This is a genomic window from Agrobacterium vacciniicorymbosi (assembly GCF_040427045.1).
Lineage (GTDB): Bacteria > Pseudomonadota > Alphaproteobacteria > Rhizobiales > Rhizobiaceae > Agrobacterium.
Genome location: NZ_JBETMF010000002.1, coordinates 56,926 through 113,137 on the forward strand (window position 1 = coordinate 56,926; position 56,212 = coordinate 113,137).

Annotated in this window: 55 protein-coding genes (1 of these 55 cut by a window edge); 27 read left to right on the forward strand and 28 right to left on the reverse strand. The window is 58.4% G+C overall.

Annotation, left to right across the window (positions count from 1 at the left end; all coding sequences use genetic code 11):
• Both ABUK73_RS03435 and purD read right to left on the reverse strand, forming a co-directional pair.
• Positions 1-348, reverse strand: partial view of a plant virulence effector HPE1-like domain-containing protein gene (locus ABUK73_RS03435; RefSeq protein ID WP_353576052.1) — the 5' portion only. 120 nt of this gene lie to the left of the window's left edge; 348 of the gene's 468 nt are visible here — the first part of the coding sequence; it begins with the start codon at positions 346-348; its stop codon lies off the left edge, out of view.
• Positions 349-458: 110 nt separating this feature from the next.
• Positions 459-1,736, reverse strand: a complete 1,278-nt coding sequence (purD, locus tag ABUK73_RS03440) for a phosphoribosylamine--glycine ligase (protein ID WP_353576053.1) — start codon at positions 1,734-1,736, stop codon at positions 459-461.
• A 173-nt stretch (positions 1,737-1,909) separates the two neighbouring features.
• On the opposite strand from purD, the gene ABUK73_RS03445 reads away from it, so the two are divergent.
• The 4 genes from ABUK73_RS03445 (at position 1,910) to ubiA (ending at position 7,774) form a co-directional block, all read left to right on the forward strand.
• Positions 1,910-4,222, forward strand: coding sequence for a Tex family protein (locus tag ABUK73_RS03445; protein ID WP_353576054.1), 2,313 nt, complete (start codon positions 1,910-1,912; stop codon positions 4,220-4,222).
• A gap of 380 nt (positions 4,223-4,602) precedes the next feature.
• Complete coding sequence (locus ABUK73_RS03450) at positions 4,603-5,859, forward strand: cyclopropane-fatty-acyl-phospholipid synthase family protein (RefSeq protein ID WP_353576055.1); 1,257 nt, start codon at positions 4,603-4,605, stop codon at positions 5,857-5,859.
• Between the two features lie 106 nt (positions 5,860-5,965).
• Positions 5,966-6,763, forward strand: coding sequence for a MipA/OmpV family protein (locus ABUK73_RS03455; protein ID WP_353576056.1), 798 nt, complete (start codon positions 5,966-5,968; stop codon positions 6,761-6,763).
• A 57-nt stretch (positions 6,764-6,820) separates the two neighbouring features.
• Entirely contained in the window at positions 6,821-7,774 is a 954-nt protein-coding gene (gene ubiA / locus ABUK73_RS03460) for a 4-hydroxybenzoate octaprenyltransferase (protein ID WP_353576057.1), read from the forward strand.
• Positions 7,775-7,838: 64 nt separating this feature from the next.
• On the opposite strand, the gene ABUK73_RS03465 is transcribed toward ubiA, so the two are convergent.
• From ABUK73_RS03465 to ABUK73_RS03480, 4 genes are all read right to left on the reverse strand, one after another.
• Complete coding sequence (locus ABUK73_RS03465) at positions 7,839-8,405, reverse strand: DUF6101 family protein (RefSeq protein ID WP_353576058.1); 567 nt, start codon at positions 8,403-8,405, stop codon at positions 7,839-7,841.
• A 538-nt stretch (positions 8,406-8,943) separates the two neighbouring features.
• The gene (locus tag ABUK73_RS03470; protein WP_353576059.1) at positions 8,944-10,374 is read right to left on the reverse strand and encodes an FAD-binding oxidoreductase; all 1,431 of its coding nucleotides are present in this window, start codon (positions 10,372-10,374) and stop codon (positions 8,944-8,946) included.
• A 20-nt stretch (positions 10,375-10,394) separates the two neighbouring features.
• Positions 10,395-11,372, reverse strand: coding sequence for an L-threonylcarbamoyladenylate synthase (locus ABUK73_RS03475; protein WP_353576060.1), 978 nt, complete (start codon positions 11,370-11,372; stop codon positions 10,395-10,397).
• A gap of 105 nt (positions 11,373-11,477) precedes the next feature.
• Positions 11,478-12,086: a DUF6656 family protein gene (locus ABUK73_RS03480; protein ID WP_353576061.1), complete on the reverse strand. Its 609-nt coding sequence runs from the start codon at positions 12,084-12,086 to the stop codon at positions 11,478-11,480.
• A gap of 323 nt (positions 12,087-12,409) precedes the next feature.
• On the opposite strand from ABUK73_RS03480, the gene ABUK73_RS03485 reads away from it, so the two are divergent.
• The 4 genes from ABUK73_RS03485 (at position 12,410) to ABUK73_RS03500 (ending at position 16,035) form a co-directional block, all read left to right on the forward strand.
• Positions 12,410-13,654: an aromatic ring-hydroxylating oxygenase subunit alpha gene (locus ABUK73_RS03485; protein ID WP_353576062.1), complete on the forward strand. Its 1,245-nt coding sequence runs from the start codon at positions 12,410-12,412 to the stop codon at positions 13,652-13,654.
• Between the two features lie 5 nt (positions 13,655-13,659).
• Positions 13,660-14,739, forward strand: coding sequence for a 2Fe-2S iron-sulfur cluster-binding protein (locus tag ABUK73_RS03490; RefSeq protein ID WP_113088764.1), 1,080 nt, complete (start codon positions 13,660-13,662; stop codon positions 14,737-14,739).
• 107 nt (positions 14,740-14,846) lie between these two features.
• Positions 14,847-15,314, forward strand: coding sequence for a BA14K family protein (locus ABUK73_RS03495; RefSeq protein ID WP_113088672.1), 468 nt, complete (start codon positions 14,847-14,849; stop codon positions 15,312-15,314).
• Between the two features lie 226 nt (positions 15,315-15,540).
• A complete protein-coding gene (locus ABUK73_RS03500; protein ID WP_353576063.1) occupies positions 15,541-16,035 on the forward strand; it encodes a BA14K family protein in 495 nt (164 codons plus the stop codon).
• 59 nt (positions 16,036-16,094) lie between these two features.
• Here ABUK73_RS03500 and ABUK73_RS03505 read toward each other — a convergent pair whose 3' ends face one another.
• Positions 16,095-17,090: a transporter gene (locus ABUK73_RS03505; protein ID WP_353576064.1), complete on the reverse strand. Its 996-nt coding sequence runs from the start codon at positions 17,088-17,090 to the stop codon at positions 16,095-16,097.
• A gap of 253 nt (positions 17,091-17,343) precedes the next feature.
• On the opposite strand from ABUK73_RS03505, the gene ABUK73_RS03510 reads away from it, so the two are divergent.
• The 3 genes from ABUK73_RS03510 (at position 17,344) to ABUK73_RS03520 (ending at position 20,310) form a co-directional block, all read left to right on the forward strand.
• A complete protein-coding gene (locus ABUK73_RS03510) occupies positions 17,344-19,128 on the forward strand; it encodes an acyl-CoA dehydrogenase (protein WP_353576065.1) in 1,785 nt (594 codons plus the stop codon).
• Between the two features lie 9 nt (positions 19,129-19,137).
• Positions 19,138-19,896 carry a crotonase/enoyl-CoA hydratase family protein gene (locus ABUK73_RS03515; RefSeq protein WP_353576066.1) on the forward strand — a complete coding sequence of 253 codons (759 nt, stop codon included), beginning with the start codon at positions 19,138-19,140 and terminating at the stop codon, positions 19,894-19,896.
• Positions 19,897-19,992: 96 nt separating this feature from the next.
• Positions 19,993-20,310, forward strand: coding sequence for a hypothetical protein (locus ABUK73_RS03520; RefSeq protein WP_353576067.1), 318 nt, complete (start codon positions 19,993-19,995; stop codon positions 20,308-20,310).
• Positions 20,311-20,325: 15 nt separating this feature from the next.
• Here ABUK73_RS03520 and ABUK73_RS03525 read toward each other — a convergent pair whose 3' ends face one another.
• Both ABUK73_RS03525 and ABUK73_RS03530 read right to left on the reverse strand, forming a co-directional pair.
• The gene (locus ABUK73_RS03525) at positions 20,326-21,576 is read right to left on the reverse strand and encodes a class I SAM-dependent RNA methyltransferase (protein ID WP_353576068.1); all 1,251 of its coding nucleotides are present in this window, start codon (positions 21,574-21,576) and stop codon (positions 20,326-20,328) included.
• The gene (locus ABUK73_RS03530; RefSeq protein WP_353576069.1) at positions 21,573-22,325 is read right to left on the reverse strand and encodes a TlyA family RNA methyltransferase; all 753 of its coding nucleotides are present in this window, start codon (positions 22,323-22,325) and stop codon (positions 21,573-21,575) included. The genes ABUK73_RS03525 and ABUK73_RS03530 overlap by 4 nt, the downstream gene beginning before the upstream one ends.
• Before the next feature lie 265 nt (positions 22,326-22,590).
• On the opposite strand from ABUK73_RS03530, the gene ABUK73_RS03535 reads away from it, so the two are divergent.
• Positions 22,591-24,618: a methyl-accepting chemotaxis protein gene (locus tag ABUK73_RS03535; RefSeq protein ID WP_353576070.1), complete on the forward strand. Its 2,028-nt coding sequence runs from the start codon at positions 22,591-22,593 to the stop codon at positions 24,616-24,618.
• Between the two features lie 81 nt (positions 24,619-24,699).
• Here ABUK73_RS03535 and dxs read toward each other — a convergent pair whose 3' ends face one another.
• The 7 genes from dxs to ABUK73_RS03570 form a co-directional block, all read right to left on the reverse strand.
• The gene (gene dxs / locus ABUK73_RS03540) at positions 24,700-26,619 is read right to left on the reverse strand and encodes a 1-deoxy-D-xylulose-5-phosphate synthase (protein WP_353576071.1); all 1,920 of its coding nucleotides are present in this window, start codon (positions 26,617-26,619) and stop codon (positions 24,700-24,702) included.
• 91 nt (positions 26,620-26,710) lie between these two features.
• Positions 26,711-27,634, reverse strand: coding sequence for a pirin family protein (locus tag ABUK73_RS03545; protein ID WP_353576072.1), 924 nt, complete (start codon positions 27,632-27,634; stop codon positions 26,711-26,713).
• A 261-nt stretch (positions 27,635-27,895) separates the two neighbouring features.
• On the reverse strand, positions 27,896-28,150 hold the full coding sequence (locus ABUK73_RS03550) for an exodeoxyribonuclease VII small subunit (protein WP_042618153.1): 255 nt from the start codon (positions 28,148-28,150) through the stop codon (positions 27,896-27,898).
• 2 nt (positions 28,151-28,152) lie between these two features.
• Complete coding sequence (locus ABUK73_RS03555; RefSeq protein ID WP_353576073.1) at positions 28,153-29,088, reverse strand: histone deacetylase family protein; 936 nt, start codon at positions 29,086-29,088, stop codon at positions 28,153-28,155.
• Positions 29,089-29,122: 34 nt separating this feature from the next.
• The gene (locus ABUK73_RS03560) at positions 29,123-29,686 is read right to left on the reverse strand and encodes a biotin transporter BioY (protein ID WP_353576074.1); all 564 of its coding nucleotides are present in this window, start codon (positions 29,684-29,686) and stop codon (positions 29,123-29,125) included.
• A gap of 19 nt (positions 29,687-29,705) precedes the next feature.
• Complete coding sequence (locus ABUK73_RS03565; RefSeq protein WP_353576075.1) at positions 29,706-30,326, reverse strand: energy-coupling factor transporter transmembrane protein EcfT; 621 nt, start codon at positions 30,324-30,326, stop codon at positions 29,706-29,708.
• Positions 30,323-31,003: an energy-coupling factor ABC transporter ATP-binding protein gene (locus ABUK73_RS03570; protein WP_353576076.1), complete on the reverse strand. Its 681-nt coding sequence runs from the start codon at positions 31,001-31,003 to the stop codon at positions 30,323-30,325. Before ABUK73_RS03570 ends, ABUK73_RS03565 begins: the two co-directional genes overlap by 4 nt.
• 113 nt (positions 31,004-31,116) lie before the next feature.
• Between ABUK73_RS03570 and ABUK73_RS03575 the strand changes: the two genes are divergently transcribed.
• Positions 31,117-32,307 (forward strand): winged helix-turn-helix domain-containing protein, encoded by a 1,191-nt coding sequence (locus tag ABUK73_RS03575; RefSeq protein WP_353576077.1) that lies wholly within the window; start codon positions 31,117-31,119, stop codon positions 32,305-32,307.
• Between the two features lie 226 nt (positions 32,308-32,533).
• Here the strand turns inward: ABUK73_RS03575 and ribB are convergent, their stop codons facing one another.
• From ribB to ABUK73_RS03590, 3 genes are all read right to left on the reverse strand, one after another.
• A complete protein-coding gene (ribB, locus tag ABUK73_RS03580) occupies positions 32,534-33,634 on the reverse strand; it encodes a 3,4-dihydroxy-2-butanone-4-phosphate synthase (protein WP_113088657.1) in 1,101 nt (366 codons plus the stop codon).
• Between the two features lie 14 nt (positions 33,635-33,648).
• Complete coding sequence (gene aroC, locus ABUK73_RS03585) at positions 33,649-34,746, reverse strand: chorismate synthase (RefSeq protein ID WP_353576078.1); 1,098 nt, start codon at positions 34,744-34,746, stop codon at positions 33,649-33,651.
• Between the two features lie 139 nt (positions 34,747-34,885).
• Complete coding sequence (locus ABUK73_RS03590) at positions 34,886-37,978, reverse strand: bifunctional diguanylate cyclase/phosphodiesterase (protein WP_353576079.1); 3,093 nt, start codon at positions 37,976-37,978, stop codon at positions 34,886-34,888.
• Between the two features lie 352 nt (positions 37,979-38,330).
• On the opposite strand from ABUK73_RS03590, the gene ABUK73_RS03595 reads away from it, so the two are divergent.
• Positions 38,331-38,591, forward strand: coding sequence for a DUF1344 domain-containing protein (locus ABUK73_RS03595; RefSeq protein WP_113088760.1), 261 nt, complete (start codon positions 38,331-38,333; stop codon positions 38,589-38,591).
• Positions 38,592-38,597: 6 nt separating this feature from the next.
• On the opposite strand, the gene ABUK73_RS03600 is transcribed toward ABUK73_RS03595, so the two are convergent.
• The 4 genes from ABUK73_RS03600 to ABUK73_RS03615 form a co-directional block, all read right to left on the reverse strand.
• Positions 38,598-39,206 (reverse strand): histidine phosphatase family protein, encoded by a 609-nt coding sequence (locus ABUK73_RS03600; RefSeq protein ID WP_353576080.1) that lies wholly within the window; start codon positions 39,204-39,206, stop codon positions 38,598-38,600.
• 72 nt (positions 39,207-39,278) lie between these two features.
• Positions 39,279-40,097, reverse strand: coding sequence for an enoyl-ACP reductase FabI (fabI, locus tag ABUK73_RS03605; RefSeq protein ID WP_113088654.1), 819 nt, complete (start codon positions 40,095-40,097; stop codon positions 39,279-39,281).
• A gap of 214 nt (positions 40,098-40,311) precedes the next feature.
• Positions 40,312-41,400 (reverse strand): DnaJ C-terminal domain-containing protein, encoded by a 1,089-nt coding sequence (locus tag ABUK73_RS03610; RefSeq protein WP_353576081.1) that lies wholly within the window; start codon positions 41,398-41,400, stop codon positions 40,312-40,314.
• 218 nt (positions 41,401-41,618) lie between these two features.
• Positions 41,619-41,987 carry an RT0821/Lpp0805 family surface protein gene (locus ABUK73_RS03615; RefSeq protein WP_353576082.1) on the reverse strand — a complete coding sequence of 123 codons (369 nt, stop codon included), beginning with the start codon at positions 41,985-41,987 and terminating at the stop codon, positions 41,619-41,621.
• 138 nt (positions 41,988-42,125) lie between these two features.
• On the opposite strand from ABUK73_RS03615, the gene pdxH reads away from it, so the two are divergent.
• On the forward strand, positions 42,126-42,746 hold the full coding sequence (pdxH, locus tag ABUK73_RS03620; protein WP_353576083.1) for a pyridoxamine 5'-phosphate oxidase: 621 nt from the start codon (positions 42,126-42,128) through the stop codon (positions 42,744-42,746).
• Positions 42,747-42,806: 60 nt separating this feature from the next.
• Here pdxH and ABUK73_RS03625 read toward each other — a convergent pair whose 3' ends face one another.
• From ABUK73_RS03625 to ABUK73_RS03645, 5 genes are all read right to left on the reverse strand, one after another.
• Positions 42,807-43,466, reverse strand: a complete 660-nt coding sequence (locus tag ABUK73_RS03625) for an HAD family hydrolase (RefSeq protein WP_454892320.1) — start codon at positions 43,464-43,466, stop codon at positions 42,807-42,809.
• Positions 43,467-43,481: 15 nt separating this feature from the next.
• The gene (locus ABUK73_RS03630) at positions 43,482-43,919 is read right to left on the reverse strand and encodes a bleomycin resistance protein (RefSeq protein WP_113088650.1); all 438 of its coding nucleotides are present in this window, start codon (positions 43,917-43,919) and stop codon (positions 43,482-43,484) included.
• 99 nt (positions 43,920-44,018) lie between these two features.
• Positions 44,019-44,276 (reverse strand): hypothetical protein, encoded by a 258-nt coding sequence (locus ABUK73_RS03635; protein WP_353576085.1) that lies wholly within the window; start codon positions 44,274-44,276, stop codon positions 44,019-44,021.
• Positions 44,277-44,285: 9 nt separating this feature from the next.
• Positions 44,286-45,701, reverse strand: a complete 1,416-nt coding sequence (tldD, locus tag ABUK73_RS03640; RefSeq protein ID WP_353576086.1) for a metalloprotease TldD — start codon at positions 45,699-45,701, stop codon at positions 44,286-44,288.
• Between the two features lie 65 nt (positions 45,702-45,766).
• Positions 45,767-46,285, reverse strand: coding sequence for an invasion associated locus B family protein (locus ABUK73_RS03645; RefSeq protein ID WP_113088758.1), 519 nt, complete (start codon positions 46,283-46,285; stop codon positions 45,767-45,769).
• A 330-nt stretch (positions 46,286-46,615) separates the two neighbouring features.
• On the opposite strand from ABUK73_RS03645, the gene coxB reads away from it, so the two are divergent.
• The 12 genes from coxB (at position 46,616) to ABUK73_RS03705 (ending at position 56,212) form a co-directional block, all read left to right on the forward strand.
• Positions 46,616-47,512, forward strand: coding sequence for a cytochrome c oxidase subunit II (gene coxB / locus ABUK73_RS03650; RefSeq protein ID WP_113088648.1), 897 nt, complete (start codon positions 46,616-46,618; stop codon positions 47,510-47,512).
• 17 nt (positions 47,513-47,529) lie between these two features.
• A complete protein-coding gene (gene ctaD, locus ABUK73_RS03655; protein ID WP_353576087.1) occupies positions 47,530-49,233 on the forward strand; it encodes a cytochrome c oxidase subunit I in 1,704 nt (567 codons plus the stop codon).
• 116 nt (positions 49,234-49,349) lie between these two features.
• The gene (locus ABUK73_RS03660; RefSeq protein ID WP_353576449.1) at positions 49,350-50,303 is read left to right on the forward strand and encodes a heme o synthase; all 954 of its coding nucleotides are present in this window, start codon (positions 49,350-49,352) and stop codon (positions 50,301-50,303) included.
• The gene (locus ABUK73_RS03665) at positions 50,303-50,434 is read left to right on the forward strand and encodes a hypothetical protein (protein WP_113088645.1); all 132 of its coding nucleotides are present in this window, start codon (positions 50,303-50,305) and stop codon (positions 50,432-50,434) included. Before ABUK73_RS03660 ends, ABUK73_RS03665 begins: the two co-directional genes overlap by 1 nt.
• 28 nt (positions 50,435-50,462) lie before the next feature.
• Entirely contained in the window at positions 50,463-51,065 is a 603-nt protein-coding gene (locus ABUK73_RS03670) for a cytochrome c oxidase assembly protein (protein WP_113088644.1), read from the forward strand.
• Between the two features lie 104 nt (positions 51,066-51,169).
• Positions 51,170-52,045: a cytochrome c oxidase subunit 3 gene (locus tag ABUK73_RS03675; RefSeq protein ID WP_353576088.1), complete on the forward strand. Its 876-nt coding sequence runs from the start codon at positions 51,170-51,172 to the stop codon at positions 52,043-52,045.
• 85 nt (positions 52,046-52,130) lie between these two features.
• Positions 52,131-52,517, forward strand: coding sequence for a DUF983 domain-containing protein (locus ABUK73_RS03680; RefSeq protein WP_113088642.1), 387 nt, complete (start codon positions 52,131-52,133; stop codon positions 52,515-52,517).
• A complete protein-coding gene (locus tag ABUK73_RS03685) occupies positions 52,486-53,262 on the forward strand; it encodes an SURF1 family protein (protein WP_353576089.1) in 777 nt (258 codons plus the stop codon). Before ABUK73_RS03680 ends, ABUK73_RS03685 begins: the two co-directional genes overlap by 32 nt.
• 25 nt (positions 53,263-53,287) lie before the next feature.
• The gene (gene ispH, locus ABUK73_RS03690) at positions 53,288-54,334 is read left to right on the forward strand and encodes a 4-hydroxy-3-methylbut-2-enyl diphosphate reductase (RefSeq protein ID WP_353576090.1); all 1,047 of its coding nucleotides are present in this window, start codon (positions 53,288-53,290) and stop codon (positions 54,332-54,334) included.
• 43 nt (positions 54,335-54,377) lie between these two features.
• Positions 54,378-55,346, forward strand: coding sequence for a homoserine kinase (locus ABUK73_RS03695; RefSeq protein ID WP_353576091.1), 969 nt, complete (start codon positions 54,378-54,380; stop codon positions 55,344-55,346).
• Complete coding sequence (gene rnhA, locus ABUK73_RS03700; RefSeq protein ID WP_113088638.1) at positions 55,343-55,783, forward strand: ribonuclease HI; 441 nt, start codon at positions 55,343-55,345, stop codon at positions 55,781-55,783. Before ABUK73_RS03695 ends, rnhA begins: the two co-directional genes overlap by 4 nt.
• 120 nt (positions 55,784-55,903) lie before the next feature.
• Positions 55,904-56,212 carry a Dabb family protein gene (locus ABUK73_RS03705; RefSeq protein ID WP_353576092.1) on the forward strand — a complete coding sequence of 103 codons (309 nt, stop codon included), beginning with the start codon at positions 55,904-55,906 and terminating at the stop codon, positions 56,210-56,212.

The window sequence follows — 56,212 nt, forward strand, 5'->3', positions numbered from 1 at the left end:
CGCATCGATGGTCGTTGGCTGTTCGGCGGCCACGGCATTGGCATCTTCGGATGGAAGCCATGCGGGATTGTTGCTGACATAGGTCACGGGCGAACCGCCAAGCCAGGCTTCCCGGCGCACGATCTGCTTCTTGCCATCGACATCACGAATAGAAATATCCTGCGTGCCGGGTGCCAGTGTGGGTACAACTTCTGCGCGTGGCTTGATCTTGGCCGGTGGGCAGGCTTCGCATTGAACGGAAATGACGCTGTGGTTTGTAGCGCGGTTTCCACGAATGATTTCGATGGAGGAAGCCATGGCAGAGCTGCTTGCCAGCACGATTGTCACTGTCAGCAAAATCTTGCGCATAAAAACCCCCGTTTCTCGCAGCCATTCTGCTGCTTTGACGGGTGAGATTTTACCGGAACTTCCTTTCCATAGGGTCAGGAATTTTGGTAAATATTGAACGAAATCCGGTGCTATCGATCTTGTTTTTCGCGAGCGACGGCCTGCCAGCCAATGTCGCTGCGGCTGAAACCATTGTCCCATTTTACCTCTTTGGCGAGGGCATAGGCACGGGCTTGGGCTTCCGTTACGGTCTTGCCGAAGGCCGTCACGTTCAAAACGCGACCGCCGGTGGCAACCAACTGGCCATCCTTCAGCGCCGTGCCGGCATGAAACACCTTGGCGTCTTCGCGTGCATCCGGAACGTGGGCAATCGGCGTGTTCTTGTCGTAAGACGCTGGGTAGCCCTTGGAGGCGAGAACCACGGTCAGCGCCGCATCGTCGCGCCATTCTGCGGTCACCTGATCCAGCGTGCCGGTGGCCGTGGCATAGAGGATGGGCAGCAGGTCGCTCTTCAGGCGCATCATCAGCACCTGGCATTCCGGGTCTCCGAAACGGACATTGTATTCGATCAGTTCCGGGCCTTTGGCGGTGATCATCAGGCCTGCGAAGAAGACACCGGAAAACGGGTTGCCATCCTTCGCCATGCCTTTGATCGTCGGCTCGATGATCTCCTTCATCGTCCGCTCGACCATTTCGGGTGTCATGACCGGGGCGGGGGAGTAAGCGCCCATGCCACCCGTGTTGGGGCCGGTATCGCCATCGCCCACACGCTTGTGGTCCTGCGCGGTGGCCAGCGCCAGAGCGGTCTTGCCATCTGAAAGGCAGAAGAAGCTCGCTTCCTCGCCATCCAAGAAGGCCTCCACGACGACTTCCGCACCGGCGGCGCCAAACGCGCCGTCAAAGCAATCATCAATGGCAGCAAGCGCCTCGGCTTCCGTCATCGCAACCGTCACGCCTTTGCCCGCTGCCAGACCGTCGGCCTTGATGACAATGGGTGCGCCCTGTTCGCGCACATAGGCCTTGGCCGGTTCGGCAGCCTTGAAGCGCTGGTAGGCGCCGGTTGGGATGTCATAACGGGCGCAGAGATCCTTGGTGAAGCCCTTGGAACCCTCAAGCTGTGCTGCGGCCTTGGAAGGGCCGAAGGTGGCTATGCCAGCGGCGCGTAGATCATCCGCAAGTCCGGCGACCAGCGGTGCTTCCGGGCCGACGACCACGAAGTCGATGGCGTTTTCGTTGCAAAATGCGATGACGGCGGCGTGGTCTTCGACATCAAGCGTGACCAGAGTGGCGTGTTCGGCAATGCCGGGATTGCCGGGGGCGGCAAAAAGCTGTGTGAGGCGGGGAGACTGGGCGATTTTCCATGCCAGCGCATGTTCGCGTCCGCCGGAACCGATCAACAGAACATTCATGGTCGACACCCCTGTCATCTCGCGTTTTCTCGTGATGCTGGGGCGTTAAGGGCCAAGGGCTGAAAGGTCAAGCGCAACCCATGCTTTTCTGTGGAATCGCGGAGGCTTCTTGTTGTCATGCCATAATCAGCATCTATGTTCGGGCAGATTTTTAAAACAGTTCAGAGAACCATATGTCCGCAGATAATGCCCGCATCGCCCCGACAATCGCTTCCGAGATCAATGCCCGCGCCGAACAGGTCAAGGCGGCGATTGCGCTGCTGGACGAGGGGGCGACCGTGCCCTTCATTGCCCGCTACCGTAAGGAAGTGACCGGCGGGCTGGATGATACCCAGCTTCGTACGCTGGCGGAACGGCTGTCCTATTTGCGAGAACTCAACGCCCGGCGCGCCTCCATTGTCGATGCCATCACCGGTCAGGACAAGATGACCGATGAGCTGATGGTCAAGATCGTCTCGGCCACCACGAAGGCGGAACTCGAAGACCTTTACCTTCCCTACAAGCCCAAGCGCCGCACCCGCGCCGAGATTGCCCGCGAGCGCGGGCTCGGACCGCTGGCGCAGGCCATCTGGGATGATCGCGCAGCCGATCCGGCCAAGCTGGCGCAGGCTTATGTTCAGGGTGAAGTGGCGGATGTGAAGGCGGCGCTTGAGGGCGCGCGCGACATCGTGGCCGAAACCATGACTGAGAATGCCGATCTGTTGAAGCGGCTGCGTGATTACATGCGCCACAACGCCACCTTCCGCGCCAAGGTCGTGGACGGCAAGCAGGCGACGGGCGAGAAGTTTTCCGACTATTTCGACCATTCCGAAAAATGGGCGACGGTGCCGGGCCACCGCGCCTTGGCGATGCTGCGCGGCTGGAACGAGGAAGTGCTGACGCTGACCATCGATGTCGATGCGGATGACCCGTCGCCCGTCAAACCGGCGCAGCGCACCATCGCCAGCGCCTTCGACATCCGCAGCGCTGGTCCGGCGGATGCGTGGCTGATGGAAGTTGCGGGTTGGACATGGCGCGTCAAGCTCTCCATGTCGCTGTCGCTCGACCTGATGCGCGAATTGCGCGAGCGGGCGGAAGAAGAGGCGATCCACGTCTTTGCCCGCAACTTGAAAGATCTGCTGCTGGCAGCCCCTGCCGGTTCGCGTGCCACCATGGGTCTTGATCCCGGCATCCGGACTGGCGTCAAAGTGGCGATCGTGGATGGCACCGGCAAGCTGCTGGAAACGACCACGGTCTATCCATTCCCGCCTAAAAACGACATTCGCGGCACGCAGGCGGAACTCGCAAGCCTGATCCGCAAGCATAATGTCGAACTGATTTCCATTGGCAACGGCACTGGCAGCCGCGAGACCGAACGGCTGGTGGCCGATATGCTGGGGCAATTGACCGGTGCAAAGCCCACCAAGGTCATCGTGTCGGAAGCCGGTGCCTCGATCTATTCCGCCTCGGCCAGTGCCGCTGCCGAATTTCCCAATCTGGATGTGTCGCTGCGCGGTGCCGTCTCCATCGCCCGCCGCCTGCAGGACCCCTTGGCAGAGCTGGTGAAGATCGAGCCGAAATCCATCGGCGTCGGCCAGTACCAGCACGATGTCGATCAGGGCAAGCTCTCGCGCTCGCTGGACGCTGTCGTGGAAGATGCGGTGAACGCTGTCGGCGTCGATCTCAACACAGCATCCGCCCCGCTTCTGTCACGCGTTTCCGGCCTTGGCGCATCGATTGCCGACGCCATCGTTCTGCACCGCGACCAGACAGGGCCCTTCGCTAGCCGCAAGGAGCTGCTGAAGGTTCCGCGTCTGGGACAGCGCACCTTCGAACAATGCGCGGGCTTCCTGCGCATTCCCAATGGCAAGGAGCCGCTGGATTCGTCCTCCGTGCACCCGGAAGCTTACGGCGTTGCGAAAAAGATTGTCGCCGCCTGTGGCCGTGACTTGCGTTCGGTGATGGGCGATAGCGCGGCGTTGAAGTCGCTTGATCCCAAGCAGTTCATCGATGAGCAGTTCGGTTTGCCGACCGTCAAGGACATCATCGCCGAACTGGAAAAACCGGGCCGCGACCCGCGCCCGAGCTTCAAGACTGCAACTTTTGCCGACGGTGTGGATGAAATCACTGACCTGAAACCCGGCATGGTGCTGGAAGGCACGGTGACGAATGTCGCCGCCTTCGGCGCTTTCGTGGATATCGGCGTGCATCAGGACGGCCTCGTCCACGTCTCGCAGCTGGCAGACCGCTTCATCAAGGACCCGCATGAAGTGGTGAAGGCTGGCGATGTGGTGAAAGTTCGCGTGGTGGAAGTGGACGTGAAGCGCAAGCGCATCGGGCTCACCATGCGCAAGGATGGCGGGGAGGCTGCTCCGCAGCCGATGCGCGAAAAGGGCAATGCCAACGCCATGCGCCACGCCAACGCCAAACCGCAGCAACGCACTGAGACGGCGCCACCCGGCGGTGCATTGGCGGCGGCTTTGGCTGAGGCGATGAAGAAACGGTGAGGGGTGAAACGCCTTCTTTCAGGGTGTGCGGGACGCGGATTTAGACGGTAGTGGGTGTGGCTTACCCCCCTCTGCCCTGCCGGGCATCTCCCCCTCAGGTGGGGAGATCAGCAAGACGCGAACGCTCACTCCATCCGCAGCGTTCAAGATGGGCGCAAGTTGGCTACGATGCGATCTCCCCCCTTGAGGGGGAGATGTCCGGCAGGACAGAGGGGGGTAAGCCACACCCACCACCCTTTCCATCCTTCAACCCCAAAACAACCCAAAAAACCAATCTGAAATCATTCAATTTTTTTGAAAATACCCCCGCTTGAAACTTTGCATGAAAGCGGTAGCTTAGCATTCAATTGATAAGTGAGACTTAGCTTATTGGGGGTGAAATGGCCTCGTCTTTGCATGCTCTGCTTGGAAAAATAGTCAAGACCGGCAATCTGGTCGTTACCGGCCCGGGAGGGCTGCAGATTTACGGTGATGGCACCGAAAAACGGGTCGGCCTCAACTTTACCGATGATGCGGCGATGGATGAGATTGCCGCCGATCCTGCGCTCAAACTGGCCGAAATGTATATGGAAGGGCGCATGGCTGTCGTTGAAGGCGACATCTATGACTTTCTGGCGCTGATCAAGAGTAACACGCTGAGCGAAGCGCTGACCTTCGGCATGATCTGGCGCGGCATGGCGCGCATCATTGCAGCCCGCATCAAGATGCATCTGCCGGTCAATCACAACAAGGACAATGTCGCACACCATTACGATCTCAGTGCCAAGCTGTTCGATCTGTTTCTGGACGAGGACTGGCAATATTCCTGCGCCTATTTCAACCCGCCGGGCATCAGCCTGTACGAAGCGCAGGTCGCCAAGAAGCGGCACATCGCGGCCAAGCTGATGCCGGAACCAGGCCAGCGCATTCTCGAAATCGGCTCCGGCTGGGGCGGTATGGCCATGTATCTGGCCGAAAGCTCCGATGTGGATGTGACAGGTATTACGCTGAGCGAAGAGCAGTTGCGGGTCTCACGCGACCGGGCGCAGAAACGCGGGCTGGCGGATAAGCTGCGTTTCGAATTGCAGGATTACCGCTATCTGTCTGCCGCGCAACCTTTTGACCGCATCGTTTCGGTTGGCATGTTCGAACATGTCGGGCCAACCCATTACCGCGAATATTTCAGCAAGGCTGCGGAATTGCTGGATGAAAATGGCGTGATGCTGATGCATTCCATCGGCCAGCCCTATCCGGCGCTGGCGACCAATCCCTTCATCGAAAAATATATTTTCCCCGGCGGCTATATTCCCTCGCTGGCAGAGGTTTTGCCAGCGGTTGAAAAGTCGGGCCTGCTGGTGCGCGATATCGAAATCCTGCCGATGCACTACGCCCACACGCTGCGCAAATGGCGCGAACGGTTCGTGGCGAACAAGGCAGAGGCGGTTGCCATTTACGACGAACGTTTCTTCCGCATGTGGGAGTTCTATCTGGCCGGGTCAGAAATGGCCTTCACGCATGAGAACTTCCATATTTTCCAGATTCAGCTGGCCAAACGTGGAGACGTGGTGCCTAACAACCGCGACTATATTGCCAAGAACGAGGCGCGGTTGCTGGAATTCGAGAAGACAAGACCACCGTTGGAAAAGGTGAGCTTTTAAAAAGCCGCAAAGGCGTCCAGATTTCGCCCTGCTGGTTAACAGGATGGAAACGGAATCTCTCTAATTCTACAGACCTCCAATGTATTGCGTTTTTCGGGGTCTTGTTATGGTCAGTTCAAAGACGGTGATTGCCGCCTGTGTGTTTTCGCTTTTTGCCGCTGGCCAAGCCTCGGCTGATGGCTGGTTTTCCGGCGACTGGTATTTGAAGCTGGGTGGAAAAGGCTTTTCCGCACCGAAATATCAGGGTGATAACAAGAACGAATTCCGCTTCGCGCCCATTATCGCTCTCGGTCGTGCAGGGCAGGGTGCCCGGTTCACCTCGCAGAACGATAGTGCCTCGGTCGCCCTTCTCGACAATGGCCCGATCAGCATGGGTATTGCAGGCCGGTTTGTGCCGTCGCGCGACTCAGGCGACTCCCGTGATCTGACCGGCATGCGCTCCATCAAATGGGGCGCGGAAGTCGGCGGTTTTGCCGAAGCTTATCCCACCGACTGGCTGCGCATTCGCGGTGAAGCGCGCCAGGGCATTCGCAGCCACACGGGTATCGTGGCCGATCTTTCCGCAGATGTCTTCACCGACCTGACACCGGATATTCAGATTTCGGCTGGCCCGCGCGCCACATGGGTCACTAAGAAATACAATGAACGCTATTACGGCGTCGATTCCGCACAGTTTGCAGCCGGTGCACCTTCGCCCTATTCGCCGGATGGCGGCCTGCATTCGGTAGGTGTCGGTGCGGCCATCAACTGGAAAGTCACCGAGAAGGCTGAGATCGGCTCCTTTGCCGAATATCGTCGCTTGATGGGTGATGCGGGCGACAGCACGCTGGTCAGCGAGCGCGGCTCCAAAAACCAGTTCGTGGTTGGCGTTCAGGCCAGCTACAAGTTCGGCTTTGGCCTCTGAGAGCCGTCTGATCGCTTTTGCTTGACGCTTCGTAAATGCCAGGCGTAGAACGCTGGCATGGTTGACCAAAGCGATCTTTCCGGCCGCGTTTCTGACGCGCCATCCAACAATTGGGTCTATCGGATGTTGCCGAGGACCCTTTGGCCCTATGCGCAGCTGGCACGCTGGGACCGCCCCATCGGCTGGGAATTGCTGATGTGGCCGTGCTTCTGGTCGGCAGCGATGGCGGCCAATGCGGCGCAGCATCTCGGCACCTTCTCCTGGGGCCTGCTGCTCTTCCATCTCTTCCTGTTTTTTGCCGGTTCGGTCGCCATGCGCGGTGCGGGCTGCACCTATAATGATCTGGTGGACCACAAGATCGATATGGCGGTGGCGCGTACCCGCTCGCGTCCCTTGCCATCGGGACGCGTCAGTCGCAAACAGGCGAAGATTTTCATTATCATTCAGGCGCTGGTCGGGCTTGCGGTGCTGTTGTGCTTCAACAGTTTTGCCATTCTCGTCGGCCTGTCGTCGCTGGTCTTCGTGGCGATCTATCCCTTCGCCAAGCGCTTCACCAACTGGCCGCAGTTCTTCCTCGGTCTGGCCTTTTCCTGGGGCGCGCTGATGGGCTGGGCGGGTCAATTCGGGTCGCTGTCGATCTCGCCGGTTCTGCTGTACGTCGGCGCCATCGCCTGGACGATCGGTTATGACACAATCTACGCCCATCAAGACCGGGAGGACGACACGGCTGCCGGCATCGGTTCCACTGCGCTTTTGTTCGGAGATAGGACACATGGCTGGCTGATCGGTCTTTATGGTACAGCCTTGGTCTTCATCTTTCTGGCGTTCCTGACGGCGGGTGTTAACTGGATCGGCTATCTCGGCCTCCTCGTTTCCGCCTTCCTGCTGTTCCGCCAGGTTAAGGTGCTGGATATCAACAATGTCGAACAATGCCTGGCGCTGTTCAAATCCAACAACCGCGTTGGTCTCCTGATTTTCGCCGGTCTGCTTTTGCCGCTGGTGATTGGCTGATACGAAAAAACCCGGCTGCGTCTTTCAACGCGCCGGGTTTTTCTTTTATCCGCAGCATGGTGGATCAGCTGCGGGCGATGATTTCCTTGCCCTGAATGCGCATGGTCATGCCCAGCGAACCGGTGCTGCGGCGCACGAGGAAGCGCGGGCGGCGGTCTGCGAAATAGGAATGGCGACGACGGGGGCGGGTGTTCTCGGTGCGGATATTGCCGAGGTGATCTTCCAGCGGACGGGCAACGCCATCGGCTTCGACCATCAGCATGGGAATGCGATACTTTTCCGACCAGCTGCGCCAATCGGCAGCGATGTCGCACAGGTCGTGCGCCACCAGCAGCGGAATGCAGAGATCTGGATCGTCATGGTGAAGTTCGAGCGTCACGGTGACCTGTCCGTCACCATGGTCGATGGCGCGGGCGGCAACACCCTTGAAGGCGCGTGCCGGAAGCGCGAAGGAAAGCGGAAGGCCGCTGGAATTCAAAACCTTGCGAAGGACTGCGCCGCGCTCGTCGAGCGTGATAGCGACATCGGCTGAACCCTTGTCCTTACCGTAGGTGAGCTGCTGCGGAAACCGCGTTGGGTCTAACCGGAGAGTAGCGCCTGCCCATTCGGGCTTCAGAACAGTGTTGGTCATATCATGCTATCCTTGTTTTACCTGAGAGCCGTTTCATGGTCTCGTCCGGGACTTTTCGTCCTCTGATAGGGAGAAGATAGCGGCGGCATCTTCGAGACAGCTTAAAAATCGAGGTTAAGAAAACTTTGCATTCCCAAATGGTTAGCAAAACACAGCCTGATAGGGTTTCGAATTCCTGAATTGATACGCAGGCCTTTGAGCCAGCGCGCACAGCAATATTGCCCATCCCCGTCACCCTGTTTGCTTGCGGTGCACGGCATTGCTGCCGCGCAACCCCTGCGTTTGAACTACGTTGCGCAGGGGAAGTCGGTTTCGACAATTGCCAAAAAGCTGAAAGCCAAAAATGAGCGGGGATTAGGTGGTCAGCGGGGAATTTGTGATCGGATGCGCAGCGGCGCTCAATCTCTTCCGTGATACCGGCCTTTGAGCCAATATGATGCAGCACAAGGTCTGCGAGGCGGAAGAGTCTTTTGCGATCAAAGACTTGATCGCGCGGGATACCGGGTCGAGCCCGGTATGACGGTTTTGGTGTTAAGTCCTATATTTTAACAACCTTGCCGGGGTTCATAACGCCCGCCGGGTCGAAGGCTGTCTTGATTCGGCGCATCAGGTCCATTTCGATACCGGGGCGGATATCGGCAAGCTCGTCACGTTTTAACTGACCGATGCCGTGTTCGGCGGATATCGAACCGCCATGGGAAAGCACGATGCCATGGACGATGTGGTTGATCTCGCGCCAGCGGGCGATGAACTCGGCCTTGTCGGCACCAACAGGCTGGGAAATGTTGTAATGGATATTGCCATCGCCCAGATGCCCGAAGGCGCAGATGCGCGCGCCGGGAATGGCCTGCAACACGCCAGCCTCGGCTTCGGCCATGAAGTTGGGGATTTTCGAGACTGGCACGGACACATCATGCTTGATGGAGCCGCCTTCCGGCTTCTGCGCATCCGACATGCTTTCGCGCATGTGCCACAGTGCCTGACGCTGCGCTTCGGAGGCGGCGATAACCGCATCCTGCACGATACCAGCCTCAAAGCCCTGCTCCAGCAGGGTTTCGATCATGGTCTGCGCCGTTTCAGCCTTGTCTGAGGTCGAGATGTCGATGAGCGCATACCATGGATGCGGCGTTTCCAGGGGATCGCGCACGCCGGGAATATGCTTTGCGGTGAACTCGATACCGATGCGCGGCATCAGTTCGAAGCCCGTCAGCGCCGCACCGCACAGCGTCGAAGCGCGATCGAACAGGGTGAGGGCATCTGCTGGCGAGTTGAGACCGGCAAAGGCGACCTGATGGCCTTTAGGCTTCGGGAAGAGTTTCAGCACGGCGCCGGTTATGACACCGAGCGTGCCTTCCGAGCCGATGAAGAGATCACGCAGATCATAGCCGGTATTGTCTTTCTTCAAACGACGAAGGCCGTTCCAGATTTCTCCGGTCGGCAGAACGACCTCAAGCCCGAGGCACAGTTGCCGCATATTGCCATATGCCAGAACAGCGGTGCCGCCTGCATTGGTGGCAAGGTTTCCGCCGATGCGGCAGGAGCCTTGCGACCCCAGCGACAGAGGAAACATGCGCTCCACCTTGTCGGCAGCCTGATGGACGGTATCCAGAATGCAGCCGCCATCCACGACGATGACATTGGCGACGGGATCGATATCGCGCACGCGGCTCATGCGCTCCAGAGACAGAATGACATCGCTGGCATCGCTGCGCGGCGTCTGCCCGCCGACAAGGCCGGTGTTACCCGTCTGCGGAACGATGGCCGTGCCGGTTTCGCTAGCGAGCTTCATGATGGCTGCGACCTCTTCCGTCGTGGCCGGCTTCAGCAGTAACGGCGAGGCACCCTTATAGAGGCCGCGATTTTCCACCAGATGCGGGGCCAGATCGGCCTGATCGCGCACGGCATTTTTCTCACCGACGATGGTCACGAAACGCTGGATCAGATCATCGGGCAGAGCAATCGTCGTCATGAGGTCCTCGGGGGGATTTGTCAGGGGCGGGGGGCTGCGGCACGCGCCAGCCGGTCGTTGATGGCTTCGCCTAGCCCTGTTGCCGGGATGGGCGTGATGGCGATGCTGCTGGCACCGCTGGCATCGGCGGTCTTGAGGTGATCGAAGAGATTGGTGGCCGCTTCCGCAAGATCGCCGCTGGTGCTGAGATCGAGAACGATTGCCGCGTTTTCTTCCCCAGCGACAGGCTTGCCACCGAAACGGATCAGCGCCTCGCCCTTTTCGACGGACACGGAATTCAGCCGCACGGATGCACCGGGCGCGTAATGAGAGGCCAGCATGCCAGGGGCTTCGATGGTGGCAGATGCCTTTTCCGGGCGGATGAGCGTAAGGCCGATGACCTTCTCGATTTCCTCTGCCACCAATCCGCCGGGCCGCAACAGCCGCACGGAGCCATCCTGTTCGACCTTAACGATAGTGGATTCCACGCCAACAGGTGCGGAGCCGCCATCCAGGATTAGGCCGACCTTCTCGCCCAGATCCGCCTCCACATGGGCGGCGCTGGTGGAGCTGATCTTGCCGGAACTGTTGGCGCTGGGAGCCGCCAGCGGCTTGCCGAAGGCGGCGATCAGGTCACTGGCGAAACCTTTGGGAATGCGGATACCGACCGTATCAAGGCCCGCCGTCGCCAGCGCATGGATCGTGCTTTCCGGTTTCAGCGGCAGGATGAGTGTCAGCGGTCCCGGCCAGAACGCTTCCGCCAGCTTGCGCGAGATGGGATCGAAGACCGCATAGTCTTCCGCCATCGCGATGCTGGCCATATGGCAGATCAGCGGGTTGAACTGCGGGCGTCCCTTGGTTTCGTAGATGCGGGTAATGGCGGCGGGGTTGGTTGCATCGGCGGCAAGGCCATAGACCGTCTCCGTCGGAATGGCGACGGGATGGCCGGACGATAGCACATCGACAGCCTCGCGAAGCGCCGTCTGCCTGTCCTGTTCGATGTGAATATGACGCGCCATGAATGCTGCACCCAATGATGCGCGTCGCTGACAAGCGCCGCACGGTTTTGCGCGGCATGCTTTAGAGGTTTTCAGCCGGATTGGAAAGCCGTTTGCGGCGCAGGCTTATAGTGTGCGGATGAACTTGCGCATTTCATTAGAGCGCGTACCCAGCATCAGCACGTTCTTCAGCGCGATTTTCGGGTCGCTGGTGCGAAACAGCAGACCATCGCGGTGGACGGATTTGTTGATCTGCACCGTTTTGTCACCGGCCATATCCATGGCGATGGCGAAATACATGCGCGACTGGCGCGGATCGATATTTTCGAAGAATTGCTCGTCGCCGCACAGTTCGGAAAAGAAATTGGCGAAGTAGAAGGAAAACAGCACCGGTGTCTTTGCATCGAAACTGGTGCGCGACGCGGTCACATGGCAGTAGCCCAGATGCGGAAGTTCTTCGATGGTGCGGTGAAACACCATTTTGGGAAAGCGGATCGAACTGTGAAAGGAATCGAGCCGGGAATGGGTCATTTCACCGGCAGCCTGAAGCTTGCGACCAGTGATTTCCGCAACCTGATCATGCGTCAGATAGCGCGGTTCGCGGGGAACCCACCTCTCTTCGTAGCGGGCGATCTTGCCAGTGCGCAGGAAGTCCGAATGAGCGGTTTTCGAACGTGTCGGAGCCGCCTTGCCTGCGTTCGCATCGAAGTAGCGGATTTGCGTTCCCTTCTCCATTGGGAGAACTCCTGTTGCCTGTCCCCATGTTTTTACGGGAAGGGGGTTAAAAATCCCTTGTTGCGGCATGGTAGATGTTAAGGATTGGCACCAGCGGCTTTTGCGTCATATTGCGACGGATTTTTCCGGTAAACGGAGAATAAGCCGCTGTTTTCCTAACGAAATTACGGGTTATTGCCTTTATGCGACATGTCGCAAATTGTCGCCAATGCGGAAGCCGATGTCGCTGTATGTGGTGCTGAAGAGCGGTGCGAATGATTAGATAATTCCCTGTAAAGCGGCATAGGACTGGAAGCTCGCCGCGACTTTTCGAGGACATGGCCATGGATTTGCGTGAAACCGTATTGCGCCAACTGAAAAACCGTCGTGAGGGCTTCACGCTGGAGCAGCCTTTCTACGTGGATCAGGACTATTTCCAGCTGGACATGGAAAACATCTGGTACCGCGACTGGCTGTTTGTGGCGCATGATTGCGAAGTGCCGAAGGCTGGCACCTATCTCACCGTGCAGATCGGCGAATATGCCGTCGTCATCGTGCGCGGCAAGGATGGCACCATCCGCGCCTTTCACAATTCCTGCCGTCACCGCGGTTCGCGCGTCTGCACCAGCCAGAAAGGCCAGTCCGCCCGCCTCGTCTGTCCATATCACCAGTGGACCTATGATCTGGATGGCAAGCTGCTGTTTGCCCGCCACATGGGCGAGGATTTCAATAAGGAAAACTTCGGCCTGAAGCCGATTGCCTGCGAATCCGTCGCCGGTTACGTCTTCATCTGTCTGGCCAATGAGCCGATGGATTTTGCGCCGGTGCGCGCCGAAGTCGAAGCCTATATGGCGCCGCACCGCATCTGGGAGGCCAAGGTCGCCCATGAAAGCACGATCATCGAAAAGGGTAACTGGAAGCTGGTGTGGGAAAACAACCGCGAGTGCTACCATTGCGCCGCAAACCACCCGGAACTCTGCCGCACCTACCCGGAAAACCCCAGCGTCACCGGCACAGATGGCGGCGCGAGCGACCCGGAAATCGGCGGCCACTGGGCGCGCTGTGAAGCCGCTGGTCTGCCCAGCCGCTTCAAGATTGACCCCAAAGGCCAGTTCCGTGTGGCGCGCATGCCGCTGATCGGCGAGGCCGAAAGCTACACCATGTCCGGCAAGCGCGCCGTGCGCCGCCCGCTCTCTGACGATGTGACCATCGACCATATCGGTGCGCTGCTTCTGTTCCATTACCCCACGACCTGGAACCACTTCCTGGGCGACCACCTGATTTCCTTCCGCGTACTGCCGCTCGGTCCGCAGGAAACGCAGGTCACGACCAAGTGGCTGGTGCACAAGGATGCCGTCGAGGGTGTGGATTACGATCTGGAAGACCTGACGCATGTCTGGAACGAGACCAACGATCAGGACCGCCGCATTGTCGAAGAGAACGCTTTCGGCATCCGCTCGCCTGCCTATGAGCCCGGCCCTTACTCGATGGAAGATGAGGGCGGCGTTATGCAGTTCGTGAACTGGTATTCTGATTTCATGATCGACCGTCTGTCGGGCGACAAGCAAAAACTCTCGGCTGTCGCATGACCGCAATGAACATGAAGACGACATACAAGCATATCGATGAAATGAAGCCGTGGAGCGACAAGCTCCATATGCTGGAATGTATTTCGGTCACACCCGAAACGCCTGACGTGATGACATTCCTGTTCCGCTCCGAAGGTCCGAATTGGTTTCGCTATCTGCCGGGCCAGTTCGTGACGCTGGAACTGCCGGTGGGGCCGGAGCCGCTGTTTCGCACCTATACGCTGTCCTCCAGCCCGTCGCGTCCCTATGCGCTGGCCGTCACCGTCAAGGCGCAGGCCACCAGTGTCGGCACGCGCTGGATGTTTAATAATCTCAAGCCGGGCATGCGCATTCGTGCGCTCGGGCCGCTGGGGGATTTCTCCTATGTGCGCCATCCGGGCGACAAGTATCTGTTCATCTCGGCAGGTTCCGGCGTCACGCCGATGATGTCGATGGTGCGCGATATGAGCGACCGCGCGCCGCAAAGCGATATCTCCTTCATCAACTGCTCGCGCTCCCCATCCGACATCGTGTTCCGGCACGAGCTGGAATATCTCGCGCGCTTCATGCCCAACCTGTCGCTGGGCTTCATTGTCGAAAATTGCGGTCGCACCGATCTCTGGTCGGGGTTGAAGGGCATGGTGGATAAGGCAAAGATCGCGCTGCTGTCGCATGATTTCATGGATCGCACCGTGTTCTGTTGCGGACCAGAGCCCTTCATGGCCGCCATTCGCTCCATGCTGGAAGCCTCCGGCTTCGATATGGCGCGATATCATCAGGAAAGCTTCTCTCCGGCCATGCCGGTTGCGGTCGGCGAAAGCGATCTGCCTGACGATGGTGAAGTGCTGGCCAAGATCGGCTTCACCCTGTCCGGCAAGGATGTGCCGTGCCAACCGGGCCAGACCATTCTAATGACGGCGCGTGCCGCTGGCGTGCGCATCGGGGCTGCCTGCGAATCCGGCATATGCGGCACCTGCCGGGTGCTGAAGCTCTCGGGCGAAGTCGAGATGAGCCACAATGGCGGCATTCTCGATGAAGACATCGAGGAAGGGTATATCCTCGCCTGCTGTTCGCGTCCTTTGACGGATGTGCAAGTAGAAGCCTGATTATACTTGGTTCGATTTTTGCACAATGGAACCAATAGCGAATTTTCCCGTTAGTTGATCATCGAAGCGCGGTCTCAACGCGTAGTGTCATAACACGGAGGAAATTCATGCTGAATTTGCGCAAGACGAGCGTTGCTACAGCTCTTATCATGGTTTTGACGAGCTTTACGCCGTCTCAGGCATTCCAGGTCCCGGTTCCCATGCCGAAGCCTGTTCAGGCATCGACTGAGAATGTCGTGCAAGTGCAGTATCGTGATGGCGAACGCCGCTTCTATCGCGATCGTTCCTATCGTCACCGCGATCGCGATTTCCGTCGTCCATCGCGTGAGGGCTATTACAATGGCCATCGTGGCTACCGCGAATATCGCCGTGGTTACCGTCAGCATAACGGCTTCTGGTTCCCGCTGGCAGCGTTCGCCACAGGCGCGATCATTGGTGGTGCAGCATCGCAGGCCCGTCCGTCTTACGGCAGCAGCCATCAGCAATGGTGCGCAAGCCGTTACCGTTCGTACCGCGCGTCGGACAATACCTTCCAGCCGAACAATGGTCCACGCCGCCAGTGCGTTTCCCCATAAACTGAACGATTTTAAAGGGAGCCCGGCAAATGTCGGGCTTTCTCTATTTTATTTATTATGAGCCATCAAGTTAGTGTGAACACGTTGTTAATGCTGGGTTCAGATAGCCATTTATAATCTACTAACATATAAATAATCCCGCATTTCGCGGGAACCGATACACAAGAAGAACGTCGTTATTCACAATGTGCCGGCAGAATATCCGGCCGTGGATGGAGGAAATCAGATGCAGAATTATATGAAAACTATCTGGGCTGCCGGCTTCTCGGTTCTCGCTGCTGCGGGTTCCGTCGTGCCCGCACAGGCCATGCCCATTTCCGTCACTCCGCCTGCGGTTGATAAGGCCGACACTGGCGTGGTGAATGTTCAGTACTGGCGTGATCGCGGCTACCGTCGTGACTATCGTCCGGGCTATTACGGTGGCCACCGTGGCTACCGCGAATATCGTCCTGGCTATCGCCACCACAACGGCTATTGGTTCCCGTTGGCAGCCTTCGGTGCCGGTGCGATCATTGGCGGCGCGCTTGCCCAGCCACGTGAAGTCTATCGCCCTGTGCCGGAATATCGCCCACGTCCGGTCTACCGTGCGGCTCCCCGCGCTGGCCTCAGCCAGAGCCATGTGAACTGGTGCTTCGGTCGCTACCGCTCTTACGATGCCTATAGCAACACGTTCCAGCCTTACAATGGCCCACGCCAGACGTGCTATTCGCCTTACGGCTGATCGATTGACAAAGTGAAGCGAGAAACGCCGTCCGGCTCCATCCGGGCGGCGTTTTGCATTTAGAGAATGCCGACGCGTTTCAGGATGAACCAGGCAAACAGGATCGAGGCCGCGATGAAGCTCGCAGCATAGATCGTACCGCTTGTGCCCTCGGTGAAGGGCAGGGCGCCGGTGTTCATACCAAAGAAGCCGGTGACCAGTGTCGGCGGCAGAAGAAACGCCGTCATCAGCGATAGAATATAGAGATGTCGGTTGGTTTCGGAGGAGAGCTTCGAATCCACTTCTTCATGCAGTAGTCTCGCCCGCTCCTGAAGCGCATAGACATCGTGGTCGATGGATTCCAGCCTGCCGGTCAGTCGCGCAGCAATCTCTTCAAAGCCGAAAGGCATTTCCTCGTCATCCGCCGCAGAAGCTCTGCGCATCAGGGTCAGCACCGTGCGCAGATGTCGGTGCAGGCGAACGACCGTACGGCGCACGGGGGCAAGCCTGCGGCGTTCATCGCGCGGGGTGCTGTCATAGACGAAGTCCTCGATGGCATTCAGCTCTTCCGTCGTCTCCATGACGAGTGCAATCAGGCTGCGCTGAAACTCTGCCACCAGTCCTTCGAAGACATGGGATGGCGTGGAGTAGCGCTTCGGGTTCTTGTCGATGGCGGCACGCAGCCGATCCACGGAGCGCAGCGGCTGCAGGCGCGTGGTGATAATGTAGCGTTCACCCAGCGCGAAATGCAGCCAGCCGATATCGCGGGTTTCCTGATCGAACTCACGCTGGAAATCCACCAGCGTTCCGTAGAGCGCCCCGTCATCCACCACGATGGAGGGGTGGGTCTCATGGGTCGTCAGATTGCCCTTGATGCTCTCATCCAGCCCCTGCATGTTCTCCAGAAAGCTGGCAACGCGGCTATCTGCGAGATTGAGGTGCAGCCAGAAAAAACCGTCTTCCGTCTGAAGCTCGGCCAGTTGCACATCCGGTGCAAGCCGGGTGCATGGCTCGATGCCGGGGCGAAAGCGATAGGCCCAGACGAGACCGGGAATGGCGGGATGCGGAATATCCATGGGCGTTATCCTGAACGGGCAATCGCGGCGGGCAGCGGTAAAATATCCCGCTTTTGCGACGATATCATGCAGACCAGAGTTTTGTGACAGTTTGATTACAGGAGTGGCGAATGCTGTGCGCAGTAGCCGCCGATGAGTACGCGATGACAGGGAAGTTGATCGCAGTGCAACTTTTTCAAATTGACGTTTACGTAAAAATCATTTAGCCCCGAAGGCTATCGCATTGCAGGCAGACGCTTCGGGAGGAGGCAGGATGTATACCGCACCGGTCGACGATATCGCTTTTACGCTGAAACATGTGGCAGGTCTCAAATCAGCGCTGGAGGACGGCGCGTTCGGTGATCTCGATGAAGATACCGTCGATGCCATTCTTCATGAAGCCGGTCGTTTTGCCACCGATGAGGTCGCACCGCTTGCCGAGATTGGTGACAAACAGGGCTCCAAGCTGGTGGACGGAGCAGTGCGTACGCCGGATGGCTGGGCCGATCTTTATCGCCGCTGGGCCGAAGGTGGCTGGAACGGCCTGACCGCGCCGGAAGAATTCGGTGGGCAGGCGCTGCCGCATCTGCTGAATGTCGCGGCGCTGGAAATGTGGAATTCCGGTTCCATGGCCTTTGCGCTATGCCCGACGCTGACCATGGGGGCTGTAGAAGCAATCGCGACCCACGGCAGCGATGATCTCAAGGCAACCTATTTGGAAAACCTGGTGTCCGGCGTTTGGACCGGCACCATGAACCTGACCGAGCCGCATGCCGGTTCTGATCTGGCAGCGCTGAAATCGCGGGCAGAACGCGTCGGTGACGGCAGCTACCGCATTTTCGGTCAGAAGATTTTCATCACCTGGGGCGAACACGACGCAGCCGACAACATCATTCATCTGGTGCTGGCACGCCTGCCGGATGCGCCAGCGGGAACGCGCGGTATCTCGCTGTTCCTCGTGCCGAAATTCCTTCCCGATGCGGCGGGCAATCCCGGCGAACGCAACGACCTGTTCTGCCATGCGCTGGAACACAAGCTCGGCATTCACGGGTCTCCCACCTGCACGATGATTTTCGGCGATGGTCGCTACGGCGCTGAAAAGGGCGCCATTGGCTGGATTGTCGGTGAAGAGAACAAGGGTCTCGCCTGCATGTTCACCATGATGAACAATGCGCGTCTGGCCGTCGGCATGCAGGGTGTTGCGATCTGCGAGGCGGCAACGCAGAAGGCCATCGCCTATGCCAGGGACCGCACGCAGGGCAAGGCACCCGGCACCAAGGCGACCGGCATGAGCCCGATCATCGAACATCCCGATATCGCCAGAACGCTGCTGACCATGAAGGCGCTGACTCAAGGGTCTCGCGCCATTTCGTTCTCCTGCGCCCACGCCATCGACATGAGCCACGCTGAGGTCGATGCCGACAAGCGTAAGTTTTGGCAGGAGCGTGCAGCCCTTCTGACACCCATTGCCAAGTCCTTTTCCACCGATGCCGGTGTGGACGTGGCATCGCTCGGCATTCAGGTGCATGGCGGCATGGGCTTCATTGAAGAAACAGGTGCGGCGCGTTACCTGCGCGACGCCCGCATTGCTCCGATCTATGAAGGCACCAATGGCATTCAGGCCATCGACCTCGTCATGCGCAAGTTGCCGCTCTCCGAGGGCTCGCAGGTGCGTGGTTTCATCGCGGAGCTGAAGGAACAGGCGCAGGCCATTCACGCTTCCAACACGCCAGAGCTGGGCGAGACCGGGCGTTATCTCGACCAGAGCATCACCGATCTGGAAGACGCGACCGAGTGGCTGTTGGATGCCTTGGCGAAGGGCGAAACCGCTGCTGCACTGGCCGGTGCCACGCCATATCAGCGGCTGTTCGGACTGGCGCTGACGGGCGCCTATCTCGCCAAGGGGGCGCTGGCATCGGTTGATGACGGACAGGGGGCAAGCCGCACAGCGCTGTGCCGCTTCACCGCCGAAAACCTGCTGGCGGAAACGTCTGCGCTGAAAGACCGCGTAATATCAGGTGCCGCGAGCCTAGAAGCGGCCCGTGCCGTGCTGGGTTAAGGAGTTTCCATGTCTGCCGAACATATTCTTGTCGAACGTCCTGAAACCGCACCCGGCGTACAGGTCATCCGCTTCAACCGCCCGGACAAGAAAAATGCCATCACGGACGCGATGTATCGTAGCATGATCGAGGCCTTGCAGGCGGCAGATGCCGATGCGGACATCCGTGCCATCGCTTTCCTTGGCTCCGAAGGCTGCTTTACAGCAGGCAACGACATGGCCGATTTCATGGCCTTTGCCATGTCCGGCGGTAAGGGTCGGCTGGCAGCGGGGGATTTCCTGCATGCACTCGTCAGCGTCGGCAAACCCATCGTTTCCGGCGTCGATGGGCTAGCCATTGGCATTGGCACGACGCTCAACCTGCATTGCGACCTCACAGTTGCCTCCAGCCGCAGCCTGTTTAAGACACCTTTCGTGGACTTGGCGCTGGTGCCGGAAGCGGCGTCCAGTCTGCTCGTGCCACGCATCATGGGCCATCAACGCGCTTTCGCGCTTCTGGCCGCAAACGAAGGCTTTTCGGCAGATGAGGCATTGCAGGCCGGTTTGATCTGGAAGGTCGTGTCGGCAGCTGAGGTGGAGGCTGAGACCTTGAAGATTACCGCAAAGCTTGCTGCAAAACCACCGCAGGCACTGAAGATCGCTCGTGATCTGCTGCGAGGCGATGGCGCGGAGGTGCGGGCAAGGATCGATGCGGAAATCGTGCATTTTGCCGCGCAGTTGCAGAGCGCCGAAGCCAGAGCGGCGTTCGAGGCATTCATGCGCCGTTAAGCGTGGCTGGTGAAAATTGGCATCTCTTATGGAATTGCAAAACAAGGCTGTTTAGTCTTTGCGCAACAACACCCGCCTTTCAAGAAAGCCGCCACCATGCGCAATATCGTTTTCGCAACGCTCGCCCTAGTCTCACTTTCCAGCATCGCGGAAGCGGCCAGCTTCCAGCCGCCGCTGATGTCGCAGCCTGCGCAGAGCGATGTCATTCAAGTGCAGAATTTCAACAGCCAGGCAGGTCAATCCAACCGCAACAACAATGACCGCCGCCGCCCGCGCTTCGTTTGCGTGGTGACGCCACCCGATAGCGCCAACCGCTCGCGCCCCTACGTCTGCCCGGTGCAGCAGGGCCGCGTCGGCGGACGCTGCCGTTGCGATGGCGTGGTGGGGAATGGCAATATCGATACGGTTTGGTGATGAGGGAGAAGTAGCTTACTTCTCCAGCGTCGCAACCGCTTCCACATGCGGCGACCAGAGGAACTGGTCGATGGGTGTCACCTTGGTCAGGCGGTAGCCACCCTCCACCAGAATGGCCAGATCGCGGGCCAAAGACAGCGGGTTGCAGCTGACAGCGATGATCTTCTTCACGCCGCTCTTTGCCAGTTCCTTGCATTGGGCTTCGGCACCCGCGCGCGGCGGATCGAAGACCACGGCATCGTAGTTCTTCAGTTCCTTGGTGGTCAGAGCGTGGCGAAACAGGTCGCGCTTTTCAATCGTGACGGGCTTCAGGCCTTGCGTGTTGCGGGCCGCGAGATCCAACGCCTTCAGCGCCTTGTCTTCCGCCTCCACCGCATGCACCTTGCCAAGACGGGCAAGCCGCAGCGCGAATGTGCCGGAGCCGCAGAAAAGGTCGGCGATGCGCTTGGATTTGCCGACATGCGCCAGCACCAGTTCCGCCATCGCATCTTCCGCCTGCTTGGTGGCCTGCGCGAAGCCGCCAGATGGTGGCGAAATCATAACGCCATCGAAATCGATCATGGGCTTTTGCGGCTCGATCAGGATTTCACCGGCAATCGAAACGCGTGCAATGCCGCGCGTGGCCAGCGTGATTTCCGTCGCCGTTCTGCGCTGCTTGTCGTTTGGCGCCTTGATGCCTTCAAAGGAGATATCGAGCCCGGTCCGCGTTTCCATAACGGTGATGCGGAATGGCTCCGCGCTCGACGCCAGCGGCAGACCAATGGCCCGGATGGTGTCCAGACGCGAGATGATACCATCCGACGCGATGGGACATTCTTCGATGGCAACGATGTGATGGCTGCCGGCCTGGCTGAAACCGAGAAGGAGGCCTTTTTCCGTTTTGCGGGCGGTAAAGACGACGCGGCGTCTCTCGCCCGGACGACAGTGCACCAGCGCATCGACTTCAACCTCTAGCCCCTTGGACTTCAGTGCGGCAACGACAAGGCTGCGCTTGAAGACGTGGTAGGGCTCATCGGCCATATGCTGCAACGAACAGCCACCACAGGTGCCGTTCTTGCCATCCGGCCCGAAGTGGCGGCAGGCAGGCTCGCGCCGCTCGGGGGCGGCCTCGGCAATGGACATGACCATGCCTTGGTCCTTGACGCGGGCAATGGCGACGGTTTCACCCGGCAATGCAAAGGGCACGTAGACCGTGCCCTCGGGACAGTGGGCAATGCCGTCGCCCTGCGCGCCCAGACTCTGTATCTTCACGGTTTGGGTGCTCATGGCTTTTTGCCTCCGAGAAGGAATTCGACATTGCCATCGCCGCCTGCAATGGGTGACGGGATAAGGCCAAGGCTGACCCAGCCCATGTCCTCCACCAGCCAGCGCTCAAGCTCTGCGGCGACATCGGGTGCGGTTTCCGGTTCCTTCAAAAGACCAGCCTTGCTGATCGCATCACGACCGGCTTCGAATTGCGGCTTCACCAGCAACACGGCAAGCGCGCCGGGCTCCGCCAGTTCAAGGGCAGGGGCGAGCGCCAGCTTCAGCGAGATGAAGGACACGTCCGACACGATGAAGCTGATCGGTCGGTTGTCGATATCGTCACTGGTCAGAAAGCGGGCATTGAAACCTTCGATGCTGGTGACGCGTCGGTCGTTTTCAATGCGCGGATGGATCTGGCCGTGGCCGACATCGATGGAGGTGACGTGGGACGCACCGCGTTTCAGCAGAACTTCGGTGAAGCCGCCGGTGGACGCGCCGACATCGAGACATTCCAGATTGCGGGGCTCCAGCTGGAAATGGTCCAGCGCAGCGACCAGTTTCAAGGCCGCGCGCGAGACATAATCCTGCGCCGGATCGCTGACTTCGAAGACGACATTTCCGGGAAATGTCAGGCTAGGCTTGGTGACAACCTTGCCGTTGACGCGCACGGTACCGCGCTCCACTGCATCGCGTGCGCGGGAGCGGCTGGCAAACAGGCCGCGCGATACCAGAAGCTGGTCCAGCCGGTGATTTTCAGATGAATTAGACATGGCCGTGTCAATGACTGTCAAATGCCCGCAAGGCAAGCATTTTATGCGTGTGAGCCCTGAGACAAAGGGCAGACTGCCATGTGAATATGCAGCATCCATAACTGATGTCTGCAAGTTTAAGCGAAAATAAACGGCTTTATTGCAGTCTATGGCTAAGCTGAGTTGATCTCATCACGTCTGCCATGAAGGCGGCCTCCAGAAAAAATACAGTCCCCCATAGGCTGATTTGAATCAGCCTCACCGAAGCGTGTCGAAAGAGCACTCGATGTCTTTGAAAAATCTACCCATTAACCTCAAGCTGGTTGCCACTTTCATTGCATTGATGGGTGTCTGCCTTGTGGCTTCCGCGTTCGTCTTCCTGCAAACGATCGATGCCAAGCGCATCTCCGACCAGCAGACCAACACCGGCAAGATCGTGTCGAGCATCGATGACGCAAAGGCTGCCATGCTGGAGCAGGCCGTCAATCAGCGCGGCTATCTGCTGTTTCGCAGCGACAGCACCTATAATGACGTGTTTGCTCAGCGCGATTTGATGTTGAAGAAGCTGGATGAGGCACGCGGCTATGCCGCCGGTCAGCCTGACATCCTGAAATCCATCGATGACATGCAGGCAACCGCCACCGTGTTTTACACGCAGCTGGCCCAGCCGCAGATGGCTGCGCGCAAGACCACGGAAGCGCCGATTTCCGAAGTCATCGAGATTGGCCGCAATCAGGCTAAAGGTCAGCTGGATGGTTTCCGTGCCGCTGCCGCCAAGATCAAGGAGCAGCTGTCGGTTGCTTCGGCAAGCCAGATCGCCGCGCAGTCCAGTGCACACAGCAATCTCGAACTCGCGCTTCTGGGTGGCGGTGCTGCCGCTGGCGTTGTTGCCGTGCTGCTCATCTGGGCTCTGTCGCGCGCCATCGTTTCCCCAATCGTCGGCATGACGAATGCCATGAGCCGCCTGGCCGATGGTGATACATCCGTCGAAGTTCCCGCACTCGACCGTGGCGATGAAGTCGGCAAGATGGCCAAGGCCGTGCTGGTCTTCAAGGAAGCCGGTATCGAAAAATCCCGCCTATCGGATGAAAGTGACCGCCTGCGTACGACAACGGAAGCTGACCGCCGCCGCAACGAAGCGGAAAAGGCCCGTGCCGAAGCCGAGCAGCTGTTTGCCCGTGAAGAGCTTGCCAAGGGTCTGCAGGCGCTGGCCGATGGCAATCTGGTCTACCGCATCGAAACGCCATTCGTTGAGTTCATCGAGCCGCTACGTCTCAACTTCAACAGCTCTCTGGAGAAGCTTCAGGAAGCGCTGCGCAACGTTGGCGAAAATGCTTCGGCCATCAATGCCGGTGCATCTGAAATGCTGGCATCGGCAGATGATCTCTCCCGCCGTACCGAGCAGCAGGCAGCCTCCATCGAAGAAACCGCAGCTGCGCTGGAAGAAGTCACCACCACCGTGCGTGACAGCGCCCGTGGTGCGGAAGAGGCGAGCGCACTGGTTCAGCGCGCACGGGCAGGGGCTGAAAACTCCGGCACCGTCGTTCGCAAGGCCGTTGCCGCCATGCAGGAAATCGAAAAGTCCTCGGGCGAGATCACCAACATCATCGGTGTTATCGACGATATCGCTTTCCAGACCAACCTTCTGGCGCTGAATGCTGGTGTGGAAGCGGCACGTGCCGGTGAAGCAGGTAAGGGCTTCGCGGTCGTGGCGCAGGAAGTGCGTGAACTCGCACAGCGTTCTGCCAATGCCGCCAAGGAAATCAAGGCCCTGATTGGTGCGTCCAGCCAGCAGGTGGAAAATGGCGTGAACCTCGTCGGTGAAACCGGCAAGGCCTTGCAGGCGATCATTTCCGAAGTCGAGGAAATCAACTCCCACGTCAGCACCATCGTCACCGCTGCCCGCGAACAGGCAACCGGCCTTCAGGAAATCAACACCGCCGTCAACACCATGGATCAGGGCACGCAGCAAAACGCCGCGATGGTGGAACAGCAGACCGCTGCAAGCCATGCTCTGGCCCGCGAAGCTGAAGCCCTGAATGGCCTGATTGGCCAGTTCAATCTCGGTGGTGGCGTACGTGGCACGACGGTCTTCGCACCATCGGCTGCGCCTGCTGCTCCCCGCTCGTCCTTTGCACCGGCAACGAAGCCAGCCTTCTCGGTAAAGCCACGCCCTGCTGCCAAGATTGCCCAGCCGACCGCCCGTCCGGTTTCTTCGCCCGCTCGCGCTCTCGGACAGAGCCTTGCCAAGGCCTTCGCGCCACAGGCAGACACGGCGGCCAAGCCATCCGCACAGGATTGGGAAGAGTTCTGAGAAGAACCAAACCGCTGAAACACAAAACCCGCCGGAGCGATCCGGCGGGTTTTGTTTATGGGGGTATCGTTGTGGGCTCGATCAGACAGCGTAACCGACGCCTGCCTGCTTCTGGCCCAGCGCGTTGAACACGGTGGAAACGATACCAGCGCGGTCAAGCCCTGCATTGGCATACATGATTTCCGGCTTGGCCTGCTCGACCCATTGGTCAGGAAGCGTCAATGTGCGGACCTTGAGCCCCGTATCCAGAAGACCGGCGCTGGCCATGAAATGCAGCACATGCGCGCCAAAACCACCTGCTGAGCCTTCTTCGATGGTGATGAGAACTTCATGGTGGCTGGCGAGCTGGCGAATGAGATCGAGGTCCAGCGGCTTGGCAAAGCGCGCATCGGCCACCGTCGTGGAAAGGCCAGCCGCATCCAGGTCTTCCGCAGCAGCCAGGCATTCCGCAAGACGCGTGCCGAAGGAAAGCAGCGCGATTTTGGTGCCTTCCTTGATGATGCGGCCCTTGCCGATCTCCAGAATTTCGCCACGCGCAGGCATCTCGATGCCAACACCTTCGCCGCGCGGATAGCGGAAGGAAATCGGGCCTTCGTCATAGGCAGCAGCCGTGCGGACCATATGTTTCAGTTCCGCCTCATCCGAAGCCGCCATCACCACCATGCCTGGCAGGGTAGCGAGGAAGGTCGTATCGAACGAACCGGAATGGGTGGGGCCGTCAGCCCCGACGAAACCGGCGCGGTCTATCGGGAAGCGGACGGGAAGCCCTTGGATGGCCACGTCATGCACCAGCTGGTCGTAACCGCGTTGCAGGAAGGTGGAGTAGAGCGCGCAGAACGGCTTGTAGCCATCCGCAGCAAGGCCCGCCGCAAAGGTCACCGCGTGCTGCTCGGCAATGCCGACATCGAAGCTGCGGGTCGGGAAGAGTTCAGCCAGCTTGTCCAGACCCGTGCCGTTCGGCATGGCGGCGCTGACGCCGACAATCTTGTCGTCCAGCGTGGCTTCCTGAATGAGCGCTTCGGCAAAGACGCTGGTGTAGCTCGGTGCATTCGGCTTGGCCTTGGCCTGCGCGCCGGTGATGACATCGAACTTGTTGACGCCGTGATACTTGTCGGCAGCAGCTTCGGCAGGCGCGTATCCCTTGCCCTTTTGCGTCACCACATGGATCAGCACCGGACCCTTCTGGTTGTCGCGCACATTGCGCAAGACAGGCAGCAGGTGCTCGAAGGAATGACCATCGATGGGGCCGATGTGATAGAAGCCCAGCTCCTCAAACAGCGTTCCACCGGTAACATAGCCCCGCGCATGGGTCACGGCACGGGTAATGGCGCGGTCGATGGTCTTGCCCAGATAAGCCGTCAGCTTCTTGCCGAAATCGCGAAAGCCCATATAGGTGCGGCCGGATGCCAGACGCGCCAGATAGGCGCTCATGGCACCGGTCGGCGGGGCAATCGACATATCGTTATCATTGAGAATGACGATCAGGCGCGCATCCAGCGCACCGGCATTGTTCAGCGCTTCGAATGCCATGCCTGCCGACATGGAGCCATCGCCGATAACGGAGATGACCTTGCGGTTGCTGCCGTCAAGCTCGGCGGCGACGGCCATGCCAAGACCGGCGGAAATGGAGGTTGAGGAGTGGCCTGCGCCGAAATCGTCATATTCGCTTTCCGCACGGCGGGTAAAGCCGGACAGGCCGCCTTCCTGCCGCAGCGTGCGGATGCGATCTCGACGACCGGTCAGAATCTTGTGCGGATAGCACTGGTGGCCGACATCGAAGATCAGCCGATCCTCGGGCGTGTTGAACACTTTGTGGATTGCAATGGTCAGTTCGACGACGCCCAGCCCCGCACCCAGATGCCCGCCCGTCGTTGAGACGGCGTCGATCATCTCATCGCGCAATTCCCTGGCCAGTTGTGGCAGGTCGCGATCTTCGATGGACTTGAGATCGGATGGGAATTTCACCCGGTCAAGCAATGGTGTCTCTGGCATTCCGGTCAATCGTTCGGCCTTCGTATCTGGTGTTCGATCTGCCGCTTCCAGATGGTGTGCATTCTGGCCTACGACAAGACTAAAATCGTTTTAACGAATTTCAACCCTGCGGCAAAGGGACAAACTCTTCCTCATCCCCCGGTACGATGTCGAAGCGCCCGGTTCTCCACTCTTCCTTGGCTTTTTCTATGCGTTCTTTTGATGACGAAACGAAATTCCACCAGATATATCGCTTGGAATTCAGCGCCGCGCCGCCAAAAATCATGATGTGGCAACCTGCAATGCCGCCTTTCAAGGTAATGTCATCGCCCGCACGAAACACGATCAGCTGATCGGCCGCAAACACATCGCCCGCCACTTCCAGGCAGCCGGAGAGAATATAGATCGCTCGTTCCTCATGATCTGCAGGGAAGGGGAATTTGACGCCAGCCTGAAGCGTCAGATCGACATAGAGCGTATCGGTAAAGGTCTTGACCGGTGACGACGATCCCGCAAAGGAGCCGATGACGACGCGGCCCGATGCGCCTTTCGTGTCGATGACAGGCATGGCTTCGCGCCCGGTGTGGGAAAAATCCGGCGCGATCTCTTCCTTGTTGTCGGGCAGGGCAAGCCATGTTTGCAGCCCGGACATGGAGAGCGGATGGCCACGCAGATTTTCCGGTGTCCGCTCCGAATGGACGATACCGCGCCCCGCCGTCATCAGATTGATGTCGCCCGGACGAATCGTCAGTTCAGTGCCGAGACTATCTCGATGCTTGATTTCACCATCGAAAAGATAGGTGACGGTGGAGAGCCCGATATGCGGATGCGGCTTCACATCCAGCGCTTCCCCGGCTTTGAGAATGGCCGGACCCATGCGATCGAAAAAGATGAAGGGACCAACCAGCCTGCGCTCCCGCGTCGGCAACGCGCGCCGCACGGCAAAGCCACCAATATCGCTCGAGCGCGGAATGATCAGATTTTCGATGGCATCGCAGGCAAAGGCATCGCCTGCTGCGGGGTCATTTCCGGGAAAAAACGACATGGCAAATCTCCTGCGTGACTGGCGGATAGATTACCATGATTTGGAACGTTGGTTGAGGGTCTGATGATGAACGCTGTGTTCTTATGTCGCGGGAGGGTGGGCGACGTATTTTGACGACGTTCCCTCTCTCTCCGCCGTCATGCTCGGGCTTGTCCCGGGCATCTAACGAACCCCAACGTTAAACGTGGTTAGACCCTCGGGACAAGCCCGAGGGTGACGGATATGTATGGTGGGTGCCGCTCTGAGTAAAAACCTCAGCGCTTATTCCCCGTCCAGCGGCTCCACGCCCACCGGCTTGCCTGCGCGATCCAGACGAATTTTCTCGATGCGCTTTTCGGCGGCTGTCAGCAGGGTTTCGCAATGCTTCTTCAGGGCTTCGCCACGTTCATAGATGGCGATGGATTCGTCCAGCGCCACATCGCCGCGTTCCAGACGGGCGACAATGCTTTCCAGCTCGGCGACAGCCTTTTCGAAAGAATAACCGCTGACATCGGCTGTGTTGGCATTTTCCGTCATGTTCAACCCTTCATCATTCTCAAAATATGCATGGCTGCCGATTCCGCCAGCCCTTCCAGATCATAACCGCCTTCAAGCAGGCTGACGACCCGGTTGGCGGCAAATTTGTCGGCCATCTCCAGAATTCGGCCCGTTGCCCAATCGAAATCCTCGCCCACGAGGTTGATCTGCGCCAGGGGATCGCGGTGATGCGCATCGAAACCCGCCGAGATGATGATGAGATCGGGCGAGAAATCGGCAAGCGCCGGCAGCACGCGGGATTTGAAAGCCTCACGAAAATGGTCGCTGCCGGTGTTGGGCGAAAGCGGCGCGTTCACGACGTTGTTCTTGATGCCCGTCTCGCGTTTGTCGCCGCTCCAAGGGTAAAGCGGCATCTGGTGCGTGGAGCAGAACAGAACCGAGGTGTCGTTCCAGAAAATGTCCTGCGTGCCATTGCCGTGGTGCACGTCCCAATCAACGATGGCGACGCGTTCCGCACCATGGACCTTCTGCGCATGGCGGGCGGCGATGGCGGCATTGTTGAACAGGCAAAAACCCATGGCCTTTTCGGTTTCGGCATGGTGGCCCGGCGGGCGGCTGGCCACGAAAACATTGTCGGCGGCGCCGCTGAACACATCATCCACCGCCGCCATGGCAGCGCCAATGCCGGTGAGCGCCGCTTGCAGGCTTTTGGGCGAGGCATAGGTATCGGCCTCGATGCGGTTGATCTCGCCGTCATCTTCCGGGATTTGCCGCATGATCGAGATCAGATGGCTCTCGGGGTGCGCCAGCAAAACGGCGTCTTCATTGGCCTGCGGCGCTTCTTTCCGCTCCAGCCGCTCGAAATTCGGATGCTCCAGCGCGATGTTGAGCGACCGCAGCCGGTCGGGCCGCTCTGGATGGCCCGCAGGCGTAATGTGTTCCAGGAATATCGGGTGCTCGTAAAGCCGTGTGGCCATGGCGGTGACTCCTGAACGTGGGCAATTCGAAGACTTATGCGCGTTGCGGCAACAGCGGATACCCAGCCATCACGGCGCGGCCAGCGAGAGCTGCGAGAACGGCCTTGAGAACATCGCCAGGAATGAAGGCCATGGAGCCGACGAAGGCCTTCTGAAAACCGATGCCGGCTGCAAAACCAAGATAGGTGATGCCGAACGCATACAGCACGACCACCCCACCGGCGACGCTCGCGAGAAAGAAGTTAACACCCTGCACGAGTGCAGACTGATCCCGGTTGACCAGACGCTCGGACAGATAACCGGTGGTGAAGACTGCGGCAATCCAGCCGATCAGAAAGCCGGTTGTCGGCGTGTAGAAGATCGAAAGCCCACCGCGACCACCCGACAGAACCGGCAGGCCGATGGCGGCGATGAGAATGGTGAGCAGAACGGCCAGCGTGCCGCGCTTCGCCCCCAGTACCACACCAGCCAGCATGACGCCCAGCGACTGCGCGGTAATAGGCACAGGAATGAAGCCAAGCGGAAGCGGCGGCAACAGGCCAAGCGCGATGATGATGGCTGAAAACAGCGAGATCAGAACGAGGTCACGGGTTTTCATTCTCAAGAGGCTCCCATCTCTAAATATCATGAGACGAGGTTTGGCCTCTGAAACCGCGCGCGTCAATGGCATCCGCAATCGCATCGGCATCCTTCAACGTCATAATGATGAGCGGAACAAGGATCGTATGCAGCCTCACCTTCATTCCACGCGCACGGTGAGCATCGCGTAGCGTCTCGTAGCGGTTGATGACTTCAGGTACGAAACGCACGACGAGCCCGACCGCCAGACCCACATCGGCAGCTTTGGCAAGTCCCAATCTTTCCAGCGGACGCAGTGCAAAGGCTATTTCATCCATGAACTGAGAAATGCTGACGCTGGCCGTAATCGCGGTCGCCAAAAGCGTCAGCGCCGTCAGCCGAAAGAGGGCCACCATCGCATCCAACGCGGAAATCAGCAGGAAGCTGAAAACGGCGATAATGGCGATGGTCAGCAGAACCGGTCGCAGCCGCGCCACGGTTTCGCGAAATCCCAGATGCGCCTGCCACAGCACCAGCCCCGCTATTATAACGGCAGCGAGGAGGAGGAGGGGATCACGCGTGAGAAAGAGGGCGATGCTGAACAGCGCAAGGCCTGCCAGCTTGATGCGTGGCGAGAGGCTGTAAAGCCAGCCTGCTCCTTCGACATGGAGGCTTTTCATGTCAGTGCCAATTCGCGGTAAAGCCGGATGGCGTCGGTAGGGGATGCGTCGGCGTGAAGCCTGTTTTGGTGGAACAGAAGAACGCGGTCGAAGCATGCCAGCAGCGGCAGATCGTGGGTGATGACGATCAAATCCTGCTCCAGCCCCGCCATGGTCCGCTCCACCAAGGCGCGGTTCTTGAGGTCGAGCTGGTTGGTCGGCTCGTCCATGATGAGGATTTTTGGATTTGTGATGGTCAGCGCCGCCAAGGCTGAGAGCTGCAATTCGCCACCGGAAAGCTCGTGCGCGCGGCGCTTGGCCAGATGCTGGATATCGAAGCGTTGCAAGGTCGCATCCACCGCCGCATCGATGGCAGCCTTGTCCAGCCCATTGTTTTTCAGGCCGAAGGCAACGTCGTCTCTGATAATGGGCAGGATGATCTGGTTTTGCGGGTTCTGGAAGATGAAGCCGACATCCTTCAAGACCTCGGACGCGTCCTTGACCGTATCGAGCCCGTTGACGCTGACATGACCGCTCGTCGGTTTCGTCAGACCATTGATCATCCGTGCAAATGTCGTCTTGCCGGAACCGTTGAGGCCGATGATGCCGATGCGCCGCTCGGTGAGGGCAAGCGTCAAGGGCTCGACCGCCGCTCTGCCTTCAAAGGCCACACCCGCATCGTGAAAACGAATATCCAACTGCCAGTCCCCAAAATGCTGTCGCAGTTTCTATAAACGCTGGAGACACCAAACAAAACAAGGAACAAAAAAAGAACATTGATTTTTCGACCCCACAACCATAGGCTTTTGCCATGGCGATTCTGATTTCGAACGAAGCAGCACGACGTATTTTCCTGGCGCGACAGGGGCTGTCCGCATCGCCCAGCCGCGCCATGGGCAAGGCCGATCTGTTGAAGCTGATCACCGACATCGGCTTCGTGCAGGTGGACAGCATCGCCACGGTGGAGCGGGCGCATCACCAGATCATCTTTTCCCGCAACCAGACCTACAAGCGCCAGCACCTGACGGAACTGCTGGAGAAGGACCGGGCGCTGTTCGAACACTGGACGCATGACGCCTCCATTTTGCCCGCGACCTTCTACCCCTATTGGAAACACCGCTTCCGCCGCCGCGAGCCGATCATTCAGGAGCGCTGGCGCAGCTGGCACGGCGAAGGTTTCGATTCCGCCTTCGAGGAAACCTATCGCCGTATTGCCGAAAATGGCCCGACCATGTCGCGCGATATGAAGGCGGAAGGTCACCAGTCCGGCGGTTGGTGGAACTGGCATCCCTCGAAAACAGCACTCGAATATCTCTGGCACACTGGCAAACTGGCCGTGGCAGGGCGCGTCAACTTCCAGAAAGTCTATGATCTGGCGGAACGGGTGATCCCTTCCGAGCATCACGATCTGGATGTGCATCATGACGACTTCGTAGACTGGGCCTGCCGTGAAGCGCTAACGAGGCTTGGCTTTGCAACATCAGGGGAAATCTCCGCCTTCTTCGACATCGTCACGCCGCAGGAAGCCAAGCAGTGGGTGACAGATCACCGCGATGAACTCTGCGAAGTCTCACTCGCCTCTTCCGACGGCGCCAAGGAACGCGTCTCCTATGCCTTTGAAGGGTTCACAGGGGAAGCAGAAGCTGGGATGGAGCCACCCAACCGCATCCGCGTGCTCAGCCCCTTCGATCCGCTGCTGCGCAACCGCGCCCGCACCGAACGCCTGTTCGGCTTCTATTACCGCATCGAAGTCTTCGTGCCGGAGCCGAAGCGGCAATACGGCTATTATGTCTTCCCGCTTCTGGAAGGGGACAGGCTGATCGGTCGCATCGACATGAAGGCGGAGCGCAAAGGTGGAACGCTGGATGTAAAGCGCCTGTGGCTCGAGAAGGGCGTGCGTCCGTCGTCTGGCCGGTTGGCGAAGCTGGATGCGGAATTGAACCGGCTCGCCAAGTTTACCGGTGTTGAGAGTGTGCGGTATCTGGATGAGTGGCTTGGGTGAAAGGGCGGTGGATCGGGTTATCCGCAAAGGTTTTCGCTTCCGTCACCCCGCACTTGATGCGGGGTCTAGTCAGCCCAAGTCTTTGGGCTGAAAAGGCTATTCTCGACGCGCGGACGCGCGTCGGCTGAATCCCGCATCAAGTGCGGGATGACTGAGGTAGATGTATTTCCTGCGCGTCAGCTCAGACCGCTCTCACCTTCGAAAAAAGGAATGACGAAAGCATTCGTCACCCAATATCCGTCGAGCTGATCTTGATGCCAAAACCCTCTAGCCCGACATAATGGCGCTCGCGGGAAGTGAGCAGCTTGATGGAGCTTATGCCAAGCTCTTTCAGAATTTGCGCGCCAAGGCCGATTTCCAGCCATTCGTCGTCGCGGGTTCGGGCCTGTTCGTGGGCTTCATCGGGATCGCGGGATTTGCGGCGTCCGGCGACTTGTCCCACACCGACCGAGCCTTCGCGTAGATAGATGATGACGCCACGGCCTTCGGCTGCGATCTTTTCCATGTAATGCTGCACCGGCTGTTTCTTGCCGAAGATGTCGTCAGCCACATTTTCCGGGTGCAGGCGCACGGGAATGTCAACGCCATCGCGAATATCGCCGAAGATTACAGCCATATGCTGCATCGGGTCCCAGGGCAGGGAATAGGTCTGGGCCTTGGCGGGGCCGAAAGGCGTGTCGAGGGTGAATTCCGATTCTTTTTCGACCAGCGTTTCCTTGCGCTGGCGATAGGCGATAAGGTCTGCGACAGACACCTGCTTCATGCCGTGGGTCTCGGCAAAGGCGGAAACCTGCGGGCCGCGCATGACGGTGCCGTCATCATTGACGAGTTCGCTGATGACGCCGATGAGCGGCAGGCCTGCGAGTTTGCACAGATCGACTGCCGCCTCCGTATGGCCGGAGCGCATGAGAACGCCGCCTTCGCGCGATACCAGCGGAAAGATATGGCCGGGGCGGGTAAAATCGGCAGCACCCGCATTGGGGTTGGCCAGGTTGCGAACCGTGACGTTGCGGTCGCTGGCGGAAATGCCAGTCGTGGTGCCGTGCTTGAAGTCTACCGAAACGGTAAAGGCGGTCGTATGCGCGCTGTCGTTTTCCGCGACCATGGCGTTGAGATTGAGGCGTTTAGCCTCTTCTCGTGGCATGGGCGCGCAGACGATGCCGGAGGTGTGGCGCACGATGAAGGCCATCTTTTCCGGCGTGCAATGCACGGCGGCAACGATGAGATCGCCTTCGTTTTCGCGGTCGTCGTCATCCATGACAACAACGATCTCGCCTGCCTCGAAGGCGCGGATAGCTTCAACGACACGCTTTTGATCGTAGGTCATGGTGGTTCGCGTTCCTATTTCAGACGGCCGGTCTGGCCACGGTCTCTCAGGTAATGGTCGGCAACCGTGCAGGCCACCATGGCTTCGCCAATCGGCACGGCGCGAATGCCCACGCAGGGATCGTGGCGACCCTTGGTGCGCACATCGACATTGTTGCCATCGGCGTCGATGGATTGACGCTCAGTCAGAATGGAGGAGGTCGGCTTGATGGCAAAGCGCGCAACGACAGGCTGACCGGTGGCGATGCCGCCCAGAATGCCGCCTGCATGGTTGGACAGGAAAAGCGGCTTGCCGTCATTGCCCATGCGCATTTCGTCGGCATTTTCCTCGCCGGTCAGTTCGGCAGCAGCGAAACCTTCGCCGATTTCCACACCCTTGACGGCATTGATGGACATGAGGTTGGAAGCGATATCCTGATCGAGCTTGGCATAGATCGGCGCACCGATGCCGGCGGGTACGCCGTCAGCCACGACTTCGACCACCGCGCCAATGGAGGAACCTGCCTTGCGGATGCCATCCAGATATTCTTCCCAGACCGGCACCATTTTGGCATCCGGGCAGAAGAATGGGTTCTGATTCACCTGGTTCCAGTCCCAGTTGGCGCGATTGATCTTGTGCTTGCCGATCTGCACCAGCGCGCCGCGCACATCGAGGCTCGGCACCACCTTGCGGGCCAGCGCACCGGCAGCCACGCGCGCAGCGGTTTCCCGCGCAGACGAGCGACCGCCGCCGCGATAATCGCGAATGCCGTATTTCAGATCATAGGTAAAGTCGGCATGGCCGGGGCGGAAGCTCCTGGCGATCTCGCCATAATCCTTGGAGCGCTGATCGGTGTTTTCGATCATCATCGACACCGGCGTTCCGGTCGTGATCATCGTCTCGCCGTCTGCATCCATCATCACGCCGGAGAGAACCTTGACGATGTCGTCTTCGCGGCGCTGGGTCACGAAACGGCTCTGGCCGGGCTTGCGCTTGTCCATCCAAGCCTGCACTTCGGAAAGTGTGAAGCGGATGCCCGGAGGGCAGCCGTCGATGACACAGCCCAGTGCCGGGCCGTGGCTTTCGCCCCAGGTGGAAACGCGGAAGAGATAACCGAATGTATTATGCGACATATGATCAGACCGAGACAGCGGCATTCCGCTGGCGGAACGCATTTCTAAAAAGAGGCGGGTTTTTCATAGTGCAAAAGGCACGGAAGGCAAAAGCCTTTCTTTTGCCAAATCGGTTCCCTCTGTGGCATCTCTCCCGGCGTCAGGACACCTTGCGCCAGTGTTCGCCGGTTGCGAAAGCCGAGAAATCTTCCGGCGGCAGCGGTTTGGCAAAGGCATAGCCTTGAACCATGTCGCAGCCCAGTTGCCGCAGCAGAAGCGCATGGTCCTGCGTTTCCACGCCCTCTGCAATGGTTTCCACACCCAGCGAATGGGCGATGTCGATGATGGAACGCACCAGCGACCGTTCCTGCGGAGAGGTGAGAATGGGCATGACCAGCTGCCGGTCTATCTTCAGCCGCTTGGGCTTGAGCCGCAGAAGGCTGATGATAGAAGTGTGGCCCGTGCCGAAATCATCGATTTCGATGTCGATACCCAGCGCCTTGATCCGCTCGATATTGCTGGCGGCAATATCCTCGTTTTCATCAAGGAAGATCGATTCCACCAGTTCGAAGGTGATTTCGCCGGGGCGGATGGAAAGCTCCTTGAGGCTATCGATGAGGTGATCGTCATGCAGACGGCGCACAGAGACGTTGACGGATACGCGCGGCACATGAATGCCCTTGATGCGCCAGATTTCCTTGTCTTGCAGCGCCTGTTGCAGAACGACCTGATCGATCGTCGAGACGACGTTGATTTCCTCGGCAATCTTCAGGAACTTATCCGGGGTCAGAATGCCTCTGACAGGATGGCGCCAGCGAACCAGTGCTTCGACGCCGGTCAAAGCATGCGTGTTGGCGCAGAATTGCGGCTGGTACCAGGCTTCGAATTCCCCTCTTTCCAGCCCGGTCAGAATTTCGTCCGCCGTTCGCTTGTGGTTGACGATTTCGGCCTGAAGGTTCTGGGTGAAGAATTCGTAACGGTTTCGCCCCGTTGCCTTGGCGCGGTAAAGCGCAAGGTCGGCATTGATCAGGGTGCGGCGGGCGTCTGTGGAACTCGTCTCACCGAAGGCAATACCAATCGAAACGCCGCAGCGGCAGGTGAAACCATCGAAATCGAAGGGCTTGCTGAGAGCAGCAATGATCTTCGCCGCAACCGCCTTGATATTGTCCTTGTCATGCAGCTGGCGCATGAGAATAACGAATTCGTCGCCGCCGATGCGGGCGACCACATCGGTCTCGCGTACATTGGCGGTCAATATCTTGGCTGCGTGAACAAGCACCGCATCGCCCGCGGCATGACCCAGCGTGTCGTTGATCTGCTTGAAGCGGTCGAGATCGAGATGCAGGATCGCAAAGCGCTTCCGCTCCAGAGGGAAGGGTGACGACAGGGCGTCCAGCTCGTGGTCCAGCTTGCGGCGGTTGGCAAGGCCGGTGAGGGGATCGTGCAGCGCATTGTGCTCGATACGGGTTTTGGCCTGCTCCAGCTCGGCGTTCTTGGCCTCTGCCTCGTTCTTGGCATTTTTCAGCTGTTCTGACAGCAGAACATCAGCCGTGACATCAAAGGCGATGCCAACGATCTTCTTGTGGCCATGGCGGTTGACGTGAAGACGACCAACGGCTTTGACATAGTGCAGACTACCATCGGGTAGGATCACCCGCTGCGTCGAAGCCCTGTAGGGATCGTCTTCGCTTCGCGAGCCATCGCCAAAGGCGTTCTCCAACTCGTCCGGGTGCAGGCAGCGGAGAAAGTCTTCCCGCGTTACATGTCGCTCCGGCTGCGGCGGCAGGCCGTAGAGTTCGCACATGCGTTCGTTCCATATCGCGTGCGAATAGTCATGCGTCGCTTCCCAGATGCCGCAGTTGTAGGATTCGAGCGCAAGCCGCAGGCGTCCGGACAGTTCCTCAAGCTCGTGTTCACGGCTGGAAAGCTCATGCAGCGCAAGTTCAAGCTCGGCATTCTTGATGTCGGTGGTGTCCTTTGCCTCACGCAGCTTGTGCGCCATCAGCATATCGGACGTGACATCCCAGAGAATGCCGGTGGTCTGGTGCGATCCATCCGGCTTGATATAGCTCGAACCGGCAGAGCGCAGATAGCGCACGGTGCCATCAGCCACGGGAACGCGGTAAACCTCCGAAGACGTTTGTTGGCCGGAGGAGCAGTTGAAGAAGAAACGCGCCGCTTTCGACCGATCCTCAACAACCAGCGCCGTCAGCCATTCCGTTAGCAGCAGGCGCTGTTCCAACATCGGAAATCCGTGCAGGCTTGCGGCCCGGTCATCCAGATAACAGCGCGACGTATCGTTTTCGATTTCCCAGATGCCGATATTGGAAGAATCCATCGCCAGCTTAAAGCGCTGGGAAAGCTCTAGCAGCCGGGTTTCGCGCAGGCGAAGCGTCTGGATATTGCGGTTGCGCTCGGACAACAGCAGCGCAGCAACAATGATCGGCAGCAGCATGGAAATCGCCGCAATGGCCAGCGTGGTGCGCAGCGAACGGTAATAGGGCTTGACCGCATCCCATCCAGACGCGGGTGTTGCGCGGATTTCCCAGCTCGAGCCCGGCAAATTCACGGACCGGACGACCGGGTCTTCGTGAAGCGGCTCGAGAACCTTGCTTACGATTTCATTGGTGACCGTGTCCCTGATTTCGAAGCGGATGTCGCGCGATGTTTCATCCAGCGGGGCCTGCGTATCGTAACCGATGGAATGCAGAAGCTTGCGCCGATCAACGACGGCCAGAACCAGATCGTCCTTCGAAGCGTTGCCCGCACTTGCTGGCGGCATGGTGACGATGACCATGATGGTGCCGCCTTCGGCAGCTTCGAAGACCTGCGTTTCCGGCAGGCGATCTTTCTCAGGCATGGCGGCCAGTTTCGCCAGCCGGTCGCTCAGCATCGCGCTGATCTGGTCGGCGGGGAAATCAGTGGGCGTTTCGGAAGCGTAGAGCTTCTGCAGCTGAAAATCGCGGGCAAAGCCCAAGGCAATGAAATGATAGGAATGCTGCAGCTGATAGTCGGCAATCTTGTCCAGTTCCGGCGAAGGATTGCTTGCGGATAATCTTGCGTAATGCCCAAACGATGTCAGCGTCGCAACATCCGTCTTCAGCCGCATCACCAGACTGTCATGCAGCATATCCAGCGCATAACGGGCGTGCATTTCCAAATCTTCGCGAATGGACGCGGCGCTTCGGTGGTCGATAAGGTTGAACGCACTCATCACAATACCGGCCATGGCCAAAGCCATGAGGGCTGCCATGATCCGTTTTTTTATGACTTCGTTAAGGCGTTTCCCAATATTGGCCCAAACATTCACGCTGCATTATCCTTTGGAGGCACGTATTCCGCCTCTGCTATACAGCGTAAAACACAATATATTCTGAATCACTTGGTGTAACTTTGTGTATCTGTTATCGCTAAATTAACAATTATGGAACAAGTGGACACACGCGCCCTTGGCGCGGACGCCTTGCCTAAAGGCTTGATTAAAGGTTAAATTCCATTCATCAATTGGACTGAAAATGTCATGCTTGCGGGCGAATTCCGCCACATTCGGGAGGCAAATCTTGTCGCAGACGAAGTTTTTCAGCAGCCTTAAGAAAGCTATAGCGATGCGTTTCATGATTGCCGCACTTATGGCCACAGCAAGTCTGTTTGCACCCTTCAATGCGTTCTCGCAAAGCGTGGATGTCGAGTCGACCATCAGCAAGGTCGATGTGAAGGGCCTCACCATCACGCTTGCCGATGGCAAGAGCTACAAGGTGCCGGAAGAGTTCAATTTCGATGGTTTGCAGGCCGGTGTGAAGGTTGTCGTCTTCTACACCGAAGTCGATGGCAAGCGCGTCGTGGACGACCTCGAAGTCGTCCAGTAAGGCGTCTTACGCTTCAATCGGCAGATCGATCCATTCGGCGATCCGCTTGTCCGTTTCCACGCGCAATATCCGGTCCTGCGGAATAGGAATTTCCGCAGCTTCATCCTTGTCCATGCCAGAGACGAGGCGGAACATGGAGCGAATGACGCCGCCGTGGCAGACGCAGACCGTCTGGCGCTCCACCGAAGACAGCCACGCGCCGATCCGCCAGGACAGGATTTCGTAGCTTTCCGCATCCTCGCCCGGTGGAATGAAGTCCCACTTGGCGGCCTTGCGCGCTCTAACTTTTTCAGGGTGGGCAATTTTCAGTTCGGGAAGCGTGTGGCCTTCCCAATCACCGAAGGAGACTTCGACAAGCCGCTCATCGGTGCGGTAGGCCTGCGGGTCTAGCCCCATGGCCCCGCGCACCAGTTCCATCGTCTCGCGCGTGCGACCAAGCGGGCTGGCGACATAGTCGAAATCCTCGGCAGTGTTTCCGAGAACGCGGGAGAGGGTCTTGCCGTTTTCGACCGCCTGTGAGCGACCGAAATCATTGAGGGGAATATCTTTTTGGCCTTGCAGCCTGCGGATCGCATTCCAGTCTGTTTGTCCGTGACGGATAACATAGACCAGCAAAGCGGCACTCCTGTCTTACTCTGTCATTCAAGGACGTTGCGCCGCGCTGGAAAATCCGGCGGCGCAATCGCTTTAGTCCTTTACGACAGAGATGTCGGGTGCGTCTACCGCTTTCATGCCGATTGTGTGGTAACCGGAATCCACATGGTGCACTTCACCCGTGACGCCAGTGGACAGATCAGACAGAAGATAGAGCGCCGACTTGCCGACTTCCTCGATGGAAACCGTGCGCTTCAGCGGTGCGTTATATTCGTTCCACTTCAGAATATAGCGGAAATCACCGATGCCCGAGGCAGCGAGTGTCTTGATCGGGCCAGCCGAAACAGCGTTGACGCGAATGCCGCGACCGCCGAGATCGACCGCGAGATAGCGAACGCTGGCTTCGAGAGCAGCCTTTGCAACGCCCATGACGTTGTAGTTCGGCATGACTTTTTCAGCGCCGTAATAGGTCAGCGTCAGCAGCGAACCGCCATCATTCATGATCGGGTCGGCGCGCTTGGCAACGGCTGCCAGCGAATAGACCGAGATATCCATGGTGCGGTTGAAGTTATCGCGGCTGGTGTCGAGGTAACGGCCTGTCAATTCATCCTTATCGGAGAAGGCGATGGCGTGAACGACGAAATCGATCTTGCCCCAATGAGCTTCGAGATTGGAAAAAACGGCATCGATGGTTTCAAGATCGGTCACATCGCAGTGTCCGGCCATAAACGCGCCCAGTTCCTGCGCCAGTGGTTCAACGCGCTTCTTCAGCGCATCGCCCTGCCAGGTGAAAGCCAGTTCCGCGCCGGCATCAGCGCATGCCTTGGCAATGCCCCAGGCAATGGAACGATTGTTTGCGACGCCCATGATGAGGCCGCGCTTGCCAGCCATGAGGCCGGATGTCTGAGCCATTGGATGCTCCCTATACTTAAATCGAACTTGCCTATGGCATAGGCCGAACGCCGGTTCAAGCAGGGCTCAGATCATCTCATGTGACGGAATGCAATAAAGGTGCGTTGTTCACGCCTTTCGGCACAATTGCGCTTTGTTAAGCCAATTTATCTGGGTGAAAGCCGGAAAATCCGTGCCGAAAGCCGGTAACCGGCTATGCGGCACTTGTCACAGCCTAGAGATAAAGTCCTTCGCGCATGTGGCGCATCAGGTCCATGACCTTGGCATCCGGCGTATCCAGAAGCACGATGCGCAGTTCGACGACGAAATCGCCGTGACCGCCGGCGCCATCTGCCAGGCCCTTGCCTTCCACGCGAATGGCGCGGTCGGAGCCGGACCATGCCGGAACCGCCACCTTCAATTCGCCGTGCGGCGATTGAACGGCGGCCTCACAGCCCAGCACGGCGTCTGCCAACGAGATCGGCAAAGTCGTGTGGATATCGAAATTCTGAATGGAGAAGGGGCCTTCGCGGGAAGCAAGAAGCGTCACCACCAGATCGCCACGCGCGGCTTCGGGCAATTTCAGTCCCTGACCCTTCAGTCGCACGACGTAACCATCCGTCATGCCGGGTTCCAGCTGGAAGCGAACCTCCCGGTCCTCAGGCATATTGATCGTCATCCATTTCTGCTCGATCAGATCGGTGACGGAAACGGTGGCTTCTGCGGTGATATCAGGTGCCTTTTCGGGAACAGCGGGTGCGCGGCGAATGCGGCGCAGCAGGGCTGCGAAGAAGCTGGTGGAGCTGGCCGATCCGCCATCCGACTTGTCGCCATGCGTTGCCGAGCCGTCTTCAGCCGCAGTCTCGGATGCGTCAGCGCCAGTCTTGATGGACGCCGCTTTCACCTTGGCTTCTGCGCCGAAAATGCGCTCCAGCATGTCTTCAGCCGATTCAGGCTTGGCATTGGTGTCGGTTGTCGCCTCGACCTTGGTGGTGCGGGCCTGGGCTCTGGCCAGTTCTTCCATCAGTTTTTCAGCGGCTTTGGCACGCGCTGCTGCCTGTTTGGCCGCTTCGCGCTGCTGAATGATGGTCTGGTCGCGTTTCTTGTTTTCGGCGGCACGTCTGGCCTGATCGTAAAGACCGCGCTTCTTGGGGTCTTTCAACAAATCATAGGCCTGACCAACTTCTGCAAAGCGGGCGGTGGCATCGGGGTCTGTCTGGTTATGATCGGGATGCACGGCTTTCGCCTGCGACCGCCAGGCCGCCTTGATTTCATCCGATCCGGCGTCTCTTTGAACGCCGAGAATAGAGTAAGGATCACGCATCCGAACCACCAATTACGCTTGTCGGCTGAGGCCTAATATTTTCATCATGAAAAGCCTGCAACACGAAGTACACCCGCCTTGAACGTGCTCAGCTTCAATTGCGTTGCATCGTTCGTTTTCAATTCGGATTGACTGTGGCAAGAAGTTGCTAATCAGACCTTTACGGGCCGCCCGCAGCGGGGCTTGGCCGACCTGTTCTGAAAGACAGGGTAAACGCTTTATTTCTGGTTGAAGCGGGTCATCAGCCATTCACCCGTTTCGGAAAGACATGCCTGGCCGCTATAGCTGGCAACGCCCTCGAAGGAATGGCGGGTGGTGTCGAATTCGCGGCAGACGAAGCCGCTGGTGCGGTCCTCACGAATGGCGGTTACGACACCGGCACTGCCTGTAGCCGCATTGGCCCAGGGCAGGGGGGAATCCGAAATCTTGGCGAGATCGGCAGAGGTCACGGCATTACGGATGGTCGTATCGTCGGACTGTGTCTGGGTATTCTGCTGGTTGGGAACGGAAGCCGTGGAGAGGGATCGATCGACCTTCTCGCCACCGAACAGATCGAGGCTGACGCAGCTGGTCAACATGGCAGCCATGCAAGCAGTTGCGGAAACACCCACGACTGAGGACAAGAAGCTCTTTGTTCGACTGTTCGACTTTGCTATGACGTTCACCATCTATAAACCAGAATCCATCTCTGGTGTGCAAATCAGCTCAGGAGCATTTTATTCAATATGTCGGAAAGCGGGTTAACATCCAGTGACTTTACTGAGGAAAATGAACCTTTCTCACTTTTTGCGGACTGGTTGCGCGATGCAACAGCCGAGGAAATAAACGATCCGAACGCCGTCGCGCTCGCATCCGTGGATGAGGAAGGCATGCCCAGCGTGCGTATGGTTCTGTTGAAACATGCCGATGAGCGGGGCTTCGTTTTCTATACCAACTTCGAAAGCCGCAAAGGCCACGAACTGCTTGGCCAAAAAAAGGCGGCCATGTGTTTTCACTGGAAAAGCCTGCGCAGGCAGGTGCGCGTGCGCGGTCTGGTGGAAGTGGTAAGCAATGCAGAGGCGGACGAATATTACGCGTCGCGCCCACGCGGCAGCCGCATTGGTGCCTGGGCATCCAAACAGTCGCGTCCGCTGGAAAGCCGTTTTGCGCTGGAAAAGGCAGTGGCCGAATATACCGCCAAATATGCCATCGGCGATATTCCCCGTCCGCCGCACTGGTCGGGCTTTCGTATTCAGCCGCTGACCATCGAATTCTGGCACGACCGCAAATTCCGCCTGCACGACCGCGTCGAATTCCGCCGCGATACGCCGGAAGGACCATGGTCGAAGGTGCGGATGTATCCGTGATTCATCAACATGCGGCACGCTGAAAGGTCGTGCCGCATGATCCTTATCGACAAGCGCTCTTTAGTTCCGTGCGGATTTCAGAAGCGTCGCAACGTCGAAAAGACTATCGCAGATCGCGACGCATTTCTCGCGCATCGCTTCCGTTGCGGGCGCGACATCCGGCACCATGATCGTCTGCGTCCCAGCGCTCCATGCGGACTGAACGCCGTGATAGGAATCCTCAAGCGCCACGCAATCCCGGGGATCGATGCCGAGACGTTCGGCGGCGGTTAGATAGGGCAGGGGCGATGGTTTCGGTTCGGCGTAATCGCCACGCGCGAGAACGTGGTCGAAACGACGCAAAACATCGACAGGGCCGAGGTGACGATTGACGGATTCGTGGCCGGAGGAGGTGGCGATGGCCCGCGGCAGGCCGAGTTCATCCAACAGATCGAGGATTTCGAGAACACCCGCTTTCAGCGCCACACCATCCGCCATCTGGATCGCCAGATGCCGAAGCCAGGCATCGCGGAAAGCATCCATTGGAAAATCCTCACCATATTCGGTGCGAATGGTCTTGGTGATCACATCCCACGGACTGCCGCAGACCCGTTGATAGACATCGACAGCCATGCCGTGTCCGCCCTCATCGGAAGCGGCCAGAAATGAATCCCGGTAGTGCTTCTCGCTTTCGATCAGCAGCCCATCCATGTCGAAAATGACCGCTTTTGGTCTGCGCAACACCCCCGCCATCGTTTAGCCGAACCGGAATGGGCGCTCGCCCAGGCTTTCGAAAGGCCGGATGAGATAACCGTCCGGGTCGGCAACGACGAATTGCCGGTTGCCGACTTCGGTCTCGCCGCGCCGATACCACTTCTCTTCCAGCGGCAGAAACAGCGAAATCTCTGCGCGCTCCAACCGCTCCAGAATGGCCTCCAGCGATGGCACCACCAATTGCAGGTTCATGCCTTGTCCCAATGGATATGTCATCGGCCTGGTTTCGTCTTCGAAGGTCCGCCCGGCACCAATCTGGTCGATCATCAGCTGCGCATCGCCCAGCGCCAGATAGGTGAAGCCTTCTTCAGGTCGTTCATAAACCACATGAAAACCAATGAGATCGCAATAAAAAGACCGGCTTCTCGGCCAGTCACTCACGGCCAGTTCAGGAACAAGGGCATTATCTGTAAAAGTCATTTTTGGGCCATGTCACCTTTAAAAACACAATTGCTATAGCGCTTATGCGCAGGAAAGGTAACTCCGTTGCGGCGGAAACGTTGCAGGCCGCAGATCCATTCAACGCGAACGTAGCAGCCTAAAGGCAACAAATGTGAGCACGATCGTGAGCGGTATGCTAATGCCAAAGCCGATCATCAATTCCAGATCGGCCACCTGCTCCGCATTCTCCGCCCCGTAAAGCCCGACGAGCTTTTCGGCAAGTGGTTGCGGAAATTGCGGAAACCAGTCAGGTCGCGTGAGCCACAGATGTGTGAGAACGCTTGAGGCGACCAACACCCATATCGACAATAAAGCGATTTCGGCAGGCTTCCGCATGGCGCTCCGTTACGCCTTCGTCCCGCCGACGGTAATCTGGTCCATGCGCAGATGCGGCTGGCCGACGCCGACGGGCACCCATTGGCCTGCCTTGCCACAATTGCCGATGCCGGTATCAAGTTTCATGTCGTTGCCGATCATCGTCACGCGCTTCATCGCATCCGGACCGTTGCCGATCAGCATGGCGCCCTTGACCGGCGCGCCGATCTTGCCGTTTTCGATGAGATAGGCTTCCGTGCAGCCGAAAACAAATTTGCCGGAGGTGATATCCACCTGACCACCGCCGAAGGACACCGCATAGATGCCCTTCTTGACCGATGCGATGATTTCTTCCGGCGTTTTATCACCGCCCAGCATGTAAGTGTTGGTCATGCGCGGCATGGGCACATGGGAGTAACCCTGACGACGACCGTTGCCGGTCGCTTTCATGCCCATTAGGCGAGCGTTCTGCCGGTCCTGCATGTAACCGACAAGCTTGCCGTTTTCGATCAGGACATTATAGGCCGAAGGCGTGCCCTCGTCGTCGATGGTCAGAGAGCCGCGGCGATTGTCGATGGTGCCATCATCCACCACAGTCACACCGGGTGCTGCCACCATCTCTCCCAGCAGGCCCGCAAAGGCGGATGTTTTCTTGCGGTTGAAGTCGCCTTCCAGGCCGTGGCCGACAGCCTCGTGCAACATCACGCCCGGCCAGCCGGAGCCCAGCACCACATCCATGGTACCCGCAGGCGCATCGATGGCGGTGAGGTTGACCAGCGCTTGCCGCAAGGCTTCATCTGCGCCGCGCTGCCAGTTTTCGGTGCTAATGAAATCTCCGAAGCCAACACGACCGCCGATGCCGTAAGAGCCGCTTTCCTGTCGGTCGCCTTCGCCAGCCACCACGGAAATATTGATGCGGGTCATGGGGCGGATGTCGCTGACGCGATGGCCATCGGCGCGCAGAATATCCACCACCTGCCAGCTGGCGGAAACGCTGGCCGTCACTTGGCGGACCTTGGGGTCCTTGTCGCGCAGATAGGCATCGATTTCGGTGAGAAGCTTGACCTTTTCCTCAAAGCTCGGCGCCCCAATCGGGTTCTCGTCGCCGTAGAGCTTCTTGTTGGTGCGCTGCGGGGCTGCGGCATAGGAGCCGGAATAGCCTTTGGTCACGGCGCCAACGGCGTCGGAGGCACGCTTGAGAGCACCCAGCGATAGCTCGCCCGCATGCGCATAACCCACGGTCTCACCGGCCACGGCGCGAAGCCCGAAACCCTGGTCCGTGTTGAAGCTGCCACCCTTGAGGCGACCATTGTCGAAGGTCAGCGATTCCGACTGGGCGTGTTCAACAAACAATTCGCCGTCGTCAGCACCGGAAAGCGCATCGGCGATCTGGGCGCGCAACTGTCCTTCATCGCAATCGAACAGGGTCAAAAGGTCTTGGGTCATCGCAGGCTCCAGTCGTGGCTGTTAACAGCGCATTTAAGTGCTGGAGCCCCAAGGCGCAAGATTGCTTATGGCAATGCGTCGTAGCCTTCGGCAAAGCCGCGAAGCTCGATGGGAATGCCGACGCGGTCCTGATCGACGGATTCACGCAACGCAAACACGGCATTCTTGCCAGCGCGCAGAACCTTCAGCAGCTCGTCATCGATATCGACTTCCACATAGCAGCCTTCGGAGAAGCAGCGGGTGAAATAGGCGCGGCCGATATTGTTGTTATCGATGTATAGTTCCATCCCGTCCTTCAGCAGCACGCCGAGCGGTGCGAGAATGCGCAGGATGCGAGATTTGCGATCCGCCGTTTTCAGAATGACGACGGATAGGCCGACTTCCGGCCGGTCGTCCGCAATCACGTTCTGCATCAGCGCGCATTGCTCTTCGGATGCGCCAGCGGGCTTGTCGCATATGACAGACCAAGCGCCATGCGTCGATTTTGGCGTACCCGGCTGCTGTTGGGCAAAACCCGCAGCGGGAACGATAATGGAAAGACCGGCGGCGATAAGAAAAGCGCGCGCAATCGGAGACAGACGCATGGATACCTCTGGAATTCGAATCAGTGCGGCTATTTTGACTTGCCGTTCGGGAAAGGAAAGAGCCGCCGTCCTCAATTCCAAGGGAGTGCGGCCAAAATAGGACTTCGCCGTGCTCTGCATGTCCCGGTTTGTCAACCGGCGGTGGTTTTGAGTGCCCATTTGTTGGGCTTCGGCGCATTTAACACAGAGAACGTATAGCGTTAAAAATGCGTGGCTTGCCAACCAAGGCGATATTGCGGCGAAGGGCAAACTATGATTTGAAGTCTACTCTATAAGCATGGATTCTGCGTTTGAGATTGATCATGATCAAACGCGTGAGGGAGAGGTACCGTGACTAACAGAATTTACGCAAGCTTGGTGGGCAGTATCTGTCTGCTCACGGCTGCCAGCGCGCACGCTGACCAGCCGAGAGAGTGGCAGATGGGGTTGCAGGAGGCGGCAACGCCCATCATGCATGAGATTCGCTGGTTCGAACAATATACGCTGTGGTTTATCGTTCCGGTCACACTGTTCGTGCTCGCTCTGTTGATTGTCGTTGCGGTCAAGTTCCGCGCCCGCGCCAATCCGGTTCCCTCGAAAACCAGCCACAACACGGCCATCGAGATTGTTTGGACGCTGGCGCCGGTTCTCATCCTGATGTTTCTGGCATTCCCGTCCTTCAACCTGCTCAATGCGCAGTTGACGCAGCCGGAAAACCCGGATCTGACGCTGAAGGCCACCGCGACGCAGTGGCAGTGGAATTATGAATATGCTGCCGTTGAAGGCGGCGAGGCACTGGCTTTCGACAGCTACCTTCTGAAGGACGTCGACCGTGCCGCCGCAGGCAAGGAAGACAAGGCCCGTTATCCGCGTCTTCTCGCCGTCGATAATGAAATGGTTGTTCCTGTCGGCAAGACGGTTCGCCTGCTGGTGACCGCAGCGCCGACCGATGTCATTCACGCTTTCGCCATGCCTGCTTTCGGCGTCAAGATCGATGCGGTACCCGGTCGTCTCAACGAAACATGGTTCAAGCCTGAAAAAGAAGGCCTTTATTACGGGCAGTGTTCCGAGCTTTGCGGCAAGGATCACGCCTTCATGCCAATCGCCATACGTGTGGTTTCCGAAGAGCAGTACAAAACCTGGCACGATGCCGCCGCTTCCGATCTGAGCGGTGCCAACCGGGCGCTCATGGCTTCTGTGGATGGTGCGCCAAGCGCCGTTCAGGTCGCCGAAAACGAAACCAAGTAACGTAAGGAGTGAGGACAATGGCTGGACATTCCGCACACGACGATCACTCGCACGACCATTCGCATGGGCACGACGCGCATCACGATGATCACGCGCACCATGCGCACAAGCCCACTTTCTTCCAACGCTGGTTCCTTTCCACGAACCACAAGGATATCGGCACGCTCTATCTGATCTTCGCGATCATCGCCGGCATCATCGGTGGCGGCCTTTCGGTCGTCATGCGTATGGAGCTGCAGGAGCCGGGCATTCAGATTTTCCATGGACTTGCTTCCATGGTTTACGGGTTCGAAGGCGACGCTGCCATTGATGGCGGCAAGCACATGTTCAACGTGTTCACCACCGCACATGCGCTGATCATGATCTTCTTCATGGTCATGCCTGCCATGATCGGCGGTTTTGCCAACTGGATGGTGCCGATCATGATCGGCGCGCCAGATATGGCTTTCCCGCGTCTGAATAACATTTCTTTCTGGCTCATCGTGCCAGCCTTCATCCTGCTGCTTCTGTCGCTCTTCGTTGAAGGACCGGCGGGTGCTTACGGTGTCGGTGGCGGCTGGACCATGTATCCGCCGCTCTCAACCAGCGGCATGCCGGGGCCAGCGGTGGATCTTGCGATCTTTGCGCTGCACGTTGCCGGTGCATCCTCCATTCTCGGTGCCATCAACTTCATCACCACCATCCTCAACATGCGTGCGCCGGGCATGACCCTGCACAAGATGCCGCTGTTTGCCTGGTCTGTGCTGGTCACTGCGTTCCTGTTGCTGCTGTCTCTGCCGGTTCTCGCCGGTGGCATCACCATGCTGCTGACGGACCGCAACTTCGGCACGACATTCTTCTCGCCGGAAGGCGGCGGTGACCCGATCCTTTACCAGCACCTGTTCTGGTTCTTCGGCCACCCTGAAGTCTACATTCTGATCCTGCCCGGCTTCGGCATCATCAGCCACATAGTTTCGACCTTCTCCAAGAAGCCGATCTTCGGTTATCTCGGCATGGCTTATGCCATGGTCGCCATCGGCGCCGTCGGCTTCATCGTGTGGGCGCACCACATGTATACGGTTGGTCTGTCGCTGGAAGCGCAGCGCTACTTCGTCTTCGCAACCATGGTCATCGCGGTTCCTACGGGTATCAAGATCTTCTCGTGGATCGCGACGATGTGGGGCGGTTCGCTGACCTTCACCACGCCGATGATCTGGGCCATTGGCTTCATCTTCCTCTTTACGGTGGGTGGTGTCACGGGCGTTCAGCTGGCCAATGCCGGTCTCGACCGTTCGCTGCACGACACCTATTATGTGGTGGCGCACTTCCATTACGTGCTGTCGCTGGGTGCCGTGTTCGCCATCTTTGCTGGCTGGTACTACTGGTTCCCGAAGATCACCGGTTACATGTACAGCCAGAAGATCGGCAATCTGCACTTCTGGGTCATGTTCGTCGGCGTCAACCTCATCTTCTTCCCGCAGCACTTCCTAGGTCTGGCCGGCATGCCGCGCCGTTACATCGACTATCCGGATGCCTATGCGGGCTGGAACATGGTATCGTCCTACGGTTCCTATATCTCGGCGGTTGCCGTCGGTATCTTCCTCTTCGGCGTCTGGGAAGCCTTCGCCAAGAAGCGGGTGGCCGGTGACAATCCTTGGGGTGAAGGTGCGACCACTCTGGAATGGCAGCTGTCTTCGCCGCCGCCATATCACCAGTGGGAACAGCTTCCCCGTATCCGCTGAGGCATTTTGTCCAAGCGTGTATCCCGACTGAACATGATAAATGCCAGTTTCACGCTGAGACAAAACACAATGGAGCGCCGCAAATATGCGCGGCGTTTCCCATGAAGGCAGGAAAAATGACCGTTATCGACAATCGCGACACGCTGGGAATGGAAAGCCTCGAGCTTTCCGAAGCGGGTGCGCGCGATTATTTCGAATTGCTGAAACCCCGCGTCATGTCGCTGGTGGTCTTCACCGGTTTTGCGGGGCTCGTTCTCGCACCGGGAACGATCAATCCCGTGCTGGCCGTGGTTGCCATTCTCTGTATTGCCGTGGGTGCTGGCGCATCCGGCGCGCTGAACATGTGGTATGACGCCGATATCGATGCCGTCATGACCCGCACCGCCAAGCGCCCGATACCTTCTGGACGGGTTGCGCCGGGCGAAGCACTGGCTTTCGGTCTCACGCTGTCGGTCTTCTCGGTCGCCATCCTCGGCCTTGCGGTCAACTGGTTCGCGGCTGGCCTCCTGGCGTTTACAATCTTCTTCTACGCCGTCGTCTACACCATGTGGCTGAAGCGCTCGACGCCGCAGAACATCGTCATCGGCGGTGCTGCCGGTGCATTCCCGCCCATGCTGGGCTGGGCCTGCGTTACCGGCGGCGTGTCCATCGATAGCACCATTCTGTTTCTCATCATCTTCCTCTGGACGCCTGCGCATTTCTGGGCGCTCGCTCTGTTCAAGATGCGTGACTACGGCTCTGTTGGCATTCCGATGATGCCGAATGTTGCAGGTGAACGCTCCACCAAGAACCAGATGATCGCCTATGCCGTTCTGACGGCGGTTGCGGCGGTTGCGCCTTACTTCACCGGTCTTGCAGGTGCGGGCTACGGCATATTTGCAGCGGTTCTCAGCGCCATTTTCATATACTGTTCCATCTCGGTCAGACGCATGGCTGACGGTGATGAGCGTATGGTGCAGGCGAAGAAGATGTTCGCCTATTCAGTATTCTATCTGTTCGCGATTTTCTCCGGCCTGCTGGCAGATCATCTCGCACCGTCATTTCTGACGTTGTTCGGAGGAGCGGCATAATGGAAACCATCAAGCTGAACGAAGCACAAAAGCGGTCGAGACGCGGGCGCAACATTGCGCTCGGTCTTCTGCTGGCGGCGCTGGTCGTGCTTTTCTACATCATCACCATCATAAAAATCGGCGGTTTCTGACCGCAGGACGAAAAGAGGGGGAGGAGACATGGCAACAACAGGAACGACGGGCAAGAAGACGAGCAACAGCTCGATTCTCGTGCTGTGTCTGGTTTTTGTCTGCGGCATGGTCGGCATGGCCTATGCCTCGGTGCCGCTTTATCGCCTTTTCTGTCAGGTGACCGGCTATAACGGCACCACCCAGCGCGTCGAACAATATTCGGATGTCATTCTCGACAAGACGATGAAGGTGACTTTCGACGCCAACACCTCCACCGGCCTCAACTGGGATTTCCGCCCGGTCGATAAAATGGTTGAGCCACGCATTGGCGAAACCGTGCAGGTGACCTTCAAGGCGACGAATCGCTCGCCCGTCGCCACCACCGGCAGCGCGGTGTTCAACGTAACGCCCATGGAAGCCGGTGCTTATTTCAATAAGGTGCAGTGTTTCTGCTTTACCGAAACCACCTTGCAGCCGGGTGAAACGCTGGAAATGCCGGTGGTATTCTTCATCGATCCGGAGATCGTAAAGGCTCGGGAAACCAAGGGCATCCATACTTTGACGCTGTCCTACACTTTTTATCCGTCCAAGACGGAAAAACCGGTTGCGTCCTTGCCGGCAAAGACCGAACGTGACGAGACGAAACTTTGAGAGAGGGAGGTGCGGCCGGTTTCGGTCGTACTGCATGAGGTGGGCTTTTAACGAAGACCACTGTATCGAGTGAGACTAGGGAAGAGCCTGCGGGGATCGATCACATGGCAGACACACATCAGAAAAACCACGACTACCATATCATAGACCCCAGCCCCTGGCCGCTTCTGGCCTCGATTGGTGCTTTTTTTCTAACTTTCGGTGGCGTCTGTTACATGCGCTATCTGCATGGCGGCTCCTTGAAGCTGTTCGGTCTGGAATGGGCTCATCCATGGCTATTCTATATTGGTCTCGCTATCGTGCTCTACACCATGTATGCGTGGTGGGCAGATACGGTGAAAGAGGGCAATGAGGGGCACCATACCCGCGTTGTGTCGCTGCATCTGCGCTATGGCATGATCATGTTCATCGCGTCCGAAGTCATGTTCTTCGTAGCATGGTTCTGGGCCTATTTCGATGCCAGCCTCTATCCGCATGAAGCCATTCAGGCATCGCGCGTGGAGTTCACGGGTGGTCAGTGGCCGCCAAAGGGTATCGAGGTTCTCGACCCATGGCATCTGCCGCTCTACAACACCGTCATCCTGCTTCTGTCCGGCACCTGCGTGACCTGGGCGCACCATGCGCTGCTGCACAATGATCGCAAGGGCCTCATCACCGGGCTGGCACTGACGGTTGCGCTCGGTGTCTTCTTCTCCACGGTGCAGGTATACGAATACATGCACGCGCCATTCGACTTCAAAAATTCGATCTATGGCGCGACCTTCTTCATGTCCACGGGCTTCCATGGCTTCCACGTCTTCGTGGGCACCATCTTCCTGCTGGTCTGCCTGTTCCGCGCCATTGCTGGCGGATTCACGCCAAAGCAGCATTTCGGCTTCGAAGCCGCTGCTTGGTACTGGCACTTCGTGGACGTGGTCTGGCTGTTCCTCTTCTTCGCCATCTACGTCTGGGGTGGCTGGGGCGCACCGCTGGCACATTGATGTCAAACGACGGATTGAGCAAAGGGCGGCGCGTGCCGCCCTTTGTTTTTCTGCGGCTTGATGGTTCGCAAACGGGGAGGGTATGATGACGCAGGAAAACGAGGCGCTCTATCCGCCTGTTGACCCGGTAAAGGTGGGCTTGCGCGGCTGCTGTCCGCGTTGCGGCCATGGCAGGTTGTTCCAGGGGTTTTTGACTCTGAAACCCAAATGCAGTGCCTGCGGCCTGAATTATGCTTTCGCGGATGCGGGCGAGGGGCCCGCGGTCTTCGTCATGCTCATCGTCGGCTTTCTCATCATCGGCATGGCGCTGTGGTTCGATGCGCGCTTTGCGCCACCCGTTTGGCTGCACGCCTTGATCTGGATTCCGACCGCCATTATCCTTTCGCTCGTTCTTCTCAAAAAGATGAAGGGCATCATGATCGCTCTGCAATATCGCAACAATGCCAGTGAAGGCAGGCTTGATCGTGACTGATAGCGTCAGCGCCAAACCATCGCACCGGGGCCTGTGGTTCGCCGCACCGCTTGTCCTGCTTGCCCTTATCATTCTGGTTGCGCTCGGCACATGGCAGGTCAAGCGCATGTATTGGAAAGAGGGCTTGCTGGTCGATATCCAGCAGCGCATCCACGCCGCGCCCGCACCGCTTTCGGATATTGAAGCGCTGGCGGCATCGGGTGGCGATATCGAATATCGTACCGTTGCGCTATCAGGCACCTTCGATCATACCAAGGAGCAGCATTTCTTCGCGACCTTCGAGGGTCAGACCGGATATTACATCTACACTCCGCTTCGCCTTTCCGATGGTCGGGCGATTTTTATCAATCGCGGCTTTGTACCTTACGAGATGAAAGAGCCTTCGAAACGGGAGGCAGGCGAAGTGGCCGGTATCGTTTCGGTGGAAGGGCTGGCGCGTGCCCGGCTGACCACAAAACCCTCCAGCCTGCTGCCGGAAAACGATCTGGCGAAGAACATCTATTACTGGAAAGACTGGTCGGCCATGGCCAGCCGCGCTGGCATTCCGCCTGCCCAACTCGTTCCGTTTTTCGTGGATGCCAATGCCGCCCCCAATCCCGGCGGCTGGCCAAAGGGTGGCGTGACGCTGATCGATCTGCCGAATAATCACCTTCAATATGCGATTACATGGTACGGATTGGCACTCGCCCTTGTCATCGTGGTCGGTTTTGCCTATGTCCGGGGCGTAAGAAATTCCAGAGAATGACGCACGGGAGGCTGAAGGAGAAGGAATGAATATTGCCGTTTCCAAACCGCCTCTGACGATCAGGCTCTGTGGCCCGCGCGGCTTTTGCGCCGGTGTCGATCGCGCCATCCAGATCGTCGTTCTGGCGCTGAAAGCCTATGGCGCCCCCGTTTATGTGCGCCACGAGATCGTCCATAACCGCTATGTGGTTGAAGGGCTGGAAGCCAAGGGCGCGATTTTTGTTGAAGAATTGAACGAAATTCCGCCGGAGCACCGTCAGCAGCCGGTGGTGTTTTCCGCGCATGGCGTGCCGAAATCCGTGCCGGAAGATGCGCAGGCCAGAAACCTGTTTTATCTGGATGCGACCTGCCCGCTTGTCTCCAAGGTTCACAAGCAGGCGATGCGCCACCAGCGCCTTGGCCGCCATGTCATCCTCATTGGACATGCCGGCCACCCGGAGGTCATTGGCACCATGGGGCAGTTGCCGGAAGGGTCTGTTTCTCTGGTCGAAACCATCGAAGATGCCGCACGCTATCAGCCGGTCGATACGGAAAATCTCGGTTTCGTAACGCAGACGACGCTGTCTGTGGATGATACGGCAGGCGTGATCGCCAAGTTGCAGGAACGGTTTCCGGCCATGCAGGCGCCTGCGGCAGACAGCATCTGCTACGCCACCACCAACCGTCAGGATGCGGTCAAGCAGGCGGCTCCCGGCTGCGATCTGTTCATCGTCGTCGGTGCGCCGAACTCCTCCAACTCCAAGCGACTGGTGGAAGTGGCACTGCGCGCCGGTGCCAAGCGCTCCGTGCTGGTGCAGCGCGCCGCCGAAATCGACTGGAATGAGATTGGTGATGTGCAGACGGTTGGCCTGTCTGCGGGTGCGTCTGCGCCAGAGGTCATCGTAGATGAGATCATCCAGGCCTTCAAGGCACGCTACGAGACCACGCTCGATCTGGCCGTGACGGTTGAGGAAACCGAACATTTTCTGGTCAATCGCGAGCTGCGCGATATAGAGCTGACGGTGCAGGACATGGCCTTCGTCAATGGCACCGCAAGAGATGCCCTGCCGTCGAAACCGGCCACCGGCGCCTGATCTTTTCCACCTCCGCCCTTTCAGCACCGCAAGAGATCATAAATTGGCAGTTTACACCGATATCAGCGAAGACGACCTGAAGAATTTTCTCGGCCAATATGATGTCGGCGCGCTGACATCCTATAAGGGTATTGCCGAAGGTGTCGAAAACACCAATTTTCTGCTGCACACCACCAAAGACCCGCTGATTCTGACGCTTTACGAAAAGCGGGTGGAAAAGTCCGATCTGCCGTTCTTTCTGGGTCTGAAACAGCATTTGTTTGCAAAAGGTCTGTCGTGTCCCCTGCCATTGCCGCGCCACGATGGCGAGCTTCTGGGTGAATTATCAGGCCGTCCCGCCGCGCTGATCTCGTTTCTGGAGGGCATGTGGCTGCGCAAGCCGGAGGCTCGCCATTGCCGTGAAGTGGGCAAGGCACTCGCTGCCATGCATCTGGCCGGTGAGGGCTTTGAACTCAAACGTCCGAACGCTCTATCAGTCGAAGGCTGGAAGGTGCTCTGGGACAAATCCGAAGCTCGCGCCGATGAGGTCGAAAAGGGTTTGCAGCAGGAAATCCGTGCCGATCTCGATGACCTCGCCGCCCGTTGGCCGAAGGATCTGCCCGCTGGCGTCATCCATGCCGATCTGTTTCAGGACAACGTCTTTTTCCTCGGCGATGAACTTTCCGGCCTGATCGACTTCTATTTCGCCTGCAATGATTTCCTCGCCTATGACGTCTCGATCTGCCTCAACGCATGGTGCTTTGAGAAAGACGGTTCCTACAATGTCACCAAGGGCAAGGCGCTGTTGGAAGGCTACCAGTCTGTGCGGCCTTTGAGCGAGGCGGAGCTTGATGCGCTGCCGCTTCTGGCGCGCGGTTCGGCGCTGCGCTTCTTCCTTACCCGTCTCTATGACTGGTTGACGACCCCGGAGGGTGCGCTGGTGGTGAAGAAAGACCCGCTGGAATATCTGCGCAAGCTGCGCTTCCACCGTGCGGTCTCCAACGTTGCGGAATACGGGCTGGCAGTCGCATGAAGCATGTCGATATTTTCACCGATGGCGCCTGCTCGGGCAATCCGGGCCCGGGTGGCTGGGGCGCGGTTCTTCGCTACGGCGAGACCGAAAAAGAACTCTGCGGCGGCGAGGCGGAAACCACCAACAACCGCATGGAGTTGATGGCTGCCATCCAGTCGCTGAACGCGCTGAAAGCGCCCTGCGAGGTCGATCTCTACACCGACAGCGCCTATGTGAAGGACGGCATTACCAAGTGGATTTTCGGCTGGAAGAAAAAGGGCTGGAAGACAGCTGACAATAAGCCCGTCAAGAATGTCGAGCTTTGGCAGGCGCTGGAAACGGCGCGGGAGCGGCACAAGGTAACCCTGCACTGGGTCAAAGGCCACGCCGGCCACCCGGAAAACGAACGTGCCGATGAACTGGCCCGCAAAGGCATGGAGCCGTTCAAACGGCGGTGATGAATAGGTGCTTTACTGGGGTTGCGCATCGCCATTCGCGACCTATCTTCCCTAAGCCTTGTTATTCCAAAGGCTATAAAAGCATAAAGCCTGTGTAGTCAGGCATGAGAGGGACACCCCATGATCTTGCATTGCGTTTTCGTGCGCTTCAAATCTGCCGCAACGACTTCCGAAAAGCAGGCGATTTACGAAGCGATCACCGCCCTCAAGGATGTCATTCCCGGCATTGTCGAGGTGAAATGCGGACAGAACGTTTCGTCCGAAGGGCTGAATGGCGGCTTTCTGGATGGCTTCATCATCAAGCTGGAAAGCATCGAGGCCCGCGACGAATATCTCGCCCATCCCCAGCATATCGATGTCGGCGAACGCCTGATCGGCCTGACCGATGGCGGTGCAGCGGGATTGCTGGTTTTCGATATGGCGGAGTGA

Bases quoted from the DNA above. Each gene is read 5' to 3' on its own strand.
- ABUK73_RS03680 (WP_113088642.1), top strand. From the start codon at position 52,131: ATGACGCAGGAAAACGAGGCGCTCTATCCGCCTGTTGACCCGGTAAAG.
- ABUK73_RS03550 (WP_042618153.1), bottom strand. From the start codon at position 28,150: ATGACGGAAAATGCCAACACAGCCGATGTCAGCGGTTATTCTTTCGAA.
- ABUK73_RS03500 (WP_353576063.1), top strand. From the start codon at position 15,541: ATGCAGAATTATATGAAAACTATCTGGGCTGCCGGCTTCTCGGTTCTC.
- ABUK73_RS03560 (WP_353576074.1), bottom strand. From the start codon at position 29,686: ATGAAAACCCGTGACCTCGTTCTGATCTCGCTGTTTTCAGCCATCATC.
- ABUK73_RS03490 (WP_113088764.1), top strand. From the start codon at position 13,660: ATGAACATGAAGACGACATACAAGCATATCGATGAAATGAAGCCGTGG.
- ABUK73_RS03565 (WP_353576075.1), bottom strand. From the start codon at position 30,326: ATGAAAAGCCTCCATGTCGAAGGAGCAGGCTGGCTTTACAGCCTCTCG.
- ABUK73_RS03595 (WP_113088760.1), top strand. From the start codon at position 38,331: ATGCGTTTCATGATTGCCGCACTTATGGCCACAGCAAGTCTGTTTGCA.
- ABUK73_RS03645 (WP_113088758.1), bottom strand. From the start codon at position 46,285: ATGCGTCTGTCTCCGATTGCGCGCGCTTTTCTTATCGCCGCCGGTCTT.
- ABUK73_RS03445 (WP_353576054.1), top strand. From the start codon at position 1,910: ATGTCCGCAGATAATGCCCGCATCGCCCCGACAATCGCTTCCGAGATC.
- fabI (WP_113088654.1), bottom strand. From the start codon at position 40,097: ATGGCTCAGACATCCGGCCTCATGGCTGGCAAGCGCGGCCTCATCATG.
- ABUK73_RS03530 (WP_353576069.1), bottom strand. From the start codon at position 22,325: ATGTCTAATTCATCTGAAAATCACCGGCTGGACCAGCTTCTGGTATCG.
- ABUK73_RS03575 (WP_353576077.1), top strand. From the start codon at position 31,117: ATGGCGATTCTGATTTCGAACGAAGCAGCACGACGTATTTTCCTGGCG.
- ABUK73_RS03455 (WP_353576056.1), top strand. From the start codon at position 5,966: ATGGTCAGTTCAAAGACGGTGATTGCCGCCTGTGTGTTTTCGCTTTTT.
- purD (WP_353576053.1), bottom strand. From the start codon at position 1,736: ATGAATGTTCTGTTGATCGGTTCCGGCGGACGCGAACATGCGCTGGCA.
- ABUK73_RS03635 (WP_353576085.1), bottom strand. From the start codon at position 44,276: ATGCGGAAGCCTGCCGAAATCGCTTTATTGTCGATATGGGTGTTGGTC.
- ABUK73_RS03555 (WP_353576073.1), bottom strand. From the start codon at position 29,088: ATGGCCACACGGCTTTACGAGCACCCGATATTCCTGGAACACATTACG.
- ABUK73_RS03520 (WP_353576067.1), top strand. From the start codon at position 19,993: ATGCGCAATATCGTTTTCGCAACGCTCGCCCTAGTCTCACTTTCCAGC.
- ctaD (WP_353576087.1), top strand. From the start codon at position 47,530: ATGGCTGGACATTCCGCACACGACGATCACTCGCACGACCATTCGCAT.
- ABUK73_RS03610 (WP_353576081.1), bottom strand. From the start codon at position 41,400: ATGCGTGATCCTTACTCTATTCTCGGCGTTCAAAGAGACGCCGGATCG.
- ABUK73_RS03685 (WP_353576089.1), top strand. From the start codon at position 52,486: ATGCCAGTGAAGGCAGGCTTGATCGTGACTGATAGCGTCAGCGCCAAA.
- ABUK73_RS03660 (WP_353576449.1), top strand. From the start codon at position 49,350: ATGACCGTTATCGACAATCGCGACACGCTGGGAATGGAAAGCCTCGAG.
- ABUK73_RS03665 (WP_113088645.1), top strand. From the start codon at position 50,303: ATGGAAACCATCAAGCTGAACGAAGCACAAAAGCGGTCGAGACGCGGG.
- rnhA (WP_113088638.1), top strand. From the start codon at position 55,343: ATGAAGCATGTCGATATTTTCACCGATGGCGCCTGCTCGGGCAATCCG.
- ABUK73_RS03590 (WP_353576079.1), bottom strand. From the start codon at position 37,978: ATGGCAGCCCTCATGGCTTTGGCCATGGCCGGTATTGTGATGAGTGCG.
- tldD (WP_353576086.1), bottom strand. From the start codon at position 45,701: ATGACCCAAGACCTTTTGACCCTGTTCGATTGCGATGAAGGACAGTTG.
- aroC (WP_353576078.1), bottom strand. From the start codon at position 34,746: ATGTCGCATAATACATTCGGTTATCTCTTCCGCGTTTCCACCTGGGGC.
- ABUK73_RS03675 (WP_353576088.1), top strand. From the start codon at position 51,170: ATGGCAGACACACATCAGAAAAACCACGACTACCATATCATAGACCCC.
- ABUK73_RS03615 (WP_353576082.1), bottom strand. From the start codon at position 41,987: ATGGCTGCCATGTTGACCAGCTGCGTCAGCCTCGATCTGTTCGGTGGC.
- ABUK73_RS03470 (WP_353576059.1), bottom strand. From the start codon at position 10,374: ATGACGACGATTGCTCTGCCCGATGATCTGATCCAGCGTTTCGTGACC.
- ABUK73_RS03505 (WP_353576064.1), bottom strand. From the start codon at position 17,090: ATGGATATTCCGCATCCCGCCATTCCCGGTCTCGTCTGGGCCTATCGC.
- ABUK73_RS03515 (WP_353576066.1), top strand. From the start codon at position 19,138: ATGTCTGCCGAACATATTCTTGTCGAACGTCCTGAAACCGCACCCGGC.
- ispH (WP_353576090.1), top strand. From the start codon at position 53,288: ATGAATATTGCCGTTTCCAAACCGCCTCTGACGATCAGGCTCTGTGGC.
- ABUK73_RS03535 (WP_353576070.1), top strand. From the start codon at position 22,591: ATGTCTTTGAAAAATCTACCCATTAACCTCAAGCTGGTTGCCACTTTC.
- ribB (WP_113088657.1), bottom strand. From the start codon at position 33,634: ATGACCTACGATCAAAAGCGTGTCGTTGAAGCTATCCGCGCCTTCGAG.
- ABUK73_RS03465 (WP_353576058.1), bottom strand. From the start codon at position 8,405: ATGACCAACACTGTTCTGAAGCCCGAATGGGCAGGCGCTACTCTCCGG.
- ABUK73_RS03670 (WP_113088644.1), top strand. From the start codon at position 50,463: ATGGCAACAACAGGAACGACGGGCAAGAAGACGAGCAACAGCTCGATT.
- ABUK73_RS03485 (WP_353576062.1), top strand. From the start codon at position 12,410: ATGGATTTGCGTGAAACCGTATTGCGCCAACTGAAAAACCGTCGTGAG.
- ABUK73_RS03525 (WP_353576068.1), bottom strand. From the start codon at position 21,576: ATGAGCACCCAAACCGTGAAGATACAGAGTCTGGGCGCGCAGGGCGAC.
- ABUK73_RS03705 (WP_353576092.1), top strand. From the start codon at position 55,904: ATGATCTTGCATTGCGTTTTCGTGCGCTTCAAATCTGCCGCAACGACT.
- ABUK73_RS03450 (WP_353576055.1), top strand. From the start codon at position 4,603: ATGGCCTCGTCTTTGCATGCTCTGCTTGGAAAAATAGTCAAGACCGGC.
- ABUK73_RS03475 (WP_353576060.1), bottom strand. From the start codon at position 11,372: ATGGCGCGTCATATTCACATCGAACAGGACAGGCAGACGGCGCTTCGC.
- ABUK73_RS03495 (WP_113088672.1), top strand. From the start codon at position 14,847: ATGCTGAATTTGCGCAAGACGAGCGTTGCTACAGCTCTTATCATGGTT.
- ABUK73_RS03480 (WP_353576061.1), bottom strand. From the start codon at position 12,086: ATGGAGAAGGGAACGCAAATCCGCTACTTCGATGCGAACGCAGGCAAG.
- ABUK73_RS03545 (WP_353576072.1), bottom strand. From the start codon at position 27,634: ATGTCGTTTTTTCCCGGAAATGACCCCGCAGCAGGCGATGCCTTTGCC.
- ABUK73_RS03630 (WP_113088650.1), bottom strand. From the start codon at position 43,919: ATGACTTTTACAGATAATGCCCTTGTTCCTGAACTGGCCGTGAGTGAC.
- pdxH (WP_353576083.1), top strand. From the start codon at position 42,126: ATGTCGGAAAGCGGGTTAACATCCAGTGACTTTACTGAGGAAAATGAA.
- ubiA (WP_353576057.1), top strand. From the start codon at position 6,821: ATGGTTGACCAAAGCGATCTTTCCGGCCGCGTTTCTGACGCGCCATCC.
- ABUK73_RS03510 (WP_353576065.1), top strand. From the start codon at position 17,344: ATGTATACCGCACCGGTCGACGATATCGCTTTTACGCTGAAACATGTG.